This is a genomic window from Meishania litoralis (assembly GCF_042611095.1).
In the GTDB taxonomy this organism is placed as follows: Bacteria; Bacteroidota; Bacteroidia; order Flavobacteriales; family Flavobacteriaceae; genus Meishania; species Meishania litoralis.
In genome coordinates this window covers 57,672-115,342 of the sequence record NZ_JBHFPV010000002.1, presented here as the reverse complement: position 1 = coordinate 115,342, position 57,671 = coordinate 57,672, and the positions used below count along the sequence as shown (strand labels likewise).

Genomic DNA, 57,671 nt, shown 5'->3' with positions numbered 1-57,671 from the left:
AGCAATGGCCGCGCCCATGACACCGAATTCAGGAATCGGGCCCCATCCGAAAATAAAAATCGGGTCAAGAACAATATTGAGCCCGTTGGAAAGTACCAAGGCCCACATGGCGATCGAGGCATCACCGGCCCCTCTAAAAATAGCATTGATCAAAAACAGTAACAAAATCGTAATATTGCCACCGATCAACAATTGCGTATAGCCATAGCCTTCAGCGATCAAATCGGGTTCGGCACCCATAAGGGCCAAAATTTCCTTGGCGAACAGGAATCCGATGATCCCGACCAAAACGGAAACAACTATACCCAATAAAATGGCTTGTACGGCCGATTCACGTGCTCCTTTTAGGTCCTTTTCCCCTATTCTACGCGCCACTACCGCGGTCGCCGCCATGCTGAGCCCAATGGCCACAGCATAGACCAAAGTTATCACAGATTCGGTCAGACCAATCGTGGCTACGGCATTTACGCTGACCTGTGATACATAGGCAATATCTACGATGGCAAAAACGCTTTCCATCATCATTTCCAAAATCATTGGAACAGATAGCATGAAAATGGCCTTGCGAATACTGCCCGAGGTAAATTCGGTTTCCTTACCCGTTATGGCATTGATAAAATATCGAAGTATCTTTTTAAACGTAAGTTTATTTGATGATGTCATTATAATCGGAATTATGTTAAACTGAAGAAAAAAGTAGACGTCGCTTTAAAGCCGAATCAGGTCGATCAGCTAATGCCCGAAGGCGCAAAGACATCTTTAAAAATCATAATTCCTATAACTTCATGATATGGCAAAGATGTGACAAATTATCAACATATGAAACCTAGTTTCAAATTATTTCAAGTAATTGCCCCTATACCTCCAATAACTTACGGCTCCTAAAACAGCGGCACCCAAGGCAATATACCATACATAGTCTGGGGTGATGGCGGCCGAGCCGCTTTGACCGTAACTGTGAAGCCCCACCAAGTAATAATTGACCCCGAAATAGGTCATCATGATACTTCCGACCCCAATCAAGCTCAGAAAATTGAACATCCATTTTCCACGAAGGCCCGGAACCAGACGCGTATGGATTATAAAGGCATAGACCATAATCGAGATGAGTGCCCAGGTCTCTTTCGGATCCCAGCCCCAATACCGCCCCCAACTTTCATTCGCCCATTGCCCGCCAAGAAAGTTGCCGATAGTAAGCATGACCAGACCGACAGTCAATACCAACTCGTTGATAATGGTCAACTCTTTAATGCTGATATCCATTCTTGGCTTGTTTTTTTTGTTCGTGAGGATCATCAACAACAAATTCACAAACCCTAAAATGCCACCAACGATCAATGGGCCATAACTGCCTACGATTACGGCGACATGGATCATCAGCCAATAACTGTCCAAAACAGGAACTAAATTGCCAATTGACGGATCAACCCAATTCTGATGGGCTATCCAAAGTAGTAGCGCGGTAACAAAAGAAGCTGCAGCAAGAGTAATGTCATTTTTTCTAATGAAGAGTAGCCCCATGCCCATGGTCGCCCATGAGACATATAATACACTTTCGTATGCATTGCTCCAAGGAGCGTGGCCGGAAATGTACCATCGTAGAACCAACCCTGCCGTGTGCCATAAAAAGAAAACGACGATCGTTCCCTTAAAAAAATAGGCGGCGATACGCCAAACGGACCGATCTTTGAAAATCTGAAAAATAAGTACAAAGAAAAACAGAACGCCGACAAGTCCATAAAGACGGTACAAATGATTGAAGATGTTCAACTTATTATAGATAATCTCCGTTTCTATTTTTTTATCGGAAGGCAAAACTTCGCTGCCATGGTTTTTTTGATTCTGTTTAAAAGCCGCAAGTAGTTTGTCGGCCTCGGAATAATCACCGGTTTGCACCGCTTTGCCCAACGTCAATTTATAGAATGGCAAGGCGTTTTTAATAAAATTGGCATATAGCGAATCAGAAACCTGATATTGACCGCCGTTATATTCCACCGCTGATACCCATTTGTTGTTTTCATCGTTCAACAACGGGAATATTTTCAATATTTCACCGCCAAGAGCCTGATTTAAAAGCATTAGGCGAATATTTACTTCCTTGAATTCTTTTTGATACAGATTGGGGTTGTTCGTGGCGGTGGCCTCCCTCAGAAAAGGTTCCAGCTTATAACTGCCCTTTTCATCAAAGAAATCGATTGCCTTTACAAACTCTTGACCCTCGGGTACTCCGATCAAACGATGCAGGCTATCATTGTCATTTTTTTTATCTAAGAGGATTACCTCTGTATTGTACCATAAGGGCGGATTCATAATCATTGACAAAAGCACCTGATCGGCATTCATTCCTTTAAAAGAATCCTTGCCCCTGAGCTTTCGCAACAACTCCGAAGAAAATGTATGTATGGGTTTCATACGTCCTCCCTCATCTTGAATAACCAGTTCACCAAATTTGTCGGCGTGTTCCTTCGATACCTTGGTGGCCTGTATGAGGGAGTCCAATTGTTCTTGCGAAGGCAATGCGCCATGGTCATGGCCATCATCGGCCGTATGCTGCTGTGCAGAAAGAGACATCAGTCCGCCCAAAACAAGAATGGTGGTCAATTTGGCCTTTTTTTCCTTCAATTTCTTCAAGGAAGCCCCCAAATCCTTAAAGCGGGTCTTGCCAAAAAACATAATACCCATTAGGCCTATATATAAAAGAAAATAACCCGTGTAGGTTATCCACGTTCCCCATTGATCATGATTTACCGAAAGCACCGTTCCCTTTTCATCAGGATGAAAACTGGCCTGAAAAAACCGATAACCCTTATGATCCAGGATGTTGTTCATGAAGATGTCATAGTCGAAAGAACGTTCGTCTTCCACCGTTATCTTACTCATAAACGACTTGTATGTATTGACCGTCCCCGGATATTTTTCACCTATAAAATCATTCAGTTTGATGCTAAAGGGAAGTTCGTATACTTTTGAACCGTAGGCCATTGCAAATTCGAGGCCTCCGACCTCGAACTTAGCGGAAAAGTCGGTCGGACCTTTACCTCCCAATAGTTTTTTTTGCACCTTCTCACCATTCGAGGTGACATCAATGACCAAGGCATCTTGAGAGTTTTCAGTGACTTCTTCTTCAGGAATTTTCACCACACCATAAGTACCCGTCACCAAGGGCTCGGGAATGACGAACTGCATGCCCCCAAGGTTATATAGGGACCGGAGCTGAAACTGTTGTAAGCTATCTTTGGCAACCTGTCCCTGAAACTGGTCTGCCATGCGCATAAAACTTCCTTCAAAAGGAGATTTTATCATATAGATCGAGTCGCTGGCCGTAATATTAATAGCACCGTCGGTCGGCGTGTTCAACGCGAACAGCATATTGTGTATATTCGAGACCTTGCCATCTTCCAAATAGTGTTCCTCACGTTGCCCCGCACCGGCCTCGACGATCTTTAAGAACCGCTGTCCTTCGTTGGAAGGAACCAAGCCAAGCTTGGCCCCCTTAATGAAATCAACATATGAAATCGTGAAATCCTGCCCATTGTAGTCATCGTTCCAAGGAAGGTTTGACTTTAAGGCTTCAGGGGTGACAATAAGGTCATGTTGCAATATCTTCCTTTTGGGTTCCCCATTGATCTCACCATCGACATAAACGGTCAAAAAGGTCTTATCGGAATAGAAAACATTTTCTGTACTTCCCTCCCGAATGGGCATCATACCTTCAAAACTTATATAACGGGTCACAAAGGCCCCTATAATTATCAGGATCCAAGAAAGGTGCAAAATCAGCACGGGCCATTTCTCCCATCGCAAAAGACGATAGCTAAAGATATTGCCAACAAAGTTAATTACGAAAAACACCATGATTGCTTCAAACCATGTCGTGTTATAAATCCAAATGCGGGCGGTTTCGGTGCTGTATTTGCTTTCTATAAAGGTGCCAGCGGCCATCGCGGTCGCAAAAACCAAAAATAATATAGCCATTAAGCGCGTGGAGAAAAAAATCTTCTTTAGCAAATCTGTCATCGGGCGATGCATTATTTTTCAGGATGCAAAAATAAGGTATTCCTAAGAGAATCGGATTTTAATTCACAAATGGTTTTTTGAATTGGCTATTTCATTTTCCGATGTACCTATTCCTACACTTTTCGAGCGGGCCATTTTTAGAAAGAATTTTGTATCTTGTATATACAATAATCATTAAATGCTATGAAAATGAATAGAAAAACGTTTATCAAAAAGACGGCAGGTGCGATACTGATCGCCCTGCCCGCTGCATCTTTGATCGGATGCTCGAGTTCAGACAACGATTCAGGTGTTCCTGATCCTGATCCCGATTCGGGTGAAAACCCACAAGTCAATTGTATCGATAACGGAACGGCCGTTGCCATTGGATCCAATCATGGCCATACGCTTGTCGTATCAAAGGCAGACGTAAATGCCGGGAACGAAAAGACCTATTCGATTCAAGGTTCTTCCGGGCATGATCATACCATAACCATTACGGCAGAAAATTTCACGTCGCTCAAGAACAACTCATCGATTTCGGTCGTTTCGACAAATGATGATGACCATACGCATTCGGTGACCGTATCTTGTGCATGAGGAATCAAATTAGAAATTTACCTGTTATCGATAATGAACCGCCTTTTTATGGCGGTTCACTTTTTTAAATCGATTCAAATATTTGCACGAGATATCTAAAAGATATATTCTTAGTTTTACAGCATGATCAAGATAGCCATAATTGGTAACGGAAATGTTGGCAGTACCCTCAACAAAGCCTTTTCAAAGGCCAAAAACGTGCAACTGGTGGGCGTTATCAATAGTCGTCTTGATTCTTTCGAGATCGGGCAAGTGCGCAATACCAAAAAAGAATCGCTATCGGTAGCTGATAGTCCGGATCTATACATCCTAGCTGTTAGCGATGATGCTATTGTCGAGGTCTCTAAAAAACTAAAAGGCACAAAAAGCCTCGTCGTACACACCTCGGGCAGTGTCGCCATGAAAGAAATGCCCGTTGCCCGAAAAGGTGTTCTCTATCCTTTACAGACATTCAGTAAAGAAAGCCTGCTTGACCTTAGAAACGTACCCTTATGTATTGAAACAGAAAAAGAGGAAGATTTTAAAATATTGCAAGATCTTGCTACGGCATTGTCGAAAGAGGTATATAAAATATCTTCAAAACAACGCGCCAAATTGCATTTGGCCGCAGTATTCGTGAACAATTTTGTGAACCATATGTACAAAATAGGTTCGGATATCTGCTTAAACAACGACCTATCTTTTTCAATGCTTAAACCCTTGATAAGTGAAACCGCAAAAAAAGTCGAACATCTCTCACCTGAAACGGCCCAGACAGGCCCCGCCAGAAGAGCGGATACGGGTACGATCGAAAAACATCTCGATCTATTGAGCGATACGGCACATAAAGAAATATATTCCCTTATGACGCGATCGATACAAAAGACTTATGAAAAAGAGCTATAAAGAGTATTTGAAAGACATAACCACATTTGTATTTGATGTGGACGGCGTATTCACCGATGGTACGCTTCTGATCACCACAGAAGGGGAAATGTTACGAAAAATGAGTGTCAAGGATGGCTATGCCCTAAAGACCGCCCTTCAAAAAGGATACAATGTCTGTATCATAACCGGAGGCACTAATGATGGCGTGCGAAAACGTTTACGGGGTCTAGGGGTTACCGATATTCATATGGGCGTGCATCACAAAGAAGATTCTTTAAATGAATATCTGGATATTTATGAAATAAGCCCTGAAAATGTACTCTACATGGGCGACGACCTGCCCGATATACCACCTATGCGCAGAGTAGCCCTCCCCTGCTGCCCCCAAGATGCCGCCCAAGAAGTGAAGGCCGTTGCAAAGTATATTTCGCATCGAAAAGGTGGGGATGAATGCGTTCGCGACGTCATAGAACAGGTCATGAAGGTTCGGGGCGATTGGTTTGAAAATTTTGACGCCCAAAATGCTTAAAACTACGATGCTCCCTACCGACCTAAAAGACAAGAGAATTATATTGGCCTCCGGTTCACCACGCAGGCAACGTTTTTTTGAGGAAATGGGATTTGAATTCGAAGTCCGCTTAAAATCGGTAGATGAAATTTACCCTGGTGGATTGAAAGGCAGTGAAATTTCCGATTATCTCGCCAAATTAAAAGCTGCCCCTTTCAAAGAAGATTTAAAGCCGAATGAGATCTTAATTACTTCGGACACCGTCGTATGGCATAAAAACAGATCCCTCGCCAAACCGACCGATGAAGAAGAGGCATTTGAAATGCTGCAAACATTATCCGATGATTGGCACGAGGTTATAACCTCGGTCTGCATTACAACAACGACCGACCAAAAAATCTTTAACTCGACGACCCGTGTAAAGTTCGCTTCGCTTGATGATATGCAGATAAGATATTACATAAAAAACCACAAGCCTTTTGACAAAGCTGGTGGTTATGGCATACAAGAATGGATCGGTCTGGTCGCGATCGAAGAAATTCAAGGCTCGTATGCGAATGTGGTCGGCTTACCGACCCAATTGGTCTACCAAAAGTTAATGGAAATAGTATAATGACCTTATTTGCTTAACTTTATTACAAAATTCCAAAAAATGAAAAATTGGCTCTCCCTAGAACTTTCGGTCATCTTTTTGGCCGGCCTTTTTACCATAATAAATTCATGTAAAGAAAATGCGGTCGACCAGAAAGAAGTTGCCTTGAACGAGGCCACTGTCGACAAAAAGCCCGCAGAACAAATTTCGGAAGCGTTCAAGGAATACTGGTATGCCGGCGACGCGGAGATTACGAGCTACACGTTGGAACAGGCCCGATACGGTGAAATCCGAAATGGAGATGCAGTACTCATTTACGTCACCGAGCCCTTTGCTCCCGACAAGCAGGTAAAGGCCGATAACTACGATAAGAGCAATGTTTCAGTTCTAAAATTGAACACTACCAAAAATTATCTCACCGGAATTTACCCCTACTCCATCATGACCAGTAGCTTTTACCCTGTAGGTAATGACGAACATGCCATCAAAGTAACCTTTTCTTCTCAAGAATGGTGCGGACATGTCTATGCCCAATTGAACAACCGTTCTACCTTCGAAATAAAGTCCCATTCCTATTTCGAATCCGAAGCGGATCAAAATATGAAACTGGACAAGACCGTTCTCGAAAACGAGTTGTGGAACCAATTACGGATCGACCCCGAAAGTCTACCTGTCGGCGAAATACAAGTGATTCCATCATTCGAATATATTCGGTTGTCCCACAAAGAGTTGAAATCATATAAAGCAATCGTTAGTTTAAATAAAAATGGTGCAACGGCTTCCTATGAAATCAATTACCCCGAACTCGAGAGAACATTGAAAATAGATTTTAGAACAGCTTTTCCTTATTGCATAGAAGGTTGGTCGGAAACCTTTAAAAGCGGCTTTGGCGACAAGGCCAAGACCATGACATCGAAAGCTATCAAAAACAAGACCTTAAAAACCCCTTATTGGACACAAAACGGAAATAACGACCTATCTTTGCGCGATAGTTTAGGACTTTAGTTTTATGGAAAAATTTATCGCCGACAACCAGAGCGAATTACTGGCAACTGCCATAACGCTCTTAATACTCTTGATCCTTAGGTTTCTTATCAACAAGACCGTTCGTAGAATCGGTCGTATCAGTGACATCGTCGAAGCACGTACCCTTTTGATAATTAAATACGTCTCTTACGTTTTGACTTTTTTGGGCCTCGGGGCCCTTGCATTTATCTGGGGCGTCAATTTTAAAGATCTTGGACTACTTTTTTCATCGGTCTTTGCAGTAATCGGAGTAGCTTTTTTTGCCAGTTGGTCCATTTTGAGCAATGTTACGGCTGGTGTCATATTGTTTTTTTCGTTTCCGTTCAAAATTGGCGATCGCGTTAAGATATTGGATAAGGATACCGAATCGGAAGAACCCTATCTTATAGAGGATATCAAGGCCTTTCATGTCAATTTGAGAAAAGACAATGGCGAATTGCTCGTCTACCCCAACAATCTTATGATACAAAAAGCGGTCACTTTGGTCTATCACAAAGAAAATGATTCTGAATCGAGCGAAATACTTTAGTTTGTTAAAGAAGATTAAAAAAAACTGGTTCACGCCTTTATCTTTCTATATTTGATTGCCAGCTAAAATCAAATACATGCGCCAATTTCTTTTTTTATGCACACTGTTTTTTACAAGCATTAATTTTTGTTCGGCCCAAGCACCACAGAAGAAGTCCACCGCCGATATTTATCATTCGCTACAGAAATTGAATTTTTTGGGCACGGCGTTGTACGTAGCTGCGCATCCCGATGATGAAAATACGCGATTGATTTCCTATTTGTCCAATAACCTAAAGGCAAGAACGGCATATCTATCAATGACCCGAGGAGATGGAGGGCAAAACCTAATAGGTCCTGAGCTGAAAGAGTTGCTTGGGGTACTCCGAACTCAGGAACTGCTTGCGGCACGAAGGGTCGATGGCGGGGAACAATACTTCACGAGAGCAGTTGATTTCGGGTATTCAAAACATCCTGACGAGACTTTGAAAATTTGGAACAAAGAGCAAGTTCTAGGCGATGTTGTGTGGGTGATACGCAATCTTAAACCTGATGTGATAATAAACCGGTTCGACCATCGCAGCCCTGGAAGCACCCATGGCCATCATACTTCTTCGGCTATGCTGAGCGTCGAGGCTTTTGACCTGACAAATGACCCAAATGCATATTCCAAACAACTTATACTTACCCAGACTTGGCAGCCCAAACGTTTGTTTTTTAATACCTCTTGGTGGTTCTACGGAAGCCGCGAAAAATTCGAGGAAGCGGACAAGTCAAAAATGTTGCATTTCGATACGGGTGTGTTCTATCCGACTCTTGGGGTCTCGAACAATGAAATTGCATCTTTGGCCAGTAGTCAGCACCTCTGTCAGGGTTTCGGAAGATTAGCATCTAGAGGGACCGAAAACGAGTATGTAGAGCTTTTGAAAGGTGATATGCCTACTGACAATGTTGACATTTTTGATGGTATCGATACCACTTGGTCGCGAATCGAGGGCGGAGAGGCCGTTGGGGAAATTCTTTATGGTATAGAGGCCGATTTCGATTTTAAAGACCCTGCAAAACATTTGGGAAGATTGATCGAAGCCTATAAATTATTACAGAACGTCAGCGACGAGCATTGGAAAAGATTAAAATCGGATGAGCTTAAAAATTTGATATTATCGGTTTCAGGTCTATATCTTGAAGCTTCGGCCGAAAATGCCATAGCAAACCCAAATGGCAAAGTCAATGTAAAAATAGAGGCGTTGAACCGATCCGGTGCACCGATTACTTTGAAAACTATAAAAATACCGGAAGCCAATGCTGAACTGACCCCTTCAATTCCACTAAAAAACAATGAAAACCAAAATCTAGAACTTGAATTTACCATTCCCGATCACGTAGGTTACACAAGTCCGTATTGGTTAAAAAACAAAGGAATGTTGGGCATGTACACGGTCAACGATCAAATGCTCATAGGTAGGCCCGAAACGCCAAGAGCTTTCCGTGCACTATTTGAACTTGATTTCGATGGATATGCCATAACTTTTGAAAAACCTGTGGTTTACCGTTTTGCAAAACCTGATAAGGGAGAGTTGTACGAACCCTTTGAGATTCTTCCTGAGGTCACGGCAAGTTTCGATGACAATGTCTTGATTTTTGCAGATGGCGAACCTAAGGAAATACCTGTTACCATCAGGGCACATCGAGATAGCGTCAAGGGTAAAGTACAACTCTGCTTCTCGGAAGGTTGGAAAGTAGATGATGACACCCGGGCTTTTGAAATCGAAAAAAAAGGAGATCAAAAAACGGTAATTTTCAAACTTTGGCCCCCGGCCCAAGAAAATGAAAGCTACATTTCACCCATCATAAAAGTGAATGGAAAAGATCTTACACATGAACTGGTGACCATTGCATATGACCATGTGCCAACGCAACAGGTTTTGCAAAATGCCGAAGCCAAGGTCGTACGTCTTAATATCCAAAAAGCGGGCGAAAACATAGGTTATATAGTGGGTGCCGGTGACGCGGTGCCTGAAAGTTTAGCCCAAATAGGGTACAATGTACATTTGATCGACGTTGGTGGCATCACATTGGGCACTTTGCAAAAATATGATGCGGTCGTTGTAGGTATTCGAGCTTATAATGTAGTGGAGGAGCTTAAGTTCAAGCAGCGGTTTTTGATGGATTACGTCAAGCAAGGGGGCAACCTGATCGTTCAGTACAATACAGCAGGTAGATGGGCCTCACAATTCGAAAATATTGCGCCATATGATCTAAAACTATCGCGTGATCGTGTAACCAACGAAGACTCGCCTGTTGAGATCGTTGCCAAAGAACATGCCTTGGTGAATTTTCCGAATCTAATCTCCCAGAATGACTTTAAAGGGTGGGTGCAAGAAAGAGGACTGTACTTTCCAAATGAGTGGGCACCACAATTCACACCGATTCTCAAAATGAACGACCCGGGCGAAAAATCGACGGAAGGCAGCCTTTTGGTCGCGCCCTATGGCAAAGGAAACTATATTTACAGTGGTCTGAGTTTCTTCAGGGAGTTACCGGAAGGCGTTCCAGGTGCTTACAAGCTGTTCGCGAACATGCTTTCCTTGGGGAAGGAACAATTAGAAACCACTGACAATCAGGTAAAGGGATGAACGGAAAGGACAAATATATTTGGAAAAAGGAATATTCATTGGTTCTGATCCTAAACCTGCTTTATGTATTCTTTTTCTATTATTTAATGACATCTTATATCTAACATGGGAGCATTGGGAATATTGGATTGGGCGATACTCACCGGAACCCTGCTCTTCATCGTGGCCTATGGTGTTTGGCGTACAAAGGGCAGCCAAAACGTACATGATTATGTAAGAGGGGGAAGCAATGCCAAGTGGTGGACGATAGGGTTGTCGGTTATGGCCACCCAGGCAAGTGCAATAACCTTTCTTTCAACCCCTGGACAGGCCTTTCATGATGGTATGGGCTTTGTTCAGTTCTATCTAGGATTACCTTTGGCAATGGTAATCATCTGCTTGGTCTTCGTTCCCATTTACCACCGATTAAAAGTATATACGGCTTATGAGTTTCTAGAGAGCCGTTTCGACCTTAAAACAAGGTCGCTAGCGGCCGTACTGTTCTTGATACAACGTGGACTTGCCGCAGGAATTACCATTTTTGCGCCATCGATTATCTTATCGGCCATTTTGGGGTGGGATCTGCAAACGCTTAATATCATTATTGGCACACTTGTGATCATTTATACGGTATCGGGTGGCACAAAAGCCGTCAACGTCACCCAAAAACAGCAGATGTTCATTATCATGACAGGTATGTTCGTGACTTTCTTTTATATTTTAGGATATCTGCCAGCGGACATCGATTTCGGAAAAGCCCTGAAAATAGCAGGGGCCAGTAACAAGTTGGAAATATTGGATTTCAGTTTCGATACCAAGAGTCGGTATACTTTTTGGAGCGGTATCACAGGGGGGCTCTTTTTGGCACTTGCTTATTTCGGCACCGATCAGAGTCAAGTTCAGCGTTATTTATCCGGCAAATCGGTTCGTGAAAGCCAGCTAGGTCTTGTTTTTAACGGTATCTTCAAGATTCCAATGCAGTTTTTTATTCTACTGGTCGGGGTAATGGTCTTCATTTTTTACCAATACAACCCCTCGCCATTGAATTTCAATCCGGCGGCTACGAAGACGGTAATGGAATCAGAGTACGCTTCAGACTATAAACTCCTGCAGGAGAAACATCATGAATTGGAGATTGAGAAAAAGATGGCCCAGGACAAGTTTTCGGAAGCCCTTGAATTGAAGGAATTTGCTGTCATTGAAGAGGCCAAATTACAGATTGTCGAAATAAACCAAAAAGATATCGCGAACAGGCAAGCGGCGAAAACACTGATCCAACAGGCCGATGATGGGGCTGAAACCAATGATAAAGATTATGTTTTCATACATTTCATTCTTTATAATCTACCGAAGGGACTCATAGGGCTTCTACTGGCGGTTATACTATCGGCGGCAATGTCGTCAACCGCCTCTGAGCTGAATGCCCTGGGCACGATAACCGCCCTGGACCTGTATAAAAGAAATACCAAAGGAAACTTTTCAGAAAAATATTATGTCAGAATATCCAAGGGATTTACCCTTATGTGGGGGGTCATTGCAATAATTATTGCTTGCGTGGCCAGCCTTTTTGACAATCTCATTCAACTCGTAAATATTATCGGGTCGATTTTCTATGGAAATGTGCTGGGAATATTTCTACTCGCCTTCTTTTTCAAATTTGTCAAGGGAAACGCAGTTTTCTTCGCAGCCATATTGACCCAACTCATTATTTGCGTAATCTATTACAACTACATTCACGTTTATCCTTCCGGCGATGAAAAACTGGGGTATCTTTGGCTAAACTTCATTGGTGCTGCCCTGGTTATTTTGACGGCTATCCTTATGGAAGGTTTTGATAGATTACTGAAAGCAAGAACAATAAGTTCCTAATCGTTTAATTTCATTCCTTCAATATACAATATCACTTAACCAAGGCCATTGTACATGTTCAGGATTGCCATACGTATTAACCAACCAAGATTTTATGATATATTTGAAGCGGTCTGAATTATTTTAGGCGTCAAGCGTCTAAAAGCAAGTATTTTCAATGCCGAACAAGAAATATACCATAAAAGATATCGCAGAACTTGCAGGTGTGTCCAAGGGTACCGTTGACAGGGTACTCCACAAAAGAGGAAAAGTATCGGAAAAGGCTCTTAATAAAGTTGAGCAAGTCATAAAGGAAATTGACTTTCAGCCTAACCCCATAGCCAGAAACCTCAAAAACAACAAGCTGTACAAAATATGCGTGCTAATGCCCGACCCCAAATACGATCCTTATTGGGTTTCGGCGAATCAGGGAATAATAGATGCTTCAAATGAGTTCAAACCTTTTGGCATTTCGGTGGAAAAATGTCTTTACCATCTTTATGATGGTTCCTCTTTTGCCAAGGCCTCACAAAAGGCCATGGACTTTTGTCCAGATGCCATATTGATAGTACCACTATTTCAAGAAGAATTACGCCAAGTTCTGAATGTGTGCAGGCAACGTAATATCATGGTCACGCTTTTCGACAATTACCTTGAGGAATTTACAGGGGAAATTTTCATCGGTCAAGATTTGACCCAAAGCGGAAGGGTCGCGGCAAGCCTTTTACATAAGGTCGTTGGAAAAAATGACGAGATAGCGGTTGTTCACGTTGACCTAGAACCTCATATGGAACTGAAAGAAAAAGGATTCGTGGATTATTTTAATGAAAACAGCAATGATATTGCCATCATAACAAAAAGTTTCAGCACTAAGGATACCTTGCATTTTAAGCATAGTGCAGACAACTTTTTTCAAGAACACCCCATGATCAAAGCTCTTTTCATTACGAACTCAAAAGCCTATGAAATTCTGGAAGTTCTTCCCGAAATGAAAAAAATGATAATCGTAGGTTATGATCTGCTCCAAAAGAACATCGATTATTTAAAAAAAGGTAAAATCGATTTCTTGATTCACCAAAAACCAAAACGTCAGGCATACCTTGGGATCGCTTATCTCGCCGAACATTTTCTATTCCAAAAAAGAATACCGAAAAAAGAACTATTACCCATAGATATCATAACTTCCGAAAATGTTGACTACTACATTATAGAAACATCCAAAACAAGTTAATCAGCGATCTGGTATGTTTTTAGAAGATTTGTAGTTCATTTTTTGTCAAATCAATTTATTTTGACATGTTTTAGTCAATTATTCGCAGTCACCACTATTTTTCCTTAACAAATAAGTAATGTGCTCGAACACAATTTTATTGTTTCCGCTTGTCATATTGAAAATAAAGTTTAATTTCACTACTAAATAGGCATATAAGCCTACAGTAATTAAAAAACTAACATTCATGAACAGAAAACAGACTTGACCTGCCATTCAAGGCAACAGGTATTACCATTATTGACATGCGTAAATTTATTGAAAGGCAATATACTCAAGGCAAAATATATCTCTAGGTAAGTACCTTGATTTTTGTTCTTTAGCTTTCGAGAGTTGTTGTTGATCTATTTTTTTAGGCAGATTTCTTTTTAATTTGAACATTTAAGAACTAACTATCTAAACTCAATTAGTATGAAAAGAAAAGTTCATTACTTTTTAACTTGTCTGGCACTTCTTTGTATTCAAGGAATCATCGCACAGACCAAAACAGTATCTGGTACTGTTACCGATTCCGATGGAGGGCCATTACCAGGCGTTAATGTTCTTGTACAAGGTACAACGAACGGTACCCAGACCGATTTTGATGGCAACTATTCCATTGAAGCCTCGGAAGGAGATGTATTGGTATTTTCTTATTTAGGTACAAAAACCCAAAACATTACAATAGGCGCTTCAAGCACTATTGATTTGTCTATGGAAGAAGATGCGAGTCAACTTGATGAGGTTGTGGTAACGGCATTGGGTATCAAGCGTCAGGAAAAAACGCTGACCTACGCGCAACAGACTGTAGCAGCGGATGAGATTACCAAAACTAGAGATATCAATTTCTTAAACAGTATCAACGGTAAGACAGCTGGTGTAGAGATCAAAAAGAGTAGTTCGGGCGCTGGTGGATCCACTAAGATTGTTTTGAGGGGTAACAAATCATTAAGCGGTGACAGCACACCATTATTTGTAATTGACGGTATTCCATTGGCCAATAACCGAGGAGGTCAGCCGGGTATGTGGGGTGGTACTGACTCAGGTGATGGTATTTCTGCCCTTAACCCTGACGATATTGCAAGTATAAGTGTCCTTCGAGGAGCTAATGCTGCAATGCTTTATGGTAGTGCAGGCGCCAATGGAGTCGTACTTATAACCACCAAGCAAGGTGAGGCAGGCAAGACAACGGTAACTTTCAATTCGGGTGTTACCTTTGAAGAAGTAATCGAATTACCTGACCTACAGTTTAAGTATGGAGCTATAGATGGTGCGAAAGAAAGCTGGTCCACCACGCCTGGAAATTATGCCAGTGACTATGTAGAAGATTTTTTTGAAACTGGTTATAATGCCATTAATTCACTTTCCATTAGCGGTGGTAATGACAGGACTACTGCCTATTTTTCGTATTCCAATACTACGGCCGAAGGCATTACTCCAACGAACAGATATTCTCGAAATAATGTGTCACTTAAGCAATCCACAAAATTATTAAATGATAAACTGACAATTAGCTCGAATGTTATTCTATCATTGGAGAATTCCTTTAATAGACTGCCATCAGGGTACTACTTGAACCCGCTTACTGGGTTATATTTTTATCCACGTGAACGAGATTTCAATAACGATAGAATTAATTTTGAAATTTTCGACCCATCACGCAACCTGATGGCACAAAATTGGTTTGTTAGTGACCACCATCAATCGAACCCCTACTGGATCATCAACAATCAACCATTAAATCAAGATAATCGAAGGGTAATTGCCAATTTATCGCTGAACTATCAAATGTCAGATAAACTGAACCTTCAGGTAAGAGGCAATTATGATTATGGTAATGTTGAAAGAGAACAACAACATGCCGCCACTTCAAATTCGACCAATGTACACCCGAACGGTTCTTGGGGCTATCTTAAATATGAAGACAAATTGATTTACACCGATGCTATTCTATCGTATGATTCGAACATTTCGGAAGATTTTAGTTTGAATGCGATACTCGGTGCTAGTTATCAAAAAACCGATTATGGAACTGGTGTTCAAGTCAACGCTAGTAGTGGCAATGGATTAATCTATCCGAACGAATTCTTTTTTCATAATTTAGATTTGACGCAAACTCCCGTAACATCGGTCACCAATGGTGAGATTATAAAACAAGGGGCGTTCGCGAATGCAACACTTGGTTTTAAAGAAATGCTTTTCCTGGAATTGGGTGGCAGAAATGACTGGGCCTCTACTTTGGCGTTGACGGGTAATGACTCCTATTTTTATCCGTCATTTGGTCTTACCGCAATTGTTAGTGAAATGTTCGACCTACCAGAGGCAATTACTTTTGGTAAGTTTAGGCTTTCTAACACAAGGGTTGCTAATGAGGTGCCTTTTAACCGTATAAATCCTTCAAACAGAATTACCGACCCTGTGGGAGGTTTAAGCAGAGTACTAAACCGGCCATTTACAGATGCGAAACCTGAAATCATTACTAGTACGGAGTTTGGAGCTGATTGGCGTTTCTTCCAAAATAGATTAGGAATAGATTTTACCTATTACCACATTAAGAGTGAGGACCAATTCGTACCTATTAGATTAGAAGAGGACGATCCACTTACCGAGGGTAGGTATAATCAAAGGTTTATTAATGCCGGATTGATTGTAAATAAGGGTGTTGAAATTACTTTGAACGGTGTTCCTGTTAGAAACGATAAAATAGAATGGAATACGAATCTTAACTACACTAGAAATAGAAGTGAAATTGTAGATATAGGTCCAGACGATGACCGAATTGTTAACCTTGGGTCGTCAGAGGGATACAGTGTACGATTGGCCGAAGGAGGCCGCTTTAACGATCTTTATGTTTTAAAGTTCCGCAGAGATGACCAAGGTAGAATTCTTTTTGATGATGCCGGGAAACCTCTAAGGACTACAGAAAGTGAACTCATTGGAAACTTGGATCCTGATTTTACCTTGGGATGGAACAACTCGTTTTCTTTTGGCCGTTTTAATGCAAGTATGTTGATCAATGGTGTTTTCGGCGGCAAGGTTTTCAGTCAAACAGAATCAATGCTTGACGGCGCAGGTGTTTCGCAACGTACCGCTGATGCAAGGGATGCTGGGAGTGTTCCCGTAAATGGTGTGGTAGAGTCATCAGGTGCAGCAGTAACCAGCGTTGACCCTGAAGAATGGTTCCGTTTCATTGGAGATCGAAACGGGGTTGGTGAAATGTACGTTTATGATAGAACTAACATTAAACTGTCCCAGTTCTCTTTAGGGTATAATATTGACGTTCAGAGTCTGAATATTCCTTGGATGAAATCGGCATCCGTGTCTTTTGTTGGAAATAACTTGTTCTTTTTGAAGAAAGAGGCACCTTTTGATCCTGAATTGGCGATGAGCACGAATCGTAACTCCGTAGGTCTTGACAATTTCAACCTACCTTCGACCCGTAATTATGGTGTAAATTTATCTGTAACATTTTAAAAAAAAAAACATGAAAAAGTTATTGTATATAATTTCATTAGCATTAGCTCTAGGAGCTTGTACTGATAATTTCGAGGAGACGAATACGAATCCCTACGAAATTACCGGAGAATCTTTAAAGCAAGATTTCAACGACGTTGGAGCATTCTTTCCAAATATGTTGAAAAACCTTTACGGTATTCAGATTGACCATAATTTGACCAACGACTCTTTCGCAAGACATTTGGCCACTCCTACTCCGTTTGTTGGAGGAGTGAACAATACCACCTATTACTTGCGTTGGAATCGATATTGGACAGTTCAATACGACAATGTTATTAAGCCTGCAAATCAAGCCATTGATATTGCTACTGCAAATGATAATCAAATATTTATTGAGTGGGCCAATCTGATCAAGATACTTTCAATACAGCGATTGACAGTGTATTATGGTCCTGTAATTTATACAGAATTTGGTTTAGGAAAAACGGGGGAATATGATAGTGAACCAGTTTTATACAATGCACTCTTCGCTGACCTTGACCGTATCATCGGAGTTTTTATGGCAAATGCGGATAAACCGGATATTACGGCATTTGATGCCAGCTATGGTGGCGATTTGGCTCAATGGGCAAAACTCGCAAACTCTATTAGGCTTCGTTTGGCGATACGTATTGCGAAGGTAGACCCTGCCTTGGCAAAGGCACAAGGTGAAAAAGCAATTGCAGACCCAGCAGGTTTGATTACTACCAATGGCGATAATTTTTACATTAATGGCTATGGTCAAAAATATCATCCTGCTGTAATATGCTTTGAATGGAACGATACCCGCATGAGTGCTTCTATGGAGTCAATATTAGGCGGATACGAAGATCCAAGGGTAAGTGCATTTTTCGAACCTGTTTCAGACATGTCACTGGTTTCCGATCATCCAGATTTTCCCTATAAGGGAATTCGAAACGGCGCCAATCTAGGAGCAAAGGATGCACGCATACCCTTTTCTACGATTAATCTAGATTTTAATGACCCCGCTAAAGTGACTCAGCGTAAGTTTTTTAGTGCCGATGAAACACACTTCTTGTTAGCCGAAGCTGCTTTACGCGGTTGGGCAGGGGCCGGTGATGCAGGTATGCTTTATGAAGCTGGAGTTCGTACATCGTTTGAACTATGGGGAATTGGCGGAGTGGATGATTATTTGGCAAACGATACGGGTATACCGCTTGACTATGATGATCCGGCAGCGAGTGGTGACGTAAACGATTTTGTCAACAGAATTACCACTACAGTAGCTTGGGACGAAGCTGCCGATAATGAAACCAAATTGGAGAAAATCATTACTCAAAAATGGATTGCCGCTTATACGGATTCTATGGAACCTTGGGTAGATCACAGACGCACAGGATATCCCAAACTTCCTTATAACTATCAAAACGATAGTAATTCAGATTGGGGTATCATTCCTGCCGATGATTTTTTAAGACGTATGACCTTTATTAATGGACAACGTGAAAATAGTCCTGAGGCTGTTGCAGATGCCACTACTAAATTGGGCGGTCCCGATGAAATAGGCACTCGCCTTTGGTGGGATACCGGTGGTCCTAACTTTTAATTCATCCTTGTTGTAAAAAAACCTGTGGAAGATTCCACAGGTTTTTTTCATTCATTCACGTTCGGCTGAAATCATTTTTCTTAATTTGAGCTATTTTTCGCCTAACCCTATTTACAATGAGCAAATTCAAAACAATTATTGCACTTGCTGCTTTCGCCTTGTGGGCGTTATCATGTAACAATATTGACGACACCAAGATGTTTTCCCTAATGCCGAGTTCCAAAACAGGAGTTAAGTTTAAAAACCTTGTTGTAGAAACCGAGGAATTCAACGTACTAACCTACGGTCAAATCTATAATGGCGGAGGTATTTCGGTCGGAGATATCAATAATGACGGCCTTGTTGATCTTTATTTTACAGGCAATATGGTCGGAAGCCGACTTTATTTGAACAAAGGAGATTTTGAATTTGAAGAAATAGCCGAAAAGGCAGGTGTATTTGCTTCCGGACTATGGAATACCGGAACGACCATGGCCGATGTCAACGGAGATGGTTATTTGGATATCTATGTATGTCGATCGGCCGCCAAAGATGATTTCAAAAGGCGCAATGTTCTTTTTATCAACAATGGTGACCTCTCGTTTACCGAAAGGGCTGCAGAATACGGTCTAGACGATGCAGGGTACTCATCCCAAGGGGCTTTTTTTGATTACGATAAGGACGGTGACCTGGATTTCTATCTAGTAAATCATTCTACACAACAATATTCAGGGTTCAGACTGGCAACTGGGGCCAGTGAAAATCTCAAACAAAAACGAGACCCTAATTTCGCCGACAAATTGTACAAGAACGAGAATGGTAAGTTTATTAATGTAAGTGATGAGGTAGGGCTTGTTTCGAATGTTCTAGGTTTTGGACTTGGTGTTGCTATTTCCGACATTAATAACGACGGCTGGCCCGACATTTATGTATCGAACGATTTTCATGAGCAGGACTATTTGTATATAAACAATCAAAATGGCACGTTTACTGAAAGTCTTGAGAAATTCATTGGGCATGTTTCCCATTTTTCGATGGGGTCAGATATTGCCGACATCAATAATGACGGGTATCCTGAGATAATGACATTGGATATGCTCCCTGAAGACAATTACCGCCTTAAAATGGTCTCAGGCCCCGATAACTATGACAAAAACAGTCTTCTTGAAGAAAATGGATTTTATCATCAGATTATGCGTAATATGATGCATCTGAACAATAATGGCCAGTATTTTTCTGAAATCGGCCAGTTTTCGGGCATTTCAAATACGGATTGGAGTTGGGCATCACTTTTTACCGATTTTGATAATGATGGATTTAAGGACCTATTTATTACCAACGGTTTCAAGAAAGATTATACCAACATGGACTTCATGAACTTCGCAGTTCAGGAAAAACTCAACGAAAACAATACCGGTGTAGAGGTGGCCATTGACAGGCTACTGGAAAATATGCCGTCCACCATTGAAGAAAACTACACGTATCGCAATAATGGCGACCTCACCTTCACGAAGGTCAATGAAGCATGGGGCTTGAATCAAGAATCGCTTTCCAACGGTGCGGCCTATGCCGATCTCGATAATGATGGCGATATGGATCTTGTCGTTAACAATACCGATCAGGTTGCTTTTATATATCGCAATAATAGTGACAAGTTAACTCCCAACAACTATGTAAAGTTCGGTTTCGAGGGTCAGGGAAAGAATACCTTTGGTGTTGGCACCAAGGTCATTCTAAAATTGGGCGATACCCTTTTGAGCCAAGAATTAATGCCCACCAGAGGGTTTCAGTCCTCGGTCGATCATAATATGGTTTTTGGCCTTGGGGAAGCAACCAATGTTGATGAAGTCAATGTAATATGGCCCGATGGAAAAATTCAGGTTCTTAAGAATTTGGAGCCGAATCGAACGGTTATATTAAAACAGGCCGATGCGGTTAAAAAAGAATCAACCATAAAATCTAACAAAGAGACATATTTTGCCGATATATCTGTCGATAGCCTAATCGATTTCAAGCATGATGAAAATAACTATAATGATTTCAAAAGAGAACAACTGCTACCTCATAAATTATCGACACAAGGACCTAAAATTGCAAAGGGCGATATCAATAAAGATGGTCTTGAAGACCTTTTTGTAGGAGGTGCAAAAGGTCAGTCCGCTAAAATTTTTATCCAAGATAGGGTCGGCAAGTTCATTGAAAATACCCCGAAAATCTTTCAAGAAGATCAAGTTTCCGAAGATATCGGAGCGTTGTTTTTCGATGCCGACAATGACGATGATTTAGATCTATATGTGGTCAGCGGCGGCAACGATTTTACAGTGGATTCGGCCGAATTGCAAGATCGACTCTATATTAACGACGGTCGCGGTAATTTCAGCAAAAGTATGGCTTCCCTCCCATCGATGTTGACGAGCGGTTCGTGCGTGTCCGTCGGAGATATGGATGCCGATGGTGACCTAGACCTGTTTGTCGGCGGAAGGTTGGTGCCCGGAAAATACCCTACCGAACCGCGAAGTTATATCCTCCAAAATGATGGTAAAGGAAATTTTACCGACATCACGGCCGCAACCAACACCGATTTGGTAAATCCGGGTATGGTGACCGATGCGCTATGGACGGATTTTAATGGCGATGGCAACAATGATCTTATAATAGTCGGTGAATTTATGGCCGTAAGACTTTTTGAAAACAATAAAGGTGTACTTAACGAACTGGCCGATTCTTCAGGGCTTTCGAATTCATCAGGTTGGTGGAATACGATTTCATCGGGAGATTTCGACAATGATGGCGATATTGATTACATACTTGGTAATTTCGGTCATAATTCGCAATTGAAGGCCTCTGAAAAAGAGCCTGTAGAGCTTTATGTAAAAGATTTCGATAACAATGGCGCTTTGGATCCTATTCTCTGCTCGTACGTCATGGGCGAGAGTTATCCCGTATTTTCAAAAGATGACCTTATAGGGCAACTCAGTGGACTTAAGGGGAAATATGTAAATTATTCCGATTATGCCAATGCCAAAATAACCGATGTTTTTTCAAATGAAGAACTCAGAGGGGCCAGGGTATATAAGGTTACGAATTTTTCCACTTCCTATGTTGAAAACTTGGGCAAATCACAATTCAAGATCAGCCCTTTGCCAAGCCAAGCACAATTCGCGCCGGTCTATGGAATTCTTTCGGAAGATTTTAACGGGGATGGGAATTTGGACATCCTTCTGGCCGGCAATTTCTTTGGTACCAGAGTCAAATATGGGCGTTACGATGCCAATAAGGGCGTTCTAATGTTGGGTGATGGAACCGGTAATTTTACTACTGTAAATTCCATGGAAAGCGGATTGAACATCGATGGAGAAGTGCGGGATATTGAAATCATCAAATCGGGCAATGAAAAGATCGTATTATTTGCACGGAACAACGAAACCATCAAGACCTATCGTTTCACGACAAAATCGGAATAAAAATGTGCTATAAATTGGGTTTACTCCACATTACCTTGCTATTTGCTTTTTTTTATGTAAATGGTCAATCCGTTTCAATAAAAGAAGAAACCATGGCCTTGGACACCTATGGTTTTAGCAAACCGAATCCCGTGCCCATATTGACCGAAAACCCTAAAATAACCCCTTACTACAAATTTGAAGCATACGAGCACAAAAGTTCCAAGAAGAATTGGAAAGTGGTCACTTTAGAGAATGAATACATCAAAGTCTTTGTGCTGCCGGAAATCGGTGGCAAAGTATGGGGGGCTATAGAGAAAAGTACCGGTGAAGAGTTTCTTTACAAGAACGAAGTTGTTAAGTTTCGGAACATTGCGATGCGGGGACCTTGGACCTCGGGAGGAATCGAGTTTAATTTTGGTATCATAGGGCATCATCCTTCGACCGCAACCCCCGTTGATTACCTTACCCGAACGAACAGCGATGGAAGCGTGAGTTGTATCGTCGGTAATGTCGACCTGCCTTCGAACACAAGATGGACCGTTGAAATACGTCTTGAAAAGGAAAAAGCCTATTTCGAGACCAACGCATCATGGTACAATGCTTCTCCCCTCTCCCAATCCTATTATAATTGGATGACCGCGGCCGCTGTGGCCACCTATGACCTTCAATTCTTTATTCCGGGAGACAAATATGTGGAGCATGGAGGAAATGCCCACCCATGGCCCATAGATAACAAAGGCCGTAATTTATCCTTCTATAAGAACAATACTTTCGGCCCTTCGAAATCGTATCATATCGTGGGCGAATACAATGATTTTTTTGGTGGATATTATCATGATAAGAAGTTCGGTTTTGGCACCTGGGCGCCTTATGAGGAGATGCCCGGACAAAAATTATGGTTATGGAACCTCTCTCGGGCGGGAGGCATATGGGAAGATCTTTTGACGGATTCAGATGGCCAATATATCGAATTTCAAGCCGGAAGGCTTTTTGACCAATATTCCCCGGGTGGTGATACCAATCCGATAAGCCAAGTAGGATTTGACCCGTATGTTATGGATACATGGTCTGAGATTTGGTTTCCCTACAAGGAAATCGGCGGAATGAAGGATGCTTCCAAAGAAGGAGTGCTAAACGTAACATACGAAAATGGTCAAACCTTTATCGGTATCAATGCACTTCAAAAATTGAACAATGATATTTTGGTCATTGTAAACGATGAGATCGTTTTGGAAAAAAAGTTGGATCTGAAACCGATGGGTGTTTTTTTAACAAGATTATCTACTTCCCCTGACGACAAAATCGAGGTTCGGGTAAAAGGTACCGACCTTGGCTATACAAACGATGGTAATGAAAATCGATTGAAAAGGCCTTTTTATCCTGACGAAGACTTGAAAACATCTGAATCGGAAAAATTATTACAAGAAGGTTTGGAGGCCATAGAGTTTCGAGAGTTTTCTTTGGCCCGCGAAAAACTGTCCGAACTTATCGCCCTGGATCCATCACATCGTAAAGGTCTGGTCGGATTGGCCGAACTTGAATATCGAAGGGCCGCCTATGAAGTTGCCTTGGAATTTTCCAACGCGGTGCTTAAAATGGATACCTATGACCCATCGGCCAACTATATGGCCGGCATGATCTATAGGGCAATGGGCGACCATTTGAACGCATTGGAATCGTTAGGTTGGGCAGCTAGGGATATGAAATATAGATCCGTTTCGTTTGCTCAAATGGCGGAGATCCATTTTGCCGACAAAAATTATGAACGTGCAACAATCTATGCCAAAAAGGCTCTTGTCCATAACACCTATAATGTTAATGCGAGGGAAATCTTAATGCAAGTGTCTAAAATCAAGAACGATGAAGATACCTTTAATTACCAAAGCAATGAAATTCTCAAAATAGACCCCCTTAATTATTTTGCCCGATTGCAGCGGTCACGAACCAATGGCGGGAACGATGAAATGACAAGCACGGATCTAGAAACCATTCAAAATGAATTCAAGCATGAAACCCTATTAGGTCTAGCAGTGCGCTACCATCAACTGGGCCTTGATTCCATGGCGCTATCCGTACTGGCACCAACGAAAAATGTCATAAACCTAATTTGGGCCGCTTATCTACAAAAAGATCCCGATACGAACGAAAGCACACGGCTGCTAAACGACGCCATTGAGAAGGATATCAATCTAACTTTCCCTTATCGCAGGGAAACGCTTCCCGTTTTGGAATGGGCAGTTGGTCAAAACAATAGTTGGAAGCTAAAGTATTATTTGGCACACAATTATTTAGCCGTAGGGCAAGACATGAAAGGCAAGAACCTTTTAAAAGGGCTTGAAAATGTCCCTGATTCCGATATATTCTATCGATTTAGGGCAGCTCTTATGAAAGAGGCAGGTTTTGATGTGCGCGCAAAAGATTATGAAAAGGCGTTAAAGTTGAAGCCCTCGGACTGCAAAGTATGGGAAGCGAACATCCTGTTCCTCTTACAAAACGAAAAATATGACGCGGCGTACAATTTGTCAAAAAAGGCATTCAAAAAATTCAGGGGGAATTATAATGTCGAACTGGCCCATGCAAAAACAGCATTGAACACCGGACATTTTTCAGAGGTGCTAAAGATTATGGAAACCATACAGGTATTGCCCTATGAGCATGCAAGTGAAAGTCGAATAATATATGAGCGAGCCCACTTGGGAGTTGCCCGAACATTGTTGGCCAAAAAGAAATATAAAAACGCAATAACCGTGTTGAAAAAATCAAAGGAATGGCCTGAAAATATAGGGGTAGGAAAGCCCTATGAACCTGACGAAAGAATACAAGATTATCTTTTGGCCGTAAGTTATGAAGCCACCGGGGAAACCGATAAAAGTAAAGAATTGCTCCAAAGCGTAGTCGATTACACCAATGATCACCTCGAAGCCCCCGATATTCATCATTTATTTGGATTGCTGGCCCTACGTAAATTGAACAGGCAAGATAAGCTCGCCACCATGATTTCTGAATTAAAAAGTGAAACCCAAAAAAATCGGTTGGCGCTTGCCCTTTTCCAAAATGATAGTGATGCAATAAAAACACACAAAGTAAAAACCAGTATTCACGAAGATATTTGGAAAGTGCTCTTGACTGCCCTACAATATCAATAACAAAAAAGCCCTGATGTGTATCAGGGCTTTTTCAATATTACTTCGTTTGATGAAGAAAGATTACATACCTCCCCATTCTTTCAAAGAATCGGTATTCATTTTTACATAATCATCATTGCCTGCCTCGGTTGCGGCGGCCAGCGATTTTTTAGCGGTTTCGATGGCAGCTTTTTTATCTCCAGCTTTGGCATAAATCAAAGATTGTTGGCGTAATTGCCAGAATGCCGGTTTCTCGGTCATCGACATCGCCTTATCCATCCAAGTCCTAGCTTTGTTGATATCCTTTCCTGAATTAAGGTAATAGACCGCGGCGGCATAGTAATCTCCGGCACCGGGCCCGTTCAATACTCTGTCAATGCTTTCAGAAACCACGGCATCAGTTGGTACTTCGAATTTAATTGGCACGTATACATTTGACCACAAAAGACCCAATACCCCACTGTTATCGGTGAGATCATCGATAGTGATGGTGAAGGTTTCGACCGCCATTTCCACTGGAAACTTGGTGATCGGTGACGAAGTCATCAAAGCTACCTTGCTATCGTCCCAGTTTTGAGGGGTGCCTCCACCGCTTGTCTCGGTATAGAAGATAATTTCCCAAGAAGATTCCCCAGGCTTTGTAAATAAAGCATAACTGCCAGCTTTAAGTTCTTTACCGGCAATTGTTACATCTTGGCTAAAAGTGATTTTTGTACGTGCATTCGCACCGGTTCTCCAAATTTTGCCATAGGGTACCAAGTCACCAAAGATTGTCCTTCCCTTCATTGATGGTCTAGAATATTCAACGGTAACATCGGTCAACCCGACGGTTTGAACCAACGTGGATCCTGGACTCGCCGCTGGTGTATTTATCTGTGCTTCAACCGTATACGAAGCAAGTGCTAAACATAAAAGTAGTACTAATTTTTTCATTTTTTTATAGTTTTCATTTTTTTCAAAACTAGGTATAATTCGAAACCTTAAATGTTAATTAAAACTTAAATAAGAATACTGACGGCACTAACGGACAAAAGGTCGGGAAAGAGTGGTCCCTTCTAAATAAAAAGTCAAATAATAAATCGATGAGGACATCGTCAGAAGATCGATGACCGATGTAAGGTCAACTTGCTTTTCTTGTCGTATTATGCTACCTGTCGCATCGAATATCGCCATCGACAAGACCCGTTTGTTTGTATTTAATTGGTAATTAAGGGTGGTCGATCCTACTTCTCTGTACAAAATCAATTGGTCAGTTTCATTTTCGGTAGGTTGACCGGGGGTTTCGGGTTCTTCGGCGACGACCGTATCATCTATCTTTAATGAAAAGAGACGTGCTTCAGACGTAATGCTCGGAGTTTCATTTGAAAAGTATTCGCAAGAGAGCAAAAATCGATGCGGTTCGATTTGTACGATTCCTTCAGTTTGGGCGAACCCTATATCAAGGGTTGTTTTTTCAATCTTTCCCTCAAAAATTCCTGTTGAAGAAAGATCTTCTACCAACATTACAAAAGGTGACAGTGTCTGCGAATAACCGACAATCGATAATACGTTTGTCTCTTGGTCATAATCTGCTCCGGTGACAAGACCGATATTCCCATAACCATCCAACTTATTGGCAACATACGTTCCCGGGGTCTTTGGAAAAGAATAGGCTACCGTTCCGTTATTTTTCCATTGTTTGGTCAAAACTATCAATTCGTCCCCAAGAACAAAAAGTGCCTCGGCATCCCAATCACTATTTGCTTCGGCCACAAAATCAACCTGATCTTCATAACTAAAATTGATCTGTTCCGCCGTCACCGTTTCCATAGCAATATAATCTTGCTTGGAGATACGATATACTCTTAAATCTTGCCGATTTCCATTATTATTGCCAAAATCACCTATATAAATGAATTCCTCGTCATGGGCAATATCTTCCCAATCAACATTTTCAGCATTGGAAACAGCGACGGTGCGTGTAATCTGCACAGTGGTCGTATCGATTTCAAAGAGTAGGGCATTATTGCCAGAGTCGTTGTGCGTAATTGCCTTGCCATCGATAAATATCAATCCCGAAGTTTCAAAGGTTTCCTGCGGCATTTGACCAAGTTCACTAATTTCGTACTGGGCATTGCCCAATGCCGCACACATCAAGAAGCAAAAAATGAAACTCAGTCTTTGGGACATATGGAAAAATTAAATTTCAATTTACAAAAAGTAAGGACACTACACTATTCTTATATATTTGTTATCTGATTTTCAAAAGGTTAGGCTTCCTAGAAAAAAGCTATTGTTCTTCTGGGCAATCATGAACATGGTATGCCTTATTACCTGTATTTTTATCAAATAATTCATAATGATGCCTAATAAAATTTCCGTTTTTTGGTTTCGTAGGGACCTTCGCCTAAACGATAACGTTGGTTTTCAAAATGCATTGTTGGGTGACCATCCGGTAATGCCGATTTTTATTTTTGATTCGACAATATTGGAAAGATTGCCAAGAAATGATGCCCGCGTTTCATTTATATACCAAACGTTACAAAACCTTCGCAAGAAACTTCAAGAAGATTATAATAGTTCAATAGCATTTTATTACGGAAAACCTAGTGATGTATTTGGTAAAATTGCCACGAACCATGGTATTCAGGCTGTTTACACAAATCGCGATTATGAACCTTATGCCCGAAAGCGGGACAGGGAAATAGAACTGTTGCTGGCCGACAAGGGCGTCGAATTTAGAACCTTCAAGGATCAAGTCGTCTTTGAAAAAGACGAAATCGTCAAGGACGATGGCGACCCATATGTCGTATATACACCTTATAAGAATAAATGGAAGGAAAAATTCAATGCCGAAAAGGACTTAAAAACTTACAATACCGAACCGCATTTTGACAACTTGATCAGGCAAACGAGGCTACCGGACCTGACACTTGGGGAAATTGGCTTCGAAAACTCGCCAATCAAAGTCCCTCATTATGTAGTTTCATCTGAACTTATTGCTGGTTATGAAGACACCCGAAATTTTCCGGCCATTGAAAAAGGAACTTCACGGCTTGGGCCACATCTACGTTTTGGTACAGTTTCCGTTCGAGAAATAATAAAAAAAGTAACCGCTGATCCTAATGAAACTTTTTGGAACGAATTGATTTGGCGCGAGTTTTTTATGCAGATTCTTTGGCATTACCCAAGTACGGAAACAAAGTCGTTCAAACCAAAATACGATAGAATAGCTTGGCGAAACAACGAGGAAGAATTCAGGAAATGGTGCGAGGGCCAAACCGGATTTGCCCTTGTCGATGCCGGCATGCGAGAACTCAATGAAACGGGATACATGCACAATCGAGTGCGCATGCTGGTGGCAAGCTTTTTATGCAAGCACCTCTTGATAGACTGGCGTTGGGGCGAGGCCTATTTTGCCGAAAAACTTTTGGACTACGATATGAGTGCCAATGTCGGCAATTGGCAATGGGCGGCCGGTAGTGGTGTCGATGCAGCCCCGTATTTTAGAATATTCAATCCGATGACCCAGGTAGATAAATTCGATAAACAAAAGGAGTATATCAAAAGGTGGGTACCCGAACTTCAAGAGTTGACATACCCTGAAAAGATGGTAGACCACAAATTGGCCCGTGAACGTTGCCTGAAAACATATAAAGAGGCACTTAACTAAAATAGCAAGCGCCCCTTATTGTTGATTTTGAAATTTATCACTTCGATAATTGCTCCTCTACCCTGCGCTCGTCATACATTCTATTCCTCAAAATATTAATATAGCGAAGAGCCTCTCTTATGTCATAATCGGCATACGACTTGGAAGCCCACTCCATGGCTGCATCTAAATCACCATTGATTTCGTTTATGATCGCCATATTGTAACATGCCCTTCCGGCAATCTTTCCTTTGGGGTTGTTAACCTCTTGTTCCCAAAGTTGGGCAGCACCCTGCCAATCACCCGTTTGGGCCCTTCTTTTGGCTACGGCGAAATTATCAGTTCCTGAAACGAAATAATCCCTTGAAACCCTCCGACTTTTGGGCCTTGTGTCCAAGCCGTATAGATTGCCTATATAAGTACTGCTCTCAAGTACTGCTTCCTTTCTACCAATAACGGCTTCCACGGCCTTAACGGGGTTGAGTCCTTGACCCGATGAAGTCACATAATTATTAGAGACGATTTCGTCCAAAATACTTTTGGTAGCAGGGTAATAGGCCCTCCAACCGTTCTTGATCACGGTATTCAAAGTTACCCTTGTATGCGGCACCTTGGCCTTTATCCCAAAATTATTGGGTACCTCGACCATTATGGCGTCTACATCTGCCCTTGTATCGGTGTCGTAAAATTCGAGCGAGATCAGAAGGTCTACGTCGTTTTCTTTACAAATGCGGTCGACCTGTTCCCAGGTCAAGGCCGCCGGGAATACCCCTAATCCCTTCCGCGATACATCGGCAGCTTCGATAATGTCCACGCGCTCGTAGCGCTCAAAACGCGTAAGTTCGTCTTGAACACCTGTAATGACCGCCTCGGCACCTTCCTTATCCAGTTTAAGGCCCTCCAAGGACAAAATCTTATCGATTTTATCCAATGAGCTATTTTCTTCGGAAGGGATACTCCTGTTTACAATCCCTATTTTCATAACCTCGGATGGAATAGTGATACGCGCCGGTTCGGTGGCTCCCATGGTCAACCTATTGGTCGAGCTGCACGCCATAAAAATCATACCTGTGAATAACATTGCCAGTAATCGATATGTTCTTTTCATCTGAGTAGATTTAGTTCGGTTGTGCCGGATACAGCTTTGATATGACCAACATCGTTCTTTTGGAACATACCGGTAGGCCACAAAAATTTATGCGAATTGCATACGACAAAAGCGAAGATTTGGTTTTATTTGATTTTGCTATATAACTATTTGATAATTAACCCTTAAAAAGGATTATTATTGCATTTTTCAGTACAAACTCGACCAAATGCACGATAACCTTCAAAATTGCATCGGCCATAACATAAGAACAGAAAACATTATATTTACACGACACCCTTGAAGTATGAACAAAAGAGTTCAAAACGCGTAAGGGGTCACAATAGAACAAAACAGCTAATTCAAGATCCAGCATGAAAAAAACAATCTTTTTAGGTGCATTAACCCTTTTTTGTATTTCGGCATCGGCCCAAAAACTGACAAACAACAAAAAAGCCATTATTGCATCAGTAGAAAAACATAGTGCCGAGTTGATAAAGATCAGTGACTCGATCTGGGCCCTGGCCGAAACCGCTTTTGATGAACACCGGTCAGCCGAGATCTTGGCGAATTATGCCGAAAAGAACGGGTTCAAGGTAACACGCGGTGTTGCCGAAATTCCGACAGCTTTTACGGCAACCTACGGTTCAGGAAAACCCGTTATCAGTGTTTTGGGCGAGTTCGACGCCCTACCGGGATTATCACAGAAAACGGTTCCCACTAAAGAACCTTTGAATGAGGGGGCCGCCGGTCATGGCTGTGGCCATAATATGTTCGGTACGGCAAGCTTGGGTGCGGCAATTGCCATCAAAGAATTGATGGACGAAGGAAAGATAAAAGGTACCGTCAAATTTTTGGGTACGCCCGCCGAAGAGAAATTCTTTGCAAAAGTTTGGATGGTAAAAGCGGGACTTTGGAACGATGTCGATGTCAATTTAAGCTGGCATCCGGGATCGACCATTGAGGCCGATCAACAGTCGGGTCTATCGTTGATCGATTTTATCGTGGAATTTCATGGCCAGGCGGCGCATGCCTCCATGGATCCTTGGAACGGTCGCAGCGCTTCCGATGCCTTGGAACTCTATACCACGGGAATCAACTACTATCGCGAACATATTTTGCCCACTTCTCGTATCCATTATCATATTCAAGACGGTGGTCAAGTCGTTAACGTTGTGCCCGACTATGCCCGATTATGGGTTAGGGTACGCGATCCGAAACGAGCCAAAATGCTACCCACCTATGAACGGGTAAAAGCCATGGCCGAAGGTGCGGCGATTATGGCCAACGTTGATTACAAAGTCAGTTTGGTATCCGGCATTTATGAGACTTTGGTCAATCGAGAAGGTGGATTGATTATGCAGAAAAACCTAGAATTGCTTGGTCCTATAACCTATACCGAAGAAGAGACCGCCTTTGGAAAAGCCATCCAAAAAGCGACCGGAAAGCCTGAAGTCGGCATGTCCGGTAGCGTGCAGCCTTTCAAGGAAACCGACCCCAATGCTGGCGGCGGGTCTACCGATGTCGGCGACGTAAGTTGGAACGTACCCAATATCAATCTCGGTGTTTCAGTTGCGCCTTATGACACGCCATGGCATTCTTGGGCGGTAGTCGCCTGCGGCGGAATGTCGATCGGCCACAAGGGAATGCTGTATGCGGCAAAGGCACTCGGACTTACGGCCGTCGATCTGTTCGAAGACGAAAAATTGAGGGTCAAGGTAATCGAAGAATTCAAACAACGAAAGGGTGACGAAGTTTACGAGCCTATGATCGATGGGCCACCACCCATAGGAAAAAACTAATAAAACAGGTCAAGATGGAAAGGGAAATCATCAAAAAATATAAAAAAGACGACCTAACAATCGTCTGGAAGCCTAAACTATGTATTCATTCCGCGATTTGTGTCAAGGAACTCCCGAATGTCTATGACCCAAAGGCAAAACCGTGGATTACCCCTGAAGATGCTTCCATCGAGGAATTAAAAGCCCAGATATCCAAATGCCCGTCCGGGGCATTAAGCTACCAGCAAGGGAACACTACTGAACAAAAAGAAACAACAATGAAAACAAAAATTGAAATGCGGAAAAACGGACCATTATTGGTCCATGGTAACCTTGAGGTTATCGATGCAAAAGGCAACAAAGAAGAAAAGGAGCGCATAACCGCTTTTTGTCGCTGTGGGGCCTCCAAGAACAAACCGTATTGTGATGGCAACCATAATGCCATAGCATTTCAGGGATAGTTTCGAATGCAGGTCAAAATGTAAAAATGAATCAACCCGATAAGTTGAAGGAACATAACAAGGTTCGTGCTAAAACGAAGCACGATATGAATCTTTGCTTTGCAAATAACAGCGAAGTGCGTGAAGAATACCGTGAAAAACTTCCGAAAAATTCGAAATGACCAAGATATTGTCGGCAACAGTTTTTAGGTGGTTATTTTTTGCTATCGTCATCTTGGATATCCTGATAGTAAATATGGGCGATTCTGAATATCGGCTTGTCACCAAACCGTTGATACTGATTTCGTTGTTGGCCTATTTTTCCATAAATGGCAAGCATCTCTCAAAAAGCACTTACTATTTAACGCTGGCTGCTTTGTCGCTATCGTTGATGGGCGATATTTCCTTGCTCTTTGATAACCGATCAAATCAGTTTTTCATACTTGGGTTAGTATCTTTTCTATTGGCACATCTTACCTATGGGGCCGTTTTTCTAAAAAGAAGAAACAAAAAGTTTCCCATTTATTTATACGGAGTCTTGTTGATCCTTATTGCTATTGGCATGGCACTGTTCTTTTATTTGAAGAACGATTTAGGTGCGTTGACCTATCCGGTTGTCATTTATATTCTCGGCATTCTTTTCATGGCATGTACCGCCTTGATGCGCATCGGCAAAGTACCGTCTTCAAGTTTTTTATGGGTTTTCATTGGTGCGCTTTTCTTTGTCGCTTCCGATAGCGTTCTCGCCATAAACATGTTCAAGTTTGACGTGCCATGGGCGAATGTTTTGGTCATGGGCACCTATGCCACGGCCCAGTATCTCATTACAGAGGGGGTTCTTCGTCAAAACAAGTGGGTCAGATAAACTGAACCATATAAATTACGAACCAAGAATTTAAATTTAAAACTATATGCTTACGGATATCAACCCTAAATTACCAATGCGAGACAAAAGTATTACTAGAGCGTATTACACAAATCAATTAGGGTTTAAAGAATTTGGAAATGCCGACTTTGACGACTATTTAATGATGGAAAAAGACCAAATTCAAATTCATTTCTTTGAATTTAAAAAGCTTAAGCCTAAAGAAAATTATGGACAGGTTTATATTCGAACCGACAATATCGAAGAATTTTATAAAACCCTATTGGAAAAACGGACAGAAATTCATCCGAATGGAAAATTGGCAATCAAACCTTGGGGACAAAAGGAATTTTCGCTTCTTGACCCGGACAATAACCTATTGACATTCGGGCAGAATATTTAAAACTGTCGCATTAACTAACGTTCCATGAAAGTTTCAAAACACTAAAAAGTTAGTACCAACTACTTAAAGCCTAAAAATATGAGCACATCTATAAAATCCGTTTTCCCATTGGGCTTCCCTTGGCAGACTCAAGATCCTTTTTTGTTTTCGGTCTATCATTTGGACCATTATCCCGAAGGGAACGAACAAATGGGTCCGGTAGATTCGCTCGAGGGGCGCAATCTTGGTAATGATTTTATTATCAAAGATGGATGGCGTATGTACCATGGCACGACCATTCCGGGTTTCCCTTACCATCCGCATCGGGGCTTTGAAACGATTACCATCGTGAACAAGGGGTTTTGCGACCACTCCGATTCCCTTGGCGCGGCCGGAAGGTTCGGCCAGGGCGACGTACAATGGATGACCGCAGGCCGGGGGGTACAGCATTCCGAAATGTTTCCGCTGCTGAATCAAGATAAAGAGAATCCGTTGGAGCTTTTCCAAATCTGGTTGAATTTGCCATCTTCGGGAAAATTCGTCGACCCGCATTTTAAAATGCTCTGGCATGAAGACATTCCCATTGTGCAGGAAGAAAATGCAATAATCCAAGTCATAGCAGGTAATTACAGGGGTACCCAATCACTTGATCCCGCACCCGATTCATGGGCGTCAGATAAAGCGAACGAAGTTGCGATATGGAACATACATATAGAACCGAATAGCACTTACATACTGCCAGAGGCCAAATCATCGGTATCGCGTAACCTGTACTTTTACGAAGGTTCGGAAATCGAAATTTTCGGTAGCACAATTTCCCAAAACCACGGAATCGAACTTGATGCCTCAAAAGAACTTGAAATCAAAACCAGCGGAACATCCGCCCATTTTATACTACTTCAGGGCAAGCCTATCGGTGAACCGGTAGTTCAGCACGGGCCTTTTGTAATGAATACCCAAGAAGAGATTCGGGCAACGATGAAAGAATATGGCCTTACGCAATTCGGTGGTTGGCCTTGGCCCTACCCCGACAACGTACATGATAGGGAAAGGGGTCGGTTCGCACTTTATCCCGACGGCACTTTGATAGAAAAATAGGGGTTGCCCAAGTTGGTATAGCAATTATCGGCTACTTTTAAGAAGTATTTTGAAAAAGCTAAGTATTCTTTACAATGTATCTTTTTTCTTTCAAATATTAGGAAAAAAATAACATCAGATATAATCTTTGATATTTCAATTTAACTAGTTTTAGAATCCAAAACCTAACCAACAATGAACAAAAAAAGAATTCTTTTCATCAGTGTCCCCATTTTGCTATTGCTTTTCGGCTACTTTTTTTTCGGTTCTGATTCCGAAGAAGATGTTGCCATTACGGCTGAAGTCGTTAGGGGTGAATTCTTAAGCGAAGTAATAATTTCTGGAGAAGCACAATCAACGAGCCTTAAAAACATTGATGGCCCATCGAATCTTCGCAAATTCAGATTGAACAACATCAAGATACAAGACCTTATTCCTGAGGGCACAGTGGTTGCTGAGGGTGACTACGTTGGTAGACTCGACCCATCGCCTGTCAACGAACAAATTATCGATGCACGTCTAAGCTTAGAAAGTGCGGAGTCAAAATTTCTACAAGAGCAGTTAGATACTACATTGACATTAAAACAAGAAAGAACGGCGATAAAAGATATTCAATTCAATATTGAAGAAGATAAGCTTGAGTTGGAACAATCGATTTATGAGTCACCGGCGACCATAAAGCAACTGGAAATAAAAATTGAACGGGCCGAACGTGATTTAAAAGAAAAAAAAGAAGATTATGCCATCAAGAAAAGAAAGGCCATCGCCAAGATGGTCGAAGTCGGCACCGAAGTTTCAAAAAATCAAACGAAGCTAGACGACCTAATTGCCCTTCAAGCATCTTTCACAATTCATTCGAACTCAAGTGGCATGGTCACTTATGCCAAAAATTGGGATGGGAGTAAGAAGAAAGTCGGATCCGATATAAATGCTTGGGACCTAACCATAGCCACGCTCCCCGACTTGACTAAAATGGAGTCAAAAACATACTCCAATGAGGTCGATGTAAGAAAGATTAAAAAAGGACAGCCAGTTGCTGTTGGCTTTGACGCTTTTCCCGACATTACCGTTGAAGGCGTTGTAACAAGTGTTGCCAACGTAGGTGAAAACAAAAGGGGATCTGACATTAAGCTTTTTCAAGTATTGATAAAATTAAATGAATCCAATACCAATATTCGTCCAGGTATGACCACGTCGAATCGTATTCTGATCAAAAAAGAAGAAGATGTATTGATGATACCATTGGAAGCAGTATTTTCCAAAGATTCCATAAGTTACGTATATATCAATTCTGGGTTTTCTGTTGATAAAAAACAAATCGAACTTGGTGATTCGAATGAAGACGTGGTTATAGTAGAAAAAGGATTATCCGAAAAAGATGTGGTCTATTTGAGTAAGCCTGACGGGTTAGAAGACAAAGGTATTGCTCAGATAAGATAAGCTTACATGACCAATAAAATTTTCTTAGAGACATTAAAGTCGAATTTTTCCGAGGCCGTTCGTGTGATCATGGCGAATAAGGTGCGTACTTTTCTAACCGCCCTTGGAATAATCTTTGGTGTCGCCGCGGTAATTACTATGCTTGCCATTGGCAAAGGTGCCGAACAAGAGATTTTGGCGCAGTTAGAATTGGTGGGCGTTAACAACATTGTTGTGACACCGATACCGGATGAAGCCGATGAAAATGAATCCGATTCGGAAGAAGAAGATGGTGCGACGGAAACCATTCGATTTTCCAAAGGGCTAGACCTATTGGATGTAGAAAGTATACGAAAAAACATTTCAACGGTTAAAAAACTTAGCCCTGAAATTATCATGGAAACTTATATGATAAAAAAGGGAAGGCAAAGCCCGGTTAAAATAATCGGGGTTACCAATTCGTTTTTCGAAACTTCAAATGTTCACATTGGCCAAGGAGAAAACTTCACCGAAGTACAGGCAGTAAACGCTATGCCTGTATGCATAATTGGTGAAAAAGTCGCAAAGAAACTATTTACCGGAGAGAATGCGCTCGGCAAACAAATCAAGGTAAAGGATGTTTGGCTTAAAGTAATCGGAATAATCGAGGAGAAATTAATTTCGGAAACGGCTCAAGAAAATTTAGGTATTCGAGACCTGAACCAAGATGTCTATATACCTATAAAAACATTTTTGGTGCGGTATAAAGACCGGAAAGTAATAAGCGACCAACCTCTTGATCTTGGTGGCGGAATAATCATGATCAGCGGAAACGATAACGGTCCGAAAAAAAGAAAGCCCAGGGGCAATTATCACCAAATCGACAAGCTGACCATTCAAGTAAACAATTCAAACGAATTGAAAGCCACTGCCGAGGTAATCAGCAAGATGCTCAAAAGAAAACACAATGGCATGCTCGATTTTGAGATTACGATTCCTATCAATTTATTGAAGCAACAACAAAAGACAAAACAGATTTTCAATATTGTCTTAAGCATAATTGCGGGAATATCGCTATTGATTGGGGGCATAGGTATCATGAATATCATGTTGGCCTCAATTTTAGAGCGGACCAAAGAAATTGGCATTATGAAAGCAATCGGAGCCACAAAGCAAGATATCATCATGCAGTTTTTATCGGAATCCATCTTGATCAGTCTAAGTGGTGGAATCATTGGCTGTATTTTAGGGATAGTGGCATCGTACGTACTGGAGCTCGCTACCGATATCGAGACCATAGTCTCGATGGGCTCTATTCTGCTGTCATTTCTAGTGGCTACTTTTATAGGGTTGGCTTTCGGGGTTCTGCCCGCAAAATCTGCCGCCAACAAAAATCCGATAGAGGCGATTAGACATGAATAGGCCAAATATTCGAAGTCATGGTCAACATGTTATTTTACCATTGTTTAAAACATAGCAAATGAGAAGAATTCTATTTTTCCTGTTTTTGGTTTCACACGTTTACAACTATGGCCAGTTTCAAAAAATAAAATTGGAAGAGGCCATTAAAATAGCTCAGAAAAAATCGCCTGAATACGTCAGGGCAGTAAATACATACCGATCGGGTTATTGGAGATATAGAAACTATCAAGCCGATTTTTTACCACAGTTGAGTTTGAGTGCAACATTGCCGTCCTATACCAACTCCATAACAAAAATAACCAACGATGAAGGTCAGGATATTTTCGTAAACCAGAATCAATCGATTATTGATGCGCGTTTGAGGCTTGAACAAAAAGTACCCTTTACAGGAGGGGCTTTTTCCATTCTGAGCCGACTTGACAGAGTTGACCGTTTTGGTGCTCAGGAGGCGACGAATTATTCCGTAGTGCCCTTTTCAATCAACTATTTTCAAAATTCTCTGTTTTATAATCCCTATAAATGGCAGCGCAAGATCGAACCTTTACGTTATGAGGAATCGAAGCGAAATATTATCGAGAATCTTGAAGATATCTCCTTAACCACCTGCAGGCTTTATTTTGGATTGTTAAAGGCCCAAGTCTCTTTGGACATTGCAAAAAAAAATCTATCGAATCAAGACACCTTGCTACAGATTACAAAAGGACGGTTTAAAATTGGAAAGATTGCCGAAAATGAGCTGTTACAGATAGAATTAAGTCATTTGATATCACAGAACAATGTTACCACAAATACTATTTTGCTGAAAAAGACTTCGCAAGATCTGGCGCGCTATCTCGAGTTGGATACCGAATCAATCGAATTGGAGGTGCCGGAAAAATTAGAAGATTTTGTGGTTAATTTGGACAGAGCCTTGTCAGAGGCCCAAGACAATAGAAAATCGGTCATCGAATTCAGACGTCGAAGGTTGGAAGCCGAACAGCGATTGGCAGAGGTAAAAGGAACCAATCGGCTGCAAGTTGATGTATACGCAAATTTTGGGCTAAATAATCGCTCTGATGAATATGCTGCCCTTTTTCAAGATTATGACCAACAACAAAATATTTCGCTCTCCGTTGGGCTACCGATTTTCGATTGGGGAGTGACCAAGTCGAGACGAAAAATGGCAGAGGCCGATCTTGATCTCGTCAAGAATGATATCGAACAGGAAAAACAGGCTTTTGAGCAAGAGATATTCCTACACACTTTGAATTGGTCAAGCCAAAGAGACTTCTTGGCAACCTCGGAAACTGCCAAAGAGATTGCTCTTAAACGCTACGAGATTACAAAAAAACGCTATGTGCTTGGCAAGATTACCATTACCGACTTAAACATTGCCCAGTCTGAAAAGGATAAAGCCGTAGTAGATTACCTCAATTCGCTGGAGAAATTCTGGCTTGATTATTATACTCTTAGAAGATTAACATTGTATGATTTCAAAACGGATGAAAAGATTGAAATCGAAGATATCATTTTCGATTAACCTTTAATACTACACCCTTGTAATCTTAGCCCCTATCGCACGCAGGCGCGTATCAATATCTTCATAACCCCGATCGATTTGTTCGATGTTATGAATCGTTGAGGTTCCCTTGGCCGATAGGGCGGCGATCAATAACGAAACTCCCGCTCGAATATCAGGTGAAACCATGGTGGTCGCCTTCAGCGTCGATTTGAAATTATGACCGATTACAGTGGCGCGGTGTGGATCACAAAGAATGATCTTTGCCCCCATATCGATTAATTTGTCGACAAAAAACAGACGGCTCTCGAACATTTTCTGGTGGATTATCACCTCACCTTTGGCCTGGGTCGACATTACCAAGATGATACTCAACAAATCAGGTGTTAGTCCGGGCCAAGGAGCATCGGCAATCGTAAGAATGGATCCATCGATATAATTCTGTATTTCGTAGCCGTTCTTATGTTCGGGTATGTAGATGTCATCGCCCCTTCGCTCCAATTGAACACCGAGTTTCTTGAACGTTGTGGGAATGACGCCCAAATCGTCCCAACTGACATTCTTAATGGTCAATTCGCTTTTGGTCATTGCAGCAAGACCTACCCAACTCCCGATCTCGATCATATCTGGAAGCATTGTATGTTCGGTGCCTCCCAGTCGGTCTACCCCTTCTATGGTCAAAAGGTTAGATCCGATTCCTGAGATTTTGGCGCCCATTCGATTGAGCATCTTGCACAATTGCTGTAGGTAAGGCTCGCAGGCTGCATTATAAATGGTTGTTTCTCCTTCGGCAAGTACCGCGGCCATAACGATATTTGCTGTTCCGGTCACCGATGCCTCGTCGAGCAACATATAGGTGCCCTTTAGCTTTTTGGCTTCGACCCCATAAAAATGCTCTTCTTTATTATATCTGAATTTTGCCCCCAGTTTTATAAAACCCTCGAAATGCGTATCAAGTCTCCGACGGCCGATCTTATCACCGCCAGGTTTGGGTATATATCCTTTTCCAAAGCGTGCCAAAAGCGGTCCCACCAACATAATCGAGCCCCTTAGTCCTGCACCATCTTTTTTGAACTGGTCAGACTGTAGATAACCAAGATCTATATCATCTGCCTTGAACATATAGGTACCCTTGCCTTTCTTTTGGATCTTTACACCCAAATTCTCTAAAAGTGAGATCAATTTATTGACATCGACGATATCGGGAATATTGCCTAGAGTTACTTTTTCCTCCGTCAAAAGTACGGCGCACAGAATCTGTAAGGCCTCGTTCTTGGCTCCTTGGGGCGTAATTTCACCTGAAAGTTTGTGACCGCCTTCGATTTTGAATGTACCCATGTAAGATGGATGATATTAGTACCGCTTCTTACCGCGGTTATTGTTTCTTTGATTTTTCTTACCGGTGCTCGGCCTTTGGTTCTTGGCGACACGGTTTTTTAGAAATTGGCCACTTTCGGTAAGATTCTCACCAGTAAGGTCTATCTGGCCCTCGCTCAACTCGAGAAGGTGTTTGAAAATAACATTGTCATCGACGGTATCCTTGTTCCAGTTGAGATAGCATTTTTTCATATGGTTGGCGATCGCATATTCCAATCCGTCGCGCATATCGCCCTTTTCCCACTTAACGGCAACATCGATCATACGTTTGATATTATTGCCGTAAAAACGATATTTTGGGTGGTTCTGCGGATATCCCAACGCGTCGGGCCGCTGCATTAACACTTCCTTCGAGGTAATCGGAAAAGGAGAATCAACATCCAATTTGAAGTCCGACATAATAAAAAGTTGATCCCAAAGCTTGTGTTGAAAATCGGGTACATCCCGCAAATGCGGCTGGAGGTTTCCCATAACATCGACAATTGCCTTGGCAACTTTGTTGCGCTCGTCCCTATCGGCGATCGAAACCGCATGGTCCACCATTTTCTGAAAATGCCTCCCGTACTCGGGAATAATCAGATGTGGACGTTCTGTATTGTACTCTAAATTTTCTACTAAATTCAAATTGAAAGGTTTTACGTAATTCTTTAATCGGGAAGTGTACTTCTATAACGGCGGCAAATTAACAAAATTATACGGCAATTACCAGTTTATAGGGATATTACTCCCTCAATCGTACCGACTTCCTTATATTTTTCGATTACCGCATCGGCATTTTTAAGGTTTACGGTTATCGAAATGCTAGTATATTTTCCTTTTTTTGACTGCTTCGATTCAATGACCGCGCCAGTATTATCAAAAATAGTATGGATATCGGCTATTTTTTTTTCATTCGTAGGTACGATGAACTTATATAGATAATTCGAAGGCCACTCGGTACTTTCCTCTAACTGTTCTTTCAGCCTTGCATAAAATTCTTCGGTGTTCTCTTGGGCCATGTATAAAATTTATGACAAATATAGGGCTTCGCGCCGGTTTTATAATCCTTGCCTATTGATTACTTTTGTTGGAGAATCGATTTCATTTGCATGCAAAAAAGAATTGTCATTACCGGTGGCCCCAGTACGGGAAAGACTTCCTTGATCGAAGAAATGCAAAATGCCGGTTATTTTTGCTATCCCGAGGTCATTCGCCAAATGACCCACAGGGCAAAAAGCATTGGTGAGTTGACCGATTATGGTACAAATCCGATCGCTTCGGTCTCAAATCCGCTAGATTTCAACACCAAAATACTTTCGGCGAGATTGTCCCATTTTGAAGAAGCACGCGATCAAAGCGAAGCCGTGATTTTTTTTGACCGTGGAATGCCCGATGTTCTAGCCTATATGGATTATTACGATCAGCCTACCCCCGATGACTTCTCTTCAATTGTTAAGAAAAACCGTTATGACCAGGTTTTTTTGTTGCCCATGTGGCAAGATATTTTTGTAAAGGATGGGGAACGCTTCGAGAGTTATCAAGATGCCTTGAAAATAAGTGAATGTTTGCACAACACTTATCGCGACTTTGATTACGATGTGATCGAGGTACCTAAGTCGAGTGTCGCCGAACGTATCGCGTTTATACTTAAAAATCTCAAGTAGGTGACGACGACCAAAAATCCGAAGGAAATATTAAGGGGGTATTGGGGGTATGCCGATTTTCGGGGATCCCAGGAAAAAATCATCCAAGCCATTCTCGATGGAAAGGATGTTTTGGGCCTCATGCCGACCGGTGGTGGAAAATCGCTTTGTTACCAAGTGCCGTCGATGGCCCAAGAAGGAATATGTATTGTTGTCTCCCCCTTGGTGGCTTTGATTCAAAATCAGGTCGATGCACTTAAGAAAAAAGGAATCAAGGCCATCGCATTGACGGGGGGAATTCCTTTTGACGAAGTGGACAAACTTCTGGACAACTGCCTTTATGGCAATTACAAGTTTCTCTACCTATCACCGGAAAGATTACAACAAGAGTTGGTCCAAACCCGTATCGAACAGATGAACGTCAACCTGATCGCGATCGACGAGGCGCATTGTATATCGCATTGGGGCCATGATTTTAGACCGGCCTATCTCGATTGTGCCAAACTTAGGGGATTATTGCCCGAAACGCCGATGATCGCACTTACGGCCACCGCTACCGCGCAAGTTGCAGCTGACATTTGCGATAACCTGAAATTCATAGACCCGCTTATAGTTAAAGATTCGTTCGAACGGACCAATATTGCTTTCAAGGTCGTTCAAAAAGAAGACAAACTTTATCAGCTCAAACAGCTTTGTTCAAAACTAGAAAAAAGTGCCATTGTTTATGTACAGACCCGAAGAATGGCCGAGGAACTGTCACGGTTTTTAAATAAAAATGGTCTTTCTGCAAGCTATTTTCATGGGGGCAATACCAAAGTTGAAAAACAAGAACGTCTTAAACTTTGGCTTGAAAATAGGGTACAAACCATGGTTGCCACGAACGCGTTTGGCATGGGTATCGATAAATCGGATGTTGAACTTGTGGTACACTATCAAATACCCAATTGCATTGAGAACTACTTTCAGGAAGCAGGAAGGGCCGGAAGGGATGGGTCGCCTGCCCGGGCCATTCTTTTGACCAATCAAAACGACATTGAACTTGCCAAAAACCAATTTTTGAAAACCTTGCCAAATGCAGAATTTCTCAAATTGACCTATAAGAAGCTAAACAATTATTTTCAAATTGCTTATAACGAAGGTGTTAACGAAACGTTTCAGTTAAACTTCAATGAATTTTGCATGGCATATGGACTCAATCCAATATTGACCTACAATGCCCTTAAAATTTTAGATCAGCAATCCGTCATTGCGCTTTCAGAATCCTTTTCGAAGAAGACCAGTGTCCGTTTTTTGGCCGATAAAGACCAGATCTTCCGTTATTTGGAATCCAATCATCAAAAAGCGATGATCGCCCAGATGTTATTGCGTACATACGGAGGTGTTTTTGACCATGACACGAAAATCAACACCGCGTTGGTCGCAAAAAAAGTAGGGGTTCAAGAATTTCGGGTAATAAATGCCCTTGAAGGATTGCACAAAGACGAAATAATAGATCTAAAGGCGAAACATAGCGACATTGAATTGACTTTTTTAGTACCAAGAGAAGATGAGCGTACCATCAATACCTTTGCCTCTAAGGTCAAAGAACTGCATCAGATAAAAATCGATAATTTGGAGTCTATGACTACTTACGTAGGCAATGATAAAATATGTAGAAGCCTTCAAATTTTGAGGTATTTTGGCGAAAATCACAAAAAAGAATGTGGTGTTTGCGATGTATGCCTAGCACAAAAAACCACCCCCGAAAGTTCCTTCGATTCCATACAAAAAAAGGTCTTAAGTCTCTTATATGAAAACGCCATGTCATCAAGGGAATTAAGCGCATTGATCTCAGATGATGAAAAGGTCGTACTTGCTATTTTACGAGGACTTTTGGAAGACGAAAAAATCAATATAAACACTAAAAACCAATATTACATCGACCGTGAATAAAAAATTACGAATTGTTTTTATGGGGACTCCTGAGTTCGCAGTGGCCACCTTGGCCAAACTCTGCGAAAACGGTTATGAGGTCGTAGGGGTAATAACCGCCCCGGACCGACCAGCAGGCCGCGGTAGAAAATTGCAAGGGTCGGCGGTAAAAGAGTATGCAGAAAGAAAAGGACTCAAAATTCTACAACCGACCAATCTCAAGAACGAACAGTTTTTAGAAGAATTAAGGTCGTTGCGGGCAAACCTGCAAATCGTTGTCGCCTTTCGTATGTTGCCAAAAACTGTTTGGTCGATGCCCGAATACGGCACCTTTAACCTACATGCCTCATTGCTTCCCGATTATCGGGGCGCCGCACCCATCAACTGGGCCATAATCAACGGGGAAACCAAAACAGGGGCGACTACATTCTTTATCGATGACAAAATCGATACGGGCAAAATCATCTTGCAAGATGAATGTGAAATTACCAATGATGATACCGCCGGTACACTTCATGATAGGTTGATGGACATAGGTTCCAAATTGGTAATCAAGACCGTCAAGGCTATCGAACGCGGCAATGTCGAGGCAAAAAAACAAATGCCCAAGGGCAAATTAAAACAGGCACATAAAATTCATAGGGATACCTGCGAAATCGATTGGAACAGTTCGTTGAACGACATACATAACCATGTAAGGGGACTAAGCCCCTATCCTACCGCCTGGACCACACTCGTTGATGGGGACAACCGGTCATTTTTGAAAATATATAAAACTGTTAAATGCAAAGAAGTTCACAACCTTAAAATAGGCAGTGTTATTGCTACAAAAAAGGAACTAAAGGTCGCCGTTCAAAACGGTTTCATAGAATTGCTTGAAATACAGTTGCCGGGCAAGCGAAGAATGAAGACCAATGAAGTATTGAACGGGCTTGAATTGTCAAAATCGGCGCATATGTCGTGAAGTCCCGATATCATTGGGCTGCGAGAAACGTAAAAAAAACCCCTACTTTATCAACAAACGCTTCGAGTTATCAACAAAATAGTCGATTTACCCTTATTTTACTTGCGTTCACTACAAATACCTATAAATTTGTTTCACGTTTAAAATTATTTTAACAACAATTAATTTAATCACATTATGAACAAAACAGAATTAATCGATGCTATGGCAGCCGATGCTGGTATCACAAAAGCCGCTGCCAAGAAATCGCTGGAATCTTTTTTGGGCAACGTAGAAAAGTCGCTTAAAAAAGGAAATCGTGTTTCTTTGGTAGGTTTTGGATCTTGGTCGGTTTCTAAAAGAAATGCTAGAGAAGGAAGAAATCCTTCAACAGGCAAGACTATCCAGATTAAAGCTAAAAATGTAGTAAAGTTCAAAGCAGGAGCCGATTTGGGCAAAGCGGTGAACTAATGTACAACCGTTACAATACATTAAAAGCATCACGCAAAAACGTGGTGCTTTTTTGTTGGACAAGTTTTTGCTTATTATAAGAATTATCTTATTTTAGTTTTATAACACGCCATTATGGTTGGTCTTAAGCCGAAAAAGGGGAAATTGCTGATCGCAGAACCCGCCCTAACGGGAGACGTGTCTTTTAATAGATCGGTTGTACTTCTGGCGGAGCACAACGAAGAGGGTTCGGTGGGATTTATCTTGAACAAACCCTTGGAGTACAACATTACCGATTTGGTAACCGAGATCAACGTACCCCTACAAGTTTACAATGGTGGCCCCGTGGAACAAGACAATCTATACTTTATCCACAAAGTGCCCCACCTCATTGAAAACAGTATCGAAATATCGGATGGTATTTACTGGGGGGGCGATTTTGACACGACGGTGCAATTGATCAACGAAAAAATCATCTCAGGAGAGGATATTCGTTTCTTTCTTGGTTATTCGGGATGGGCAAGTTTGCAATTGGATGCCGAACTATCGTCCAAATCTTGGGTGGTAGTCAAAAACGAGTATGAGAGTGCGATCATTCAAAAGTCTTCCAGGGCATTTTGGAAGGAAAAAATGGTAGAACTGGGGGGCAATTACCTGCTTTGGTCCAATGCGCCCGAAAATCCGAGCCTCAATTAGGCAGTTCCAATCTTGCTATCGTATTCAATCTACCGATCAATTTTTTAGCGACAGCGAAATCAAATTCCTTTTTTCGGTATTTGCTGATCGGACGAATACCGATTATGGCATTGGTGATGAAGAGTTCATCGGCTTTCTGAAGATCGAACGGTGAAATTGAAACTTCCCTTAAGGTAAATTCTTCATGCTTCTGTATTATTTCAATCAACTTCTTACGAACAATACCGTTAAGACACCCATCATTTATCGGAGGGGTCGTTATATTATTGCCCTGTACCATAAACAGATTGCCGTTCAATGCCTCAACCACTTTTTTTGAACCGTTTAAAAGCAAACAATTTTGATATCCGTTCTCTTCCGCAAAAATGCTGCCCACGATATTGATCATCCTATTGTTGGTCTTGAGCGTACTCAACAGATCGGCATTGACATAAAAATCCTTAAAAAGTTCAATCTCATAATCACTTTCGTCCAAAACAAAAAAAGTAGACTCAAGAAGTTCAGTCTCTATTATATAGGATACTTCCCTTGTGTCAGGTCGATATAACCCCCCGTCTTTACGGAAAACCGAAAGTCGTACCCGTGCATTGTCCAAATTACCGGCTTCCATGGTTTTCAGAATCTCGGCTTCCAAATGTTCCATGGTAAAATCCATGGGAATTTCCATTCTAAGAATACGCATCGAGGCCATGAGCCTGAGATAATGGTCTTCCCAGAAGATTATTTTATTTTGAATTACACGAATCGATTCAAAAAGAGCATCACCATAGCGCAATCCTCGATTTCTATGATTCAAGAATTTAGTGTCTTCAAGGTGGAGTTCTCCATTATAGTTGACCATATGCATAAAAAACCCTGACGTTCTATCAGGGTAAAATTTACTTGTTATTTTAGAAAGTACTATCGTGAGCCCAAGACCTGTTTCAGATCCGAGACCTGGTTGGTCCAGAGCATTTTCGCCTCATCAACCTCATCTTCTTCCGCAAAATCGGTAATGAACAATGAAACATCTTTGGTTATCTCGTCTACAATGATCTTCATTTCAAAAAAAGTATTGTCATCGCTTTCTTCCCAAGCGAACTTCACGAATTCATCGCTTTTTCTTTTTATCAATTTAGCCTCTTCCTCAGAACCGTCCCAGATAAAACTGAAGAGCTCGCCTCTAGAATTTACATTATCGGCAAACCATTCTGAAAGTCCTGATGGAGTCACCAAATATTGGTAAAGCAATTGCGGTGAGGCCTGTATCACAAACTCCAGTTCAAACTTAATCTTATCACTCATTTTATAATCGTTTACTTCGGGCAATATATATATTTATAGATGATAAAAAAATAAAACCGAAGGAATATTTTTTGGTACTGTAATTTTGATGCACATAAAATTAAGCTTTATATTTGCAGCCGTTTAAACTTGACGGCGAGGTAGCTCAGGTGGTTAGAGCGCAGGATTCATAACCCTGAGGTCGGGAGTTCAAGTCTCCCTCTCGCTACAAAAAAAACCCTACCAATTGAATTGGTAGGGTTTTTCAATTTTAAGCAAAGCCCCTATCGGTTCAAATAACCCAATACGTTTCTTTCGATCCGCTCTTCAATGTTCGAGATATCGGCCTTGATAAAAGGTTCTCCCGTAATGTTCTCATAGAGTTCGATATAGCGATCTGAAACGGTCTCGATGTACTCGTTCGACATTTCTGGTACAACTTGACCTTCAAGGCCTTGAAAACCATTGCTAATAAGCCATTGACGGACAAATTCTTTCGAAAGCTGTCGCTGTGCCTGCCCTTTACTTTGTCTTTCTTCGTAACCTTCGGCGTAAAAATATCTTGAGGAATCGGGAGTGTGTATCTCATCGATCAAGACGATTTCACCATCCTTGGTCTTACCGAATTCATATTTGGTATCTACCAAGATCAACCCGCGTTGCGACGCGATTTCGCTTCCTCTTTTGAAAAGTGCCTTTGTATAGTTTTCGAGTACTTCGTAATCATCCTTTGAAACGATTCCCCGTTTTAAAATGTCCTCTTTAGAGATATCTTCATCGTGATCGCCCTTTTCGGCCTTAGTGGCCGGGGTGATTATCGGATCGGGAAATTTATCGTTTTCCTGCATCCCTTCGGGCATGGTAACGCCACAGAGCGTTCGCTTACCTGCCTTATATTCACGCGCCGCGTGACCTGAAAGATATCCTCGAATTACCATTTCGACCTTAAAAGGCTCACAGGCATAACCGATAGCAACATTGGGATCTGGAGTGGCCATCAACCAATTGGGTACAATATCTTTGGTAGCGTACATCATTTTGGTGGCGATCTGGTTCAAGATCTGTCCTTTATACGGTATGCCTTTGGGCATGACGACATCAAAAGCCGATAGTCGATCGGTCGCGACCATGATCAAAAGATCGTCTTTCATGGTATACACCTCACGAACTTTGCCCTTGTAAACACTTTGCTGTCCGGGGAAATTAAAATTAGTATCGGTAATCGTATTCATTCTCTTTATTTCAGGTATTGGCGGGAACATTTCATGCTCACCGATTTCCTAGTTTTGATGTTCGATATTCTTGTAGGCATCGATGACTTTTTTGACCAATCTGTGCCTTATGACGTCTTTATCGTCGAGATAGATTATTTCGATGCCTTCAATATCCTTCAAGATCAAAAGGGCCTCTTTCAAACCCGAAATGACCCTTCTCGGCAAATCGATTTGACCCGGATCTCCGGTAACGATAAACTTGGCGCTCTTGCCCATTCGGGTCAGGAACATTTTCATTTGGGCGTGCGTGGTATTCTGCGCTTCGTCCAGGATAACAAAGGCGTGGTCCAAGGTGCGGCCTCGCATAAAGGCCAGGGGGGCTATCTGAATGGTGCCGTTCTCTATCAAATGGGAGAGCTTTTCTCCCGGAATCATATCTCTAAGTGCATCATATAATGGCTGCATGTAGGGATCAAGCTTTTCCTTGAGATCGCCGGGCAAGAATCCGAGGTTCTCACCAGCTTCTACTGCCGGCCTTGTTAATATGATCCGTTTTACCTGCTTCTCTTTTAAAGCCTTGACCGCCAATGCGACACCGGTATACGTTTTTCCGGTACCGGCAGGGCCGATGGCAAAGACCATATCATTCTTTTTGGCCGCATCGACCAATTTTCTTTGGTTCAGGGTCTGGGCCTTAATGAGTTTTCCGTTCACCCCGTGAACCAAAGTCTCACCACTGTTTTCGGGTGATTCATAGTCGGCCGAAACGTTACTGGTCAAAATTCTTTCGATGACATTCTCGTCCAATTTATTATACTTGGCGAAATGGGCCGTAAGCATATCAAAACGTCTTTCAAACTCTTCAAGAAGCTCCTCATCGCCGTAAGCCTTGACCTTGGTGCCCCTTGCCACGATCTTGAGTTTGGGAAAATACTTTTTAAGAAGATCTATATTTTGGTTCTGTTGACCAAAAAACTCCCTCGGACTGATTTCTGTTAGCTCTAAGATTATTTCGTTCAAAAAATGCGTGTATTTGATGATCGCCCCGTAAAAAGATAAATTTCGGAAGGCTATTTTTTTGTTCTAATTTTGTTATACAAATCTAGGCAAAAAATAAACTTACCAGATTAAAAACATATCAACATTGCTGTATGGCAATCATCACTTTAACTACTGATTTTGGATTAAAAGACCATTTTGTAGGAGCTTTAAAGGGAAGCATCTACAAAGAGTTGTCAGATGCCAAAATCGTTGACATTTCCCATAATATAAGTCCGTTCAATATACAGGAATGCGCCTACATTCTTGAAAACAGCTATAAAAATTTTCCGGAAGGAAGCGTGCACATCGTCGGGGTAGATTCAGAACCGACCCCTGAAAACCAGCATATCGCCGTTCTGGTCGACGGACATTTTTTCGTAAGTGCGAACAACGGGGTAATCGGTTTGATCACCTCTGAGTTCAAGCCAGAGAAGGTCGTTCAAATCAATATTCCGAACCCTGAAAATGGATCGTTCCCCGTGATGGATGTTTTCGTGAAAGTGGCGTGTCATATTGCACGCGGGGGCACCCTTGATGTAGTGGGCAAAAGTTTTGACGACCTGAAGGATCTAAGGGGTTTTTCGCCTACGGTGACCGACAACGGAAAAAAAATAATCGGCAGCGTTATCTACATCGATAATTATGGCAATGTGGTCACCAACATTCACAAAAAATTCTTCGAGGCCTATAGAAAAGGAAGAAATTTTGAACTGAACGCCCGTACCACAAAAATTCATCGGATATACAATAAATACAGTGATATTATCAATTTCAATGTAGAAAAGGGCAAACGTAAAGGCGCAGGCGACTTGATGGCCCTGTTCAACGCCGCGGAATACATCGAACTTGCCATTTACAAAAGTGACCTAAATACCGTCGGAGGGGCCTCTACCCTACTCGGACTTGATTATCGAGACGCCGTTACCATAAACTTTGAATAAATGTCAATGCTTGGCAATAGATTGGCTTTTAGATAAGAAATTATTGCTAGTTTTGGGCAGTTTTATGATGAAGCAAAAACATAGATACTTTTAGTGCTTACGATTTTTAAAAGAGAAATACAGTCGTTTTTCACCTCGCCTATCGGTTATCTTGTCATTGGCTTGTTTTTGGTGTTGATGGGCCTATTCCTATGGGTCTTTAAAGGACCTTTCAATATCTTTGATTATGGTTTTGCCGACTTGGGAAACTTTTTTCTACTGGCGCCGTGGGTGTTTTTGTTCCTTATACCGGCCATAACCATGAAAAGCTTTTCAGAGGAGAAAAAGCTGGGTACGCTCGAGCTTTTGTTCATAAAACCAATCAGTCTTTGGGAAACCATTCTTGGCAAATTTCTTGGGACCTTCGTTCTGGCCCTGATCGCACTTGTTCCCACTCTACTATATGTATATTCGATTTCCCAACTTGGCGTAACTATCGGAAATCTTGATTCGGGCCTTGTCATTGGTTCTTATTTTGGATTGTTGTTTTTAATGGGCGGTTATACCGCAATGGGAATCTTCGCCTCGACGCTATCGGACAATCAAATTGTCGCTTTCATCTTGGGGATAGCGATCTGCTTTTCGGCCTACTATGGTTTTGAGGCACTATCAACATTGTTCGAGGACGGAAATACGGCCTATTTTGTACAAAGTCTGGGTATGAAAGCGCATGCCCAGGGAATCGCCCGGGGGGTTCTGGACACGCGAGATCTAATTTATTTTATCGGATTGACCCTCTTCTTTTTGTACCTGACCGTTCTTCAATTAAAAAAGGCGAACAGGTAATGAAAAAAGTTGTAAAAGAAATAATACTCGCCGTAATCGCCCTGATCGCCATAAACGTGTTGGCCGGTTATCTGAACATTCGTTTCGACCTTACAGAAGACAGACGGTATACCCTGAGCGAACCTGCCGTGAACGCCATTAAAGGGTTCAAAAGCCCCGTTATCGTCGATGTTCTCCTCGATGGTGACCTACCCCCCGAATTTATTAGGTTACGAACTGAGACCGAGCAGCTTTTAAAGGAGTTTGCATCTAAAAATGAAAACATCAAATTTGATTTCGTAGACCCGCTCGAAGGGGTGGAAAGCATCGATGGCACCATCACTGAATTGCAGGCCCTGGGCTTGACTCCGGCACGGGTGACGGTGGAAGGCGAGAGCAAGGTCACCCAAGAAATCGTGTTTCCTTGGGCCATGGTAAACTATAACAACACCACCGTCAAAGTACCCTTGTTGAAGAACAAATTGGGGGCTTCGACCGAAGAGCGTGTCAACAATTCAGTGCAGCAATTGGAATATGCATTCGCCGATGCATTTACCAAGATCGGTATCAAAGAAAAGAAACGCGTAGCGGTGATAAAGGGCAATGGAGAATTGGACGACATCTACTTGGCCGATTTTTTGACCACGATTAGGGATTATTACAATATCGGGGCGATTACTTTGGATTCCGTCGAAGTCAACCCACAAAACACGCTTGAACAATTGAAAGGCTACGACTTGGCACTGGTCGCCAAACCTACGGAGGCCTTTACCGACGAAGAGAAGTACCTCATGGACCAGTTTATCGTCGGTGGCGGCAAATCGGTTTGGCTTATAGATCGGGTAAACATTGAGCTAGACAGTCTATTCAATGAAAAGGGTACGGCAATGGCAGTGCCCCGTGACCTGAACCTCAATGATTTTCTCTTTCGTTATGGCATACGTATAAATCCGGTCTTGGTCAATGACATGTATTTCACACAGATCGTTCTGGCCACTGGGGATGGAAATGCCTCGCAATACGAACCTGTGCCTTGGCTGTACAATCCGATGGTCTTCTCTAAGAACGACCACCCCATAAACAATAATACCGAGGCCCTGCGCTTGCAATTCGCCAATACGATCGATACGTTGGGCAATCCATATCAAAAAACAATCCTATATGCGAGTTCGCCCCTATCCAAAACTGATGGAACGCCAAAACAAATCAGTTTGGATGTGATCAATACCCCTCCTGACAAAGATCTATATAACGATGGCGATAAGCCCTTGGCGGTACTGGTCGAAGGTGAATTCAGTTCTGCCTATGAAAACCGGGTCAAACCTTTAAAACTTGGGCAAGCTGTGGATAAGGGCGCTCAAAACAAAATGTTGGTCGTGGCCGATGGCGATATTATCAAAAACCAACTTCGCAATGGAAGACCATTGGAATTGGGTTATGATAAATGGACGAACAATTATTACGGTAACAAGGAATTTCTTGTGAATGCCATTAATTATATGTTGGATGATACCGGACTTATAAACATTCGCAACAAGAAAGTGGCCATACCTTTTTTGGATCAGGAGAAAATCGCTCAACAACGTACCAAATGGCAACTAGTGAACATTGCGTTTCCAGTGGCCTTGATTTTGATATTCGGGTCGGTATACAACTATTTCAGAAGGCGTAAATATGGTCAATAGCTGTTGATAAGTTTGTTTCGCCAAAATGGACAATTCAAATATCTTTGTTTGAATTCGATCATCACAAGTGAGAATTATATTTTAATTAAAAAGATCAAAGTCGATGTCCATGAGATTTTTCAATGTAATCGACAAAATTGAATAGCAGATGAAATTTATAGTTTCCAGTACCTATTTATTAAAGCAACTACAGGTTTTGGGTGGGGTTATCAACAACAGCAATACCCTACCTATTTTGGACAACTTCTTGTTCGATTTAAAGAAGGATAAACTTACCGTATCGGCATCCGACCTTGAAACGACCATGAGTTCTGAATTGAACGTAGATTCCGATAACGAAGGCATAATAGCGGTGCCCGCCCGACTTTTACTGGATACCTTAAAGACGTTTCCAGAACAACCCTTGACCTTTGTGGTCGAAGACAACAATACTGTTGAAATAAGTAGCAATCACGGCAAGTATGCGTTAGCCTATGCCGACGGGGCCGAATTTCCCAAGGCCGTGGAAATGGCCAATCCGAGTTCCACTGTGATTTTGGGCGATATCTTGGCCACGGCAATCAACAAGACCATATTCGCTGCGGGCAACGATGATCTTCGCCCTGTCATGAGCGGGGTGTTCTTTCAGTTTTCCCCAGAAAACTTGACCTTCGTGGCAACAGATGCACACAAGTTGGTCAAATACCAACGTTCAGATGTTACGGCCACGGAAGTCGCCGAATTCATCATGCCGAAAAAACCCTTGACCTTGTTAAAAGGAATTCTCGCAGGAAGCGAATCGGATGTAACAATCGAGTATAACGACAGCAATGCCAAGTTTGTTTTCGATAATTCTGAATTGATCTGCCGATTGATCGACGGAAAATATCCGAATTACGAGGCGGTCATCCCTAAAGAAAATCCCAATAAATTATCGATTTCTAGAAATCAGTTTTTGAGTTCGGTGAGAAGGGTTTCCATTTTTTCGAACAAGACGACACACCAAATCCGTTTAAAGATAGCTGGTGCCGAATTGAATGTTTCCGCGGAGGACATCGATTATAGCAATAAGGCCGAAGAGCGTCTGACCTGCTCGTACCAAGGTGACGATATGCAAATCGGATTCAATTCCCGCTTTTTGACCGAAATGTTGAGCAATTTGAATTCTGACGATGTATCGCTGGAAATGAGCCTTCCAAACCGGGCGGGAATCCTCACTCCTGTGGATGGTCTCGATGAGGGCGAAAACGTGACCATGTTGGTCATGCCCGTGATGCTCAATAATTGACCTTTTAAAGACACGCATTAAAAAACCGCCACAATTGCTTGTGGCGGTTTTTATTTTAATTATTCGTTCAAACCTAAGATATAAAAGGTATGGTCATAAATTTACTGGGAGCTTCACCATTGCTTGCCCGAACCGCGTTCACGATGGGCAAAATAAAAGCCGTGACGCCAATTACGATAAGACTGATGATACCCAATCCTAACAATAGAATGGCCGGTATGCTCAAAATTGTAAGCAGAATAACGCTCAATTGAAAGTTAATGATGGCCTTTCCGTGCTCGTTCATTCCTTCAACCTTGTCCTTTGATGTCAACCAGATAAACAGGGGAACTATAAGTCCGCCAAAACCTGTGACATAAGTGAGTAATTGTGAAAGATGTGTAATGACCAATAATTGATTATCGGTACGCAATGCCTCTTTTTGATTGATGATTTCCATTTTTTGATTGTTTACGGGGTTTATACACCAATATGACGCAAAAACCCCTATTTTGTTACAAAAAGTCGACCATCTAATTTTTATTGCTTTCGTTCGAGCTTGGCCAATTTCGACTTTTCTTTTATTACGTGCATCTTGAGCTTATCGATTTTTTGGTTCATCTCCATTTCATCGACCGGGGCCAATTTGCCTTTGCTCTTCGTCTTGGTAATCTTATTCGTTAGTTTTTGGATTTTCCTCTCGCTCTTATCGATCGACTTTCTTTTTTTGTTTATTGATTTTGTCAGTCGTTTCTGTTTCTTGACCTCTTTTTGGGCCTTCTTTTTGGCTTTCTCGGCTTTTTTCAATTCTTTTTCAACAGCCTTTTGATCCTTTGCCGCTTGCTTTTGATCTTCAAGTTCTTGTTCTGATTGTACCTCTTGAGCGGAAGTTTCCACTGTCCCTGAATCCTCGTCCACAGAAGTATCTTGGGCACATACCGAGGGCGCCATGAACAAAAACATTGCAATGGTCAACAAAATATATTTCATTTTAAAAAATTTTAGTTAATGTGAATCGAAGATATGAAATATGCTCGATTACTTTCAGAACTTTGCGTTAAAGCTTATCGGTAGTGTTCGAGCAGAAGGATTTGGTTATTTTTGCAGGCAAATCATGATATGATTCCCAATGATACCATAATCGCTTTGGCAACACCATCAGGAGTCGGTGCAATTGCTGTAATACGCCTTTCAGGCAAAAATGCCATTACCATCGCGTCACGGTACTTTAAATCTGTCAACGGCAAAAACCTAGCCGAACAGAAAACACACACTATTCATTTAGGCCATATCATCGACAAGAAAAAAATCTACGACCAAGTATTGGTTTCCGTATTCAAGTCCCCCAATTCATATACCGGGGAAAATGTCGTTGAAATTTCGTGCCATGGGTCACATTTTATTCAACAGCAGATCTTACAACTTTTCTTAAAGAACGGGTGTCGAATGGCCAATGCCGGGGAATTTACACTACGCGCCTTTCTAAATGGGAAATTGGACTTGAGCCAGGCCGAGGCCGTGGCCGATTTGATCGCTAGCGACAATGAAGCTTCGCACCAAATTGCTATCAATCAGATGCGGGGTGGATTTAGCTCGGAAATAAAGAAACTAAGGGACGAGCTTCTCAATTTCGCATCATTGATAGAACTTGAGCTTGATTTTTCTGAAGAGGATGTTGAATTCGCCGATAGGACCCAGTTCAAAAATCTATTAAAAAGGATTCAAAACGTTCTAAAAAACTTGATTGACAGTTTCGCTGTCGGAAATGTTATCAAAAAGGGGATTCCCGTTACGATTATCGGAGAACCCAATGTGGGAAAATCCACATTGCTCAATGCCTTACTAAATGAGGAGAGGGCCATTGTAAGTGAGGTTGCGGGAACCACACGGGATACTATTGAAGATGAAATTGCAATCGGTGGAATCGGTTTTCGCTTTATCGACACTGCCGGAATACGAAAAACCGACGACGTTGTCGAAAATATTGGTATTAAACGAACTTTTGAAAAGGTCGACCAGGCACAGGTCATTATTTATTTGTTTGAAGCCGATGTGTTTTTGCATGATGATAAAAAGGCGAACGCTATTCAAATTGAGGTCGAAAATCTTAAGAGCAGATACCCGGGCAAACCGCTTTTGGTCATTGCCAACAAGGTCGATAAACTTTCAGACGTCGATAACGAAAAGCTAACGACCATTCTTGAAGGTGTTCATCTATTATCGGCGAAGTCGGGCATTGGTATTGATGCGATAAAAAATCGACTACTCTCACAAGTCAATACCGGAACGCTTCGGACTGATGCAACGATCATTACCAATTCAAGGCACTACGATGCACTTTTAAAGGCACTGGAGGAAATTCAAAAGGTGCAATTAGGAATGGAAAACGAGGTTTCGGGCGATTTACTGGCTATTGACATTCGACAGGCGCTATACCACTTTGGGGAAATCACTGGGGAAATATCGAGCGATGATCTTTTGGGAAATATTTTCACCAATTTCTGCATCGGAAAATAAATAAGTAGGTTTTTAAATTTCATTTAGATTCATTTGTTTTCATTTTATTGATTATCAATAAGTTGTTAAAAACTATTTCTTTTCTTCGTTTCTTTTAATCGCTTATTTTCATACATTTATTTCACCTAATTTTCACCTCGACATAATTTTTGACGCTTGAGGTGAAAAAATTTCACCTCGAAATGAAAATAAATCTAAAAAGCAAAAAGATTAAAAATGGAAAGTTGAGCCTTTTTATAGAATACTATAAGGGCCACTTTATTGACAAGAACGGAATCAACAAATACAATAGAGATTTTGAGTATTTGAAGATGTACCCTTTGGAAAATCCGTTGACCAAAGATGAAAAAAGAAAGAACAAAGAGATTTATGAATTGGCTGAAAAAATCCTTTCTATAAGAAAATCAGAATTCTATCAGGGAAAGTATAAACTGAAGGATAATAAAAAAGGGAATATCCTTCTTTTTGACTTCTACAAAACATTGCAAGAAGAACGTTACGAATCCAAAGGAAACTATGGAAATTGGGATGCGGCATTTAAACACTTAGAGAAATATGCTCCAGCTAATATTCAGTTAAAGGATATCGATACCGATTTTGTTAGGGGATTCAGACGGTACTTAGACACCAAGGCAAAAACAAAAAGTAACACTCCCCTATCCCAAAACTCCAAATACACATACTTCAATAAACTGAAAGCCGCACTTCGGGAAGCCTATAATGAGAACTATATTGATACCAATGTGATTAAGCCGGTTAAAGGATTTGAACAAGCGGAATCGCAAAGAGAATATTTGACCTATTCTGAATTACAGGCCTTAACACAAACCGAATGTAAATATCCCATTCTTAAGAATGCGTTCATATTCAGCTGTCTTACTGGATTGCGCTGGAGCGACATCAACAAATTAACCTGGTCTGAAGTACGGGACGAAGATGAAACTTCAAGAATTATTTTTA

47 protein-coding genes and 1 tRNA gene (2 of these 48 cut by a window edge) are annotated in these 57,671 nt (G+C 41.7%); 34 read left to right on the top strand and 14 right to left on the bottom strand.

Annotated features, from left to right (window positions below; translation table 11 throughout):
- Together ACEZ3G_RS09495 and ccsA are read right to left on the bottom strand one after the other, a co-directional pair.
- Window positions 1-663, bottom strand: partial view of an MATE family efflux transporter gene (locus ACEZ3G_RS09495; RefSeq protein ID WP_432425252.1) — the 5' end (the start) only. Its footprint begins 747 nt before the window's first position; the window shows 663 of its 1,410 coding nt (coding positions 1-663); the start codon lies at window positions 661-663; the stop codon falls past the left edge of the window.
- Between the two features lie 174 nt (window positions 664-837).
- On the bottom strand, window positions 838-4,017 hold the full coding sequence (gene ccsA, locus ACEZ3G_RS09490) for a cytochrome c biogenesis protein (RefSeq protein ID WP_432425251.1): 3,180 nt from the start codon (window positions 4,015-4,017) through the stop codon (window positions 838-840).
- A gap of 189 nt (window positions 4,018-4,206) precedes the next feature.
- Between ccsA and ACEZ3G_RS09485 the strand changes: the two genes are divergently transcribed.
- The 13 genes from ACEZ3G_RS09485 (at window position 4,207) to ACEZ3G_RS09425 (ending at window position 25,441) form a co-directional block, all read left to right on the top strand.
- A complete protein-coding gene (locus tag ACEZ3G_RS09485) occupies window positions 4,207-4,596 on the top strand; it encodes a hypothetical protein (RefSeq protein WP_432425250.1) in 390 nt (129 codons plus the stop codon).
- Window positions 4,597-4,719: 123 nt separating this feature from the next.
- Window positions 4,720-5,481 (top strand): Rossmann-like and DUF2520 domain-containing protein, encoded by a 762-nt coding sequence (locus ACEZ3G_RS09480; protein WP_432425249.1) that lies wholly within the window; start codon window positions 4,720-4,722, stop codon window positions 5,479-5,481.
- Window positions 5,465-5,992, top strand: a complete 528-nt coding sequence (locus ACEZ3G_RS09475) for a KdsC family phosphatase (protein WP_432425248.1) — start codon at window positions 5,465-5,467, stop codon at window positions 5,990-5,992. The genes ACEZ3G_RS09480 and ACEZ3G_RS09475 overlap by 17 nt, the downstream gene beginning before the upstream one ends.
- Window positions 5,985-6,584, top strand: a complete 600-nt coding sequence (locus ACEZ3G_RS09470) for a Maf family nucleotide pyrophosphatase (RefSeq protein ID WP_432425247.1) — start codon at window positions 5,985-5,987, stop codon at window positions 6,582-6,584. The genes ACEZ3G_RS09475 and ACEZ3G_RS09470 overlap by 8 nt, the downstream gene beginning before the upstream one ends.
- 39 nt (window positions 6,585-6,623) lie before the next feature.
- Window positions 6,624-7,568, top strand: coding sequence for a septum formation inhibitor Maf (locus ACEZ3G_RS09465; RefSeq protein WP_432425246.1), 945 nt, complete (start codon window positions 6,624-6,626; stop codon window positions 7,566-7,568).
- Window positions 7,569-7,572: 4 nt separating this feature from the next.
- The gene (locus tag ACEZ3G_RS09460) at window positions 7,573-8,118 is read left to right on the top strand and encodes a mechanosensitive ion channel domain-containing protein (protein WP_432425245.1); all 546 of its coding nucleotides are present in this window, start codon (window positions 7,573-7,575) and stop codon (window positions 8,116-8,118) included.
- A gap of 76 nt (window positions 8,119-8,194) precedes the next feature.
- Window positions 8,195-10,732, top strand: a complete 2,538-nt coding sequence (locus ACEZ3G_RS09455; protein WP_432425244.1) for a PIG-L family deacetylase — start codon at window positions 8,195-8,197, stop codon at window positions 10,730-10,732.
- Between the two features lie 105 nt (window positions 10,733-10,837).
- Entirely contained in the window at window positions 10,838-12,580 is a 1,743-nt protein-coding gene (locus tag ACEZ3G_RS09450) for a sodium:solute symporter (protein ID WP_432425243.1), read from the top strand.
- A gap of 157 nt (window positions 12,581-12,737) precedes the next feature.
- Window positions 12,738-13,790: a LacI family DNA-binding transcriptional regulator gene (locus ACEZ3G_RS09445; protein ID WP_432425242.1), complete on the top strand. Its 1,053-nt coding sequence runs from the start codon at window positions 12,738-12,740 to the stop codon at window positions 13,788-13,790.
- Between the two features lie 450 nt (window positions 13,791-14,240).
- The gene (locus ACEZ3G_RS09440; RefSeq protein WP_432425241.1) at window positions 14,241-17,282 is read left to right on the top strand and encodes a SusC/RagA family TonB-linked outer membrane protein; all 3,042 of its coding nucleotides are present in this window, start codon (window positions 14,241-14,243) and stop codon (window positions 17,280-17,282) included.
- A gap of 10 nt (window positions 17,283-17,292) precedes the next feature.
- On the top strand, window positions 17,293-18,870 hold the full coding sequence (locus ACEZ3G_RS09435) for a SusD/RagB family nutrient-binding outer membrane lipoprotein (RefSeq protein ID WP_432425240.1): 1,578 nt from the start codon (window positions 17,293-17,295) through the stop codon (window positions 18,868-18,870).
- Window positions 18,871-18,986: 116 nt separating this feature from the next.
- On the top strand, window positions 18,987-22,313 hold the full coding sequence (locus tag ACEZ3G_RS09430) for a VCBS repeat-containing protein (RefSeq protein WP_432425239.1): 3,327 nt from the start codon (window positions 18,987-18,989) through the stop codon (window positions 22,311-22,313).
- A 2-nt stretch (window positions 22,314-22,315) separates the two neighbouring features.
- Entirely contained in the window at window positions 22,316-25,441 is a 3,126-nt protein-coding gene (locus ACEZ3G_RS09425) for a DUF5107 domain-containing protein (protein ID WP_432425238.1), read from the top strand.
- 60 nt (window positions 25,442-25,501) lie between these two features.
- On the opposite strand, the gene ACEZ3G_RS09420 is transcribed toward ACEZ3G_RS09425, so the two are convergent.
- Both ACEZ3G_RS09420 and ACEZ3G_RS09415 read right to left on the bottom strand, forming a co-directional pair.
- Window positions 25,502-26,353 carry a DUF2911 domain-containing protein gene (locus ACEZ3G_RS09420; RefSeq protein WP_432425237.1) on the bottom strand — a complete coding sequence of 284 codons (852 nt, stop codon included), beginning with the start codon at window positions 26,351-26,353 and terminating at the stop codon, window positions 25,502-25,504.
- An 87-nt stretch (window positions 26,354-26,440) separates the two neighbouring features.
- Window positions 26,441-27,589 (bottom strand): T9SS C-terminal target domain-containing protein, encoded by a 1,149-nt coding sequence (locus ACEZ3G_RS09415; RefSeq protein WP_432425236.1) that lies wholly within the window; start codon window positions 27,587-27,589, stop codon window positions 26,441-26,443.
- A 172-nt stretch (window positions 27,590-27,761) separates the two neighbouring features.
- Between ACEZ3G_RS09415 and ACEZ3G_RS09410 the strand changes: the two genes are divergently transcribed.
- Window positions 27,762-29,072 carry a cryptochrome/photolyase family protein gene (locus ACEZ3G_RS09410; protein WP_432426054.1) on the top strand — a complete coding sequence of 437 codons (1,311 nt, stop codon included), beginning with the start codon at window positions 27,762-27,764 and terminating at the stop codon, window positions 29,070-29,072.
- A gap of 37 nt (window positions 29,073-29,109) precedes the next feature.
- Here the strand turns inward: ACEZ3G_RS09410 and ACEZ3G_RS09405 are convergent, their stop codons facing one another.
- Window positions 29,110-30,159 (bottom strand): DUF6340 family protein, encoded by a 1,050-nt coding sequence (locus ACEZ3G_RS09405; protein ID WP_432425235.1) that lies wholly within the window; start codon window positions 30,157-30,159, stop codon window positions 29,110-29,112.
- Window positions 30,160-30,512: 353 nt separating this feature from the next.
- Between ACEZ3G_RS09405 and ACEZ3G_RS09400 the strand changes: the two genes are divergently transcribed.
- The 8 genes from ACEZ3G_RS09400 to ACEZ3G_RS09365 all read left to right on the top strand — a co-directional run bounded on the left by ACEZ3G_RS09400 (window position 30,513) and on the right by ACEZ3G_RS09365 (window position 39,022).
- Entirely contained in the window at window positions 30,513-31,940 is a 1,428-nt protein-coding gene (locus ACEZ3G_RS09400) for an amidohydrolase (RefSeq protein ID WP_432425234.1), read from the top strand.
- A gap of 14 nt (window positions 31,941-31,954) precedes the next feature.
- Window positions 31,955-32,380: a (4Fe-4S)-binding protein gene (locus tag ACEZ3G_RS09395; protein WP_432425233.1), complete on the top strand. Its 426-nt coding sequence runs from the start codon at window positions 31,955-31,957 to the stop codon at window positions 32,378-32,380.
- A 157-nt stretch (window positions 32,381-32,537) separates the two neighbouring features.
- Complete coding sequence (locus tag ACEZ3G_RS09390) at window positions 32,538-33,224, top strand: lysoplasmalogenase (RefSeq protein ID WP_432425232.1); 687 nt, start codon at window positions 32,538-32,540, stop codon at window positions 33,222-33,224.
- 46 nt (window positions 33,225-33,270) lie between these two features.
- Entirely contained in the window at window positions 33,271-33,627 is a 357-nt protein-coding gene (locus ACEZ3G_RS09385) for a bleomycin resistance protein (protein WP_432425231.1), read from the top strand.
- Window positions 33,628-33,705: 78 nt separating this feature from the next.
- The gene (locus ACEZ3G_RS09380) at window positions 33,706-34,704 is read left to right on the top strand and encodes a pirin family protein (protein ID WP_432425230.1); all 999 of its coding nucleotides are present in this window, start codon (window positions 33,706-33,708) and stop codon (window positions 34,702-34,704) included.
- A 174-nt stretch (window positions 34,705-34,878) separates the two neighbouring features.
- Entirely contained in the window at window positions 34,879-36,123 is a 1,245-nt protein-coding gene (locus ACEZ3G_RS09375) for an efflux RND transporter periplasmic adaptor subunit (RefSeq protein WP_432425229.1), read from the top strand.
- Between the two features lie 6 nt (window positions 36,124-36,129).
- Window positions 36,130-37,503: an ABC transporter permease gene (locus ACEZ3G_RS09370; protein WP_432425228.1), complete on the top strand. Its 1,374-nt coding sequence runs from the start codon at window positions 36,130-36,132 to the stop codon at window positions 37,501-37,503.
- 58 nt (window positions 37,504-37,561) lie between these two features.
- On the top strand, window positions 37,562-39,022 hold the full coding sequence (locus ACEZ3G_RS09365) for a TolC family protein (RefSeq protein WP_432425227.1): 1,461 nt from the start codon (window positions 37,562-37,564) through the stop codon (window positions 39,020-39,022).
- Window positions 39,023-39,031: 9 nt separating this feature from the next.
- On the opposite strand, the gene murA is transcribed toward ACEZ3G_RS09365, so the two are convergent.
- The 3 genes from murA to ACEZ3G_RS09350 form a co-directional block, all read right to left on the bottom strand.
- Entirely contained in the window at window positions 39,032-40,339 is a 1,308-nt protein-coding gene (gene murA, locus ACEZ3G_RS09360) for a UDP-N-acetylglucosamine 1-carboxyvinyltransferase (RefSeq protein ID WP_432425226.1), read from the bottom strand.
- Window positions 40,340-40,354: 15 nt separating this feature from the next.
- Entirely contained in the window at window positions 40,355-41,002 is a 648-nt protein-coding gene (locus tag ACEZ3G_RS09355) for a DUF4290 domain-containing protein (protein WP_432425225.1), read from the bottom strand.
- Between the two features lie 86 nt (window positions 41,003-41,088).
- The gene (locus ACEZ3G_RS09350; protein ID WP_432425224.1) at window positions 41,089-41,376 is read right to left on the bottom strand and encodes a DUF493 family protein; all 288 of its coding nucleotides are present in this window, start codon (window positions 41,374-41,376) and stop codon (window positions 41,089-41,091) included.
- A 90-nt stretch (window positions 41,377-41,466) separates the two neighbouring features.
- Between ACEZ3G_RS09350 and ACEZ3G_RS09345 the strand changes: the two genes are divergently transcribed.
- From ACEZ3G_RS09345 to ACEZ3G_RS09325, 5 genes are all read left to right on the top strand, one after another.
- A complete protein-coding gene (locus ACEZ3G_RS09345) occupies window positions 41,467-42,021 on the top strand; it encodes an AAA family ATPase (RefSeq protein WP_432425223.1) in 555 nt (184 codons plus the stop codon).
- Window positions 42,022-43,932, top strand: a complete 1,911-nt coding sequence (locus ACEZ3G_RS09340) for a RecQ family ATP-dependent DNA helicase (protein WP_432425222.1) — start codon at window positions 42,022-42,024, stop codon at window positions 43,930-43,932. It abuts the gene before it with no gap.
- Window positions 43,925-44,875 carry a methionyl-tRNA formyltransferase gene (gene fmt, locus ACEZ3G_RS09335; RefSeq protein WP_432425221.1) on the top strand — a complete coding sequence of 317 codons (951 nt, stop codon included), beginning with the start codon at window positions 43,925-43,927 and terminating at the stop codon, window positions 44,873-44,875. The genes ACEZ3G_RS09340 and fmt overlap by 8 nt, the downstream gene beginning before the upstream one ends.
- A gap of 177 nt (window positions 44,876-45,052) precedes the next feature.
- Complete coding sequence (locus tag ACEZ3G_RS09330; RefSeq protein ID WP_432425220.1) at window positions 45,053-45,325, top strand: HU family DNA-binding protein; 273 nt, start codon at window positions 45,053-45,055, stop codon at window positions 45,323-45,325.
- A 114-nt stretch (window positions 45,326-45,439) separates the two neighbouring features.
- Window positions 45,440-46,000, top strand: coding sequence for a YqgE/AlgH family protein (locus tag ACEZ3G_RS09325; RefSeq protein WP_432425219.1), 561 nt, complete (start codon window positions 45,440-45,442; stop codon window positions 45,998-46,000).
- On the opposite strand, the gene ACEZ3G_RS09320 is transcribed toward ACEZ3G_RS09325, so the two are convergent.
- Both ACEZ3G_RS09320 and ACEZ3G_RS09315 read right to left on the bottom strand, forming a co-directional pair.
- Window positions 45,993-46,841: an aminotransferase class IV gene (locus ACEZ3G_RS09320; protein WP_432426053.1), complete on the bottom strand. Its 849-nt coding sequence runs from the start codon at window positions 46,839-46,841 to the stop codon at window positions 45,993-45,995. The genes ACEZ3G_RS09325 and ACEZ3G_RS09320 overlap by 8 nt on opposite strands.
- Before the next feature lie 59 nt (window positions 46,842-46,900).
- Window positions 46,901-47,284, bottom strand: coding sequence for an START-like domain-containing protein (locus ACEZ3G_RS09315; RefSeq protein WP_432425218.1), 384 nt, complete (start codon window positions 47,282-47,284; stop codon window positions 46,901-46,903).
- A 134-nt stretch (window positions 47,285-47,418) separates the two neighbouring features.
- On the opposite strand from ACEZ3G_RS09315, the gene ACEZ3G_RS09310 reads away from it, so the two are divergent.
- Window positions 47,419-47,492: transfer RNA gene (locus ACEZ3G_RS09310), tRNA-Met, on the top strand.
- Between the two features lie 55 nt (window positions 47,493-47,547).
- Here ACEZ3G_RS09310 and ACEZ3G_RS09305 read toward each other — a convergent pair.
- Window positions 47,548-48,495, bottom strand: a complete 948-nt coding sequence (locus tag ACEZ3G_RS09305) for a phosphoribosylaminoimidazolesuccinocarboxamide synthase (protein WP_432425217.1) — start codon at window positions 48,493-48,495, stop codon at window positions 47,548-47,550.
- 48 nt (window positions 48,496-48,543) lie between these two features.
- Complete coding sequence (locus ACEZ3G_RS09300) at window positions 48,544-49,497, bottom strand: PhoH family protein (protein WP_432425216.1); 954 nt, start codon at window positions 49,495-49,497, stop codon at window positions 48,544-48,546.
- A gap of 131 nt (window positions 49,498-49,628) precedes the next feature.
- On the opposite strand from ACEZ3G_RS09300, the gene ACEZ3G_RS09295 reads away from it, so the two are divergent.
- From ACEZ3G_RS09295 to dnaN, 4 genes are all read left to right on the top strand, one after another.
- A complete protein-coding gene (locus ACEZ3G_RS09295; protein ID WP_432425215.1) occupies window positions 49,629-50,459 on the top strand; it encodes an SAM hydrolase/SAM-dependent halogenase family protein in 831 nt (276 codons plus the stop codon).
- Window positions 50,460-50,552: 93 nt separating this feature from the next.
- Entirely contained in the window at window positions 50,553-51,284 is a 732-nt protein-coding gene (gldF, locus tag ACEZ3G_RS09290; protein ID WP_432425214.1) for a gliding motility-associated ABC transporter permease subunit GldF, read from the top strand.
- A complete protein-coding gene (gldG, locus tag ACEZ3G_RS09285) occupies window positions 51,284-52,948 on the top strand; it encodes a gliding motility-associated ABC transporter substrate-binding protein GldG (RefSeq protein WP_432425213.1) in 1,665 nt (554 codons plus the stop codon). Before gldF ends, gldG begins: the two co-directional genes overlap by 1 nt.
- Window positions 52,949-53,096: 148 nt before the next feature.
- Window positions 53,097-54,215, top strand: coding sequence for a DNA polymerase III subunit beta (gene dnaN, locus ACEZ3G_RS09280; RefSeq protein WP_432425212.1), 1,119 nt, complete (start codon window positions 53,097-53,099; stop codon window positions 54,213-54,215).
- Window positions 54,216-54,288: 73 nt separating this feature from the next.
- Here the strand turns inward: dnaN and ACEZ3G_RS09275 are convergent, their stop codons facing one another.
- Entirely contained in the window at window positions 54,289-54,654 is a 366-nt protein-coding gene (locus ACEZ3G_RS09275; protein WP_432425211.1) for a DUF4870 domain-containing protein, read from the bottom strand.
- Window positions 54,655-54,734: 80 nt separating this feature from the next.
- Entirely contained in the window at window positions 54,735-55,184 is a 450-nt protein-coding gene (locus ACEZ3G_RS09270; protein ID WP_432425210.1) for a hypothetical protein, read from the bottom strand.
- Window positions 55,185-55,313: 129 nt separating this feature from the next.
- On the opposite strand from ACEZ3G_RS09270, the gene mnmE reads away from it, so the two are divergent.
- Window positions 55,314-56,711 (top strand): tRNA uridine-5-carboxymethylaminomethyl(34) synthesis GTPase MnmE, encoded by a 1,398-nt coding sequence (mnmE, locus tag ACEZ3G_RS09265; RefSeq protein ID WP_432425209.1) that lies wholly within the window; start codon window positions 55,314-55,316, stop codon window positions 56,709-56,711.
- A gap of 182 nt (window positions 56,712-56,893) precedes the next feature.
- A protein-coding gene (locus ACEZ3G_RS09260) for a tyrosine-type recombinase/integrase (RefSeq protein WP_432425208.1) crosses the window boundary here: on the top strand, window positions 56,894-57,671 show its 5' portion. 353 nt of this gene lie beyond the right edge of the window; only the first 778 of its 1,131 coding nucleotides appear in the window; its start codon is at window positions 56,894-56,896; its stop codon lies beyond the right edge, outside the window.

Coding starts and splice junctions, on each gene's coding strand:
- ccsA (WP_432425251.1), bottom strand. CDS start 4,017: ATGACAGATTTGCTAAAGAAGATTTTTTTCTCCACGCGCTTAATGGCT.
- ACEZ3G_RS09485 (WP_432425250.1), top strand. CDS start 4,207: ATGAATAGAAAAACGTTTATCAAAAAGACGGCAGGTGCGATACTGATC.
- ACEZ3G_RS09480 (WP_432425249.1), top strand. CDS start 4,720: ATGATCAAGATAGCCATAATTGGTAACGGAAATGTTGGCAGTACCCTC.
- ACEZ3G_RS09475 (WP_432425248.1), top strand. CDS start 5,465: ATGAAAAAGAGCTATAAAGAGTATTTGAAAGACATAACCACATTTGTA.
- ACEZ3G_RS09470 (WP_432425247.1), top strand. CDS start 5,985: ATGCTTAAAACTACGATGCTCCCTACCGACCTAAAAGACAAGAGAATT.
- ACEZ3G_RS09465 (WP_432425246.1), top strand. CDS start 6,624: ATGAAAAATTGGCTCTCCCTAGAACTTTCGGTCATCTTTTTGGCCGGC.
- ACEZ3G_RS09460 (WP_432425245.1), top strand. CDS start 7,573: ATGGAAAAATTTATCGCCGACAACCAGAGCGAATTACTGGCAACTGCC.
- ACEZ3G_RS09455 (WP_432425244.1), top strand. CDS start 8,195: ATGCGCCAATTTCTTTTTTTATGCACACTGTTTTTTACAAGCATTAAT.
- ACEZ3G_RS09450 (WP_432425243.1), top strand. CDS start 10,838: ATGGGAGCATTGGGAATATTGGATTGGGCGATACTCACCGGAACCCTG.
- ACEZ3G_RS09445 (WP_432425242.1), top strand. CDS start 12,738: ATGCCGAACAAGAAATATACCATAAAAGATATCGCAGAACTTGCAGGT.
- ACEZ3G_RS09440 (WP_432425241.1), top strand. CDS start 14,241: ATGAAAAGAAAAGTTCATTACTTTTTAACTTGTCTGGCACTTCTTTGT.
- ACEZ3G_RS09435 (WP_432425240.1), top strand. CDS start 17,293: ATGAAAAAGTTATTGTATATAATTTCATTAGCATTAGCTCTAGGAGCT.
- ACEZ3G_RS09430 (WP_432425239.1), top strand. CDS start 18,987: ATGAGCAAATTCAAAACAATTATTGCACTTGCTGCTTTCGCCTTGTGG.
- ACEZ3G_RS09425 (WP_432425238.1), top strand. CDS start 22,316: ATGTGCTATAAATTGGGTTTACTCCACATTACCTTGCTATTTGCTTTT.
- ACEZ3G_RS09420 (WP_432425237.1), bottom strand. CDS start 26,353: ATGAAAAAATTAGTACTACTTTTATGTTTAGCACTTGCTTCGTATACG.
- ACEZ3G_RS09415 (WP_432425236.1), bottom strand. CDS start 27,589: ATGTCCCAAAGACTGAGTTTCATTTTTTGCTTCTTGATGTGTGCGGCA.
- ACEZ3G_RS09410 (WP_432426054.1), top strand. CDS start 27,762: ATGCCTAATAAAATTTCCGTTTTTTGGTTTCGTAGGGACCTTCGCCTA.
- ACEZ3G_RS09405 (WP_432425235.1), bottom strand. CDS start 30,159: ATGAAAAGAACATATCGATTACTGGCAATGTTATTCACAGGTATGATT.
- ACEZ3G_RS09400 (WP_432425234.1), top strand. CDS start 30,513: ATGAAAAAAACAATCTTTTTAGGTGCATTAACCCTTTTTTGTATTTCG.
- ACEZ3G_RS09395 (WP_432425233.1), top strand. CDS start 31,955: ATGGAAAGGGAAATCATCAAAAAATATAAAAAAGACGACCTAACAATC.
- ACEZ3G_RS09390 (WP_432425232.1), top strand. CDS start 32,538: ATGACCAAGATATTGTCGGCAACAGTTTTTAGGTGGTTATTTTTTGCT.
- ACEZ3G_RS09385 (WP_432425231.1), top strand. CDS start 33,271: ATGCTTACGGATATCAACCCTAAATTACCAATGCGAGACAAAAGTATT.
- ACEZ3G_RS09380 (WP_432425230.1), top strand. CDS start 33,706: ATGAGCACATCTATAAAATCCGTTTTCCCATTGGGCTTCCCTTGGCAG.
- ACEZ3G_RS09375 (WP_432425229.1), top strand. CDS start 34,879: ATGAACAAAAAAAGAATTCTTTTCATCAGTGTCCCCATTTTGCTATTG.
- ACEZ3G_RS09370 (WP_432425228.1), top strand. CDS start 36,130: ATGACCAATAAAATTTTCTTAGAGACATTAAAGTCGAATTTTTCCGAG.
- ACEZ3G_RS09365 (WP_432425227.1), top strand. CDS start 37,562: ATGAGAAGAATTCTATTTTTCCTGTTTTTGGTTTCACACGTTTACAAC.
- murA (WP_432425226.1), bottom strand. CDS start 40,339: ATGGGTACATTCAAAATCGAAGGCGGTCACAAACTTTCAGGTGAAATT.
- ACEZ3G_RS09350 (WP_432425224.1), bottom strand. CDS start 41,376: ATGGCCCAAGAGAACACCGAAGAATTTTATGCAAGGCTGAAAGAACAG.
- ACEZ3G_RS09345 (WP_432425223.1), top strand. CDS start 41,467: ATGCAAAAAAGAATTGTCATTACCGGTGGCCCCAGTACGGGAAAGACT.
- ACEZ3G_RS09330 (WP_432425220.1), top strand. CDS start 45,053: ATGAACAAAACAGAATTAATCGATGCTATGGCAGCCGATGCTGGTATC.
- ACEZ3G_RS09325 (WP_432425219.1), top strand. CDS start 45,440: ATGGTTGGTCTTAAGCCGAAAAAGGGGAAATTGCTGATCGCAGAACCC.
- ACEZ3G_RS09320 (WP_432426053.1), bottom strand. CDS start 46,841: ATGGTCAACTATAATGGAGAACTCCACCTTGAAGACACTAAATTCTTG.
- ACEZ3G_RS09315 (WP_432425218.1), bottom strand. CDS start 47,284: ATGAGTGATAAGATTAAGTTTGAACTGGAGTTTGTGATACAGGCCTCA.
- ACEZ3G_RS09305 (WP_432425217.1), bottom strand. CDS start 48,495: ATGAATACGATTACCGATACTAATTTTAATTTCCCCGGACAGCAAAGT.
- ACEZ3G_RS09295 (WP_432425215.1), top strand. CDS start 49,629: ATGGCAATCATCACTTTAACTACTGATTTTGGATTAAAAGACCATTTT.
- gldG (WP_432425213.1), top strand. CDS start 51,284: ATGAAAAAAGTTGTAAAAGAAATAATACTCGCCGTAATCGCCCTGATC.
- dnaN (WP_432425212.1), top strand. CDS start 53,097: ATGAAATTTATAGTTTCCAGTACCTATTTATTAAAGCAACTACAGGTT.
- ACEZ3G_RS09275 (WP_432425211.1), bottom strand. CDS start 54,654: ATGGAAATCATCAATCAAAAAGAGGCATTGCGTACCGATAATCAATTA.
- ACEZ3G_RS09270 (WP_432425210.1), bottom strand. CDS start 55,184: ATGAAATATATTTTGTTGACCATTGCAATGTTTTTGTTCATGGCGCCC.
- mnmE (WP_432425209.1), top strand. CDS start 55,314: ATGATTCCCAATGATACCATAATCGCTTTGGCAACACCATCAGGAGTC.